The 57,304-nt window shown below is 72.5% G+C and carries 54 protein-coding genes (2 of these 54 cut by a window edge); 22 read left to right on the forward strand and 32 right to left on the reverse strand.

The window, feature by feature from the left end; translation table 11 throughout:
• The 3 genes in view from V1634_RS24440 to crtI are tightly spaced (each overlapping or abutting the next) and all read right to left on the reverse strand, a layout consistent with a single transcriptional unit that may run on beyond the window.
• Positions 1–912, reverse strand: the 5' portion of a protein-coding gene (locus V1634_RS24440) for a MerR family transcriptional regulator (RefSeq protein ID WP_331210212.1). The gene continues 12 nt to the left of window position 1, outside the view; 912 of the gene's 924 nt are visible here — the first part of the coding sequence; the start codon lies at positions 910–912; its stop codon lies beyond the left edge, outside the window.
• Complete coding sequence (gene idi / locus V1634_RS24445) at positions 902–1,636, reverse strand: isopentenyl-diphosphate Delta-isomerase (RefSeq protein ID WP_331210213.1); 735 nt, start codon at positions 1,634–1,636, stop codon at positions 902–904. The genes V1634_RS24440 and idi overlap by 11 nt, the downstream gene beginning before the upstream one ends.
• Complete coding sequence (gene crtI, locus V1634_RS24450) at positions 1,633–3,120, reverse strand: phytoene desaturase family protein (RefSeq protein ID WP_331210214.1); 1,488 nt, start codon at positions 3,118–3,120, stop codon at positions 1,633–1,635. The genes idi and crtI overlap by 4 nt, the downstream gene beginning before the upstream one ends.
• Positions 3,121–3,311: 191 nt before the next feature.
• Here crtI and V1634_RS24455 point away from each other — a divergent pair, with 191 nt between their 5' ends.
• On the forward strand, positions 3,312–4,259 hold the full coding sequence (locus V1634_RS24455; protein WP_331210215.1) for a phytoene/squalene synthase family protein: 948 nt from the start codon (positions 3,312–3,314) through the stop codon (positions 4,257–4,259).
• A 12-nt stretch (positions 4,260–4,271) separates the two neighbouring features.
• Here the strand turns inward: V1634_RS24455 and V1634_RS24460 are convergent, their stop codons facing one another.
• From V1634_RS24460 to V1634_RS24475, 4 genes are all read right to left on the reverse strand, one after another.
• The gene (locus V1634_RS24460; protein ID WP_331210216.1) at positions 4,272–5,159 is read right to left on the reverse strand and encodes a carbohydrate ABC transporter permease; all 888 of its coding nucleotides are present in this window, start codon (positions 5,157–5,159) and stop codon (positions 4,272–4,274) included.
• Positions 5,160–5,171: 12 nt separating this feature from the next.
• Positions 5,172–6,128, reverse strand: a complete 957-nt coding sequence (locus V1634_RS24465) for a carbohydrate ABC transporter permease (protein ID WP_331210217.1) — start codon at positions 6,126–6,128, stop codon at positions 5,172–5,174.
• 77 nt (positions 6,129–6,205) lie between these two features.
• Complete coding sequence (locus V1634_RS24470) at positions 6,206–7,585, reverse strand: ABC transporter substrate-binding protein (RefSeq protein ID WP_331210218.1); 1,380 nt, start codon at positions 7,583–7,585, stop codon at positions 6,206–6,208.
• A gap of 293 nt (positions 7,586–7,878) precedes the next feature.
• Positions 7,879–9,402 (reverse strand): FAD-dependent monooxygenase, encoded by a 1,524-nt coding sequence (locus V1634_RS24475; RefSeq protein ID WP_331210219.1) that lies wholly within the window; start codon positions 9,400–9,402, stop codon positions 7,879–7,881.
• A 143-nt stretch (positions 9,403–9,545) separates the two neighbouring features.
• Here V1634_RS24475 and V1634_RS24480 point away from each other — a divergent pair, with 143 nt between their 5' ends.
• The 4 genes from V1634_RS24480 to V1634_RS24495 all read left to right on the forward strand — a co-directional run bounded on the left by V1634_RS24480 (position 9,546) and on the right by V1634_RS24495 (position 14,848).
• Entirely contained in the window at positions 9,546–10,988 is a 1,443-nt protein-coding gene (locus tag V1634_RS24480; protein ID WP_331210220.1) for a dihydrolipoyl dehydrogenase family protein, read from the forward strand.
• A 52-nt stretch (positions 10,989–11,040) separates the two neighbouring features.
• Positions 11,041–12,042, forward strand: coding sequence for a LacI family DNA-binding transcriptional regulator (locus V1634_RS24485; protein ID WP_107262679.1), 1,002 nt, complete (start codon positions 11,041–11,043; stop codon positions 12,040–12,042).
• Positions 12,043–12,384: 342 nt separating this feature from the next.
• Positions 12,385–14,022, forward strand: coding sequence for a glycoside hydrolase family 13 protein (locus tag V1634_RS24490; RefSeq protein WP_331210221.1), 1,638 nt, complete (start codon positions 12,385–12,387; stop codon positions 14,020–14,022).
• 241 nt (positions 14,023–14,263) lie between these two features.
• Entirely contained in the window at positions 14,264–14,848 is a 585-nt protein-coding gene (locus V1634_RS24495; protein ID WP_331210222.1) for a pyridoxamine 5'-phosphate oxidase family protein, read from the forward strand.
• A 45-nt stretch (positions 14,849–14,893) separates the two neighbouring features.
• Here V1634_RS24495 and V1634_RS24500 read toward each other — a convergent pair whose 3' ends face one another.
• Genes V1634_RS24500 through V1634_RS24510 form a run of 3 tightly spaced genes read right to left on the reverse strand, consistent with a single transcriptional unit; the run spans position 14,894 to position 17,269 of the window.
• Complete coding sequence (locus V1634_RS24500; RefSeq protein WP_331210223.1) at positions 14,894–15,661, reverse strand: crotonase/enoyl-CoA hydratase family protein; 768 nt, start codon at positions 15,659–15,661, stop codon at positions 14,894–14,896.
• Between the two features lie 57 nt (positions 15,662–15,718).
• Positions 15,719–16,699, reverse strand: coding sequence for an EamA family transporter (locus V1634_RS24505; RefSeq protein ID WP_331210224.1), 981 nt, complete (start codon positions 16,697–16,699; stop codon positions 15,719–15,721).
• Positions 16,700–16,741: 42 nt separating this feature from the next.
• Positions 16,742–17,269 (reverse strand): DUF402 domain-containing protein, encoded by a 528-nt coding sequence (locus tag V1634_RS24510; RefSeq protein WP_331210225.1) that lies wholly within the window; start codon positions 17,267–17,269, stop codon positions 16,742–16,744.
• Between the two features lie 125 nt (positions 17,270–17,394).
• On the opposite strand from V1634_RS24510, the gene V1634_RS24515 reads away from it, so the two are divergent.
• Positions 17,395–18,585 carry a serine hydrolase domain-containing protein gene (locus V1634_RS24515; protein ID WP_331210226.1) on the forward strand — a complete coding sequence of 397 codons (1,191 nt, stop codon included), beginning with the start codon at positions 17,395–17,397 and terminating at the stop codon, positions 18,583–18,585.
• Positions 18,586–18,632: 47 nt separating this feature from the next.
• Here V1634_RS24515 and V1634_RS24520 read toward each other — a convergent pair whose 3' ends face one another.
• A complete protein-coding gene (locus V1634_RS24520) occupies positions 18,633–18,992 on the reverse strand; it encodes a nuclear transport factor 2 family protein (protein WP_331210227.1) in 360 nt (119 codons plus the stop codon).
• Positions 18,993–19,023: 31 nt separating this feature from the next.
• Complete coding sequence (locus V1634_RS24525) at positions 19,024–20,067, reverse strand: NAD-dependent epimerase/dehydratase family protein (RefSeq protein WP_331210228.1); 1,044 nt, start codon at positions 20,065–20,067, stop codon at positions 19,024–19,026.
• Positions 20,068–20,174: 107 nt separating this feature from the next.
• Here V1634_RS24525 and V1634_RS24530 point away from each other — a divergent pair, with 107 nt between their 5' ends.
• From V1634_RS24530 to V1634_RS24540, 3 genes are all read left to right on the forward strand, one after another.
• Positions 20,175–21,023: a Rieske 2Fe-2S domain-containing protein gene (locus V1634_RS24530; protein ID WP_331210229.1), complete on the forward strand. Its 849-nt coding sequence runs from the start codon at positions 20,175–20,177 to the stop codon at positions 21,021–21,023.
• 178 nt (positions 21,024–21,201) lie between these two features.
• A complete protein-coding gene (locus V1634_RS24535; RefSeq protein WP_107264428.1) occupies positions 21,202–22,005 on the forward strand; it encodes a helix-turn-helix domain-containing protein in 804 nt (267 codons plus the stop codon).
• Positions 21,996–22,202 carry a DUF397 domain-containing protein gene (locus tag V1634_RS24540; protein WP_331210230.1) on the forward strand — a complete coding sequence of 69 codons (207 nt, stop codon included), beginning with the start codon at positions 21,996–21,998 and terminating at the stop codon, positions 22,200–22,202. The genes V1634_RS24535 and V1634_RS24540 overlap by 10 nt, the downstream gene beginning before the upstream one ends.
• Before the next feature lie 49 nt (positions 22,203–22,251).
• Here V1634_RS24540 and V1634_RS24545 read toward each other — a convergent pair whose 3' ends face one another.
• From V1634_RS24545 to V1634_RS24600, 12 genes are all read right to left on the reverse strand, one after another.
• The gene (locus V1634_RS24545; RefSeq protein WP_331210231.1) at positions 22,252–23,418 is read right to left on the reverse strand and encodes a LysM peptidoglycan-binding domain-containing protein; all 1,167 of its coding nucleotides are present in this window, start codon (positions 23,416–23,418) and stop codon (positions 22,252–22,254) included.
• A 15-nt stretch (positions 23,419–23,433) separates the two neighbouring features.
• Positions 23,434–23,907, reverse strand: coding sequence for a pilus assembly protein TadG-related protein (locus V1634_RS24550; protein WP_331210232.1), 474 nt, complete (start codon positions 23,905–23,907; stop codon positions 23,434–23,436).
• Entirely contained in the window at positions 23,904–24,401 is a 498-nt protein-coding gene (locus V1634_RS24555) for a TadE/TadG family type IV pilus assembly protein (protein WP_407951845.1), read from the reverse strand. The genes V1634_RS24550 and V1634_RS24555 overlap by 4 nt, the downstream gene beginning before the upstream one ends.
• Before the next feature lie 2 nt (positions 24,402–24,403).
• Complete coding sequence (locus V1634_RS24560; RefSeq protein ID WP_331210281.1) at positions 24,404–24,817, reverse strand: TadE/TadG family type IV pilus assembly protein; 414 nt, start codon at positions 24,815–24,817, stop codon at positions 24,404–24,406.
• A gap of 72 nt (positions 24,818–24,889) precedes the next feature.
• Positions 24,890–25,132, reverse strand: a complete 243-nt coding sequence (locus tag V1634_RS24565; protein ID WP_331210234.1) for a hypothetical protein — start codon at positions 25,130–25,132, stop codon at positions 24,890–24,892.
• A 34-nt stretch (positions 25,133–25,166) separates the two neighbouring features.
• The gene (locus V1634_RS24570; protein ID WP_331210282.1) at positions 25,167–26,036 is read right to left on the reverse strand and encodes a type II secretion system F family protein; all 870 of its coding nucleotides are present in this window, start codon (positions 26,034–26,036) and stop codon (positions 25,167–25,169) included.
• On the reverse strand, positions 26,036–26,932 hold the full coding sequence (locus V1634_RS24575) for a type II secretion system F family protein (protein WP_331210283.1): 897 nt from the start codon (positions 26,930–26,932) through the stop codon (positions 26,036–26,038). Before V1634_RS24575 ends, V1634_RS24570 begins: the two co-directional genes overlap by 1 nt.
• 55 nt (positions 26,933–26,987) lie before the next feature.
• Positions 26,988–28,553, reverse strand: coding sequence for a CpaF family protein (locus tag V1634_RS24580; protein WP_331210235.1), 1,566 nt, complete (start codon positions 28,551–28,553; stop codon positions 26,988–26,990).
• Positions 28,543–29,346: a ParA family protein gene (locus tag V1634_RS24585; RefSeq protein ID WP_331210236.1), complete on the reverse strand. Its 804-nt coding sequence runs from the start codon at positions 29,344–29,346 to the stop codon at positions 28,543–28,545. The genes V1634_RS24580 and V1634_RS24585 overlap by 11 nt, the downstream gene beginning before the upstream one ends.
• Positions 29,347–29,348: 2 nt before the next feature.
• On the reverse strand, positions 29,349–30,008 hold the full coding sequence (locus V1634_RS24590; protein ID WP_331210237.1) for an SAF domain-containing protein: 660 nt from the start codon (positions 30,006–30,008) through the stop codon (positions 29,349–29,351).
• Entirely contained in the window at positions 30,005–30,961 is a 957-nt protein-coding gene (locus V1634_RS24595) for a hypothetical protein (RefSeq protein WP_331210238.1), read from the reverse strand. Before V1634_RS24595 ends, V1634_RS24590 begins: the two co-directional genes overlap by 4 nt.
• Entirely contained in the window at positions 30,955–31,515 is a 561-nt protein-coding gene (locus V1634_RS24600; RefSeq protein ID WP_331210239.1) for a hypothetical protein, read from the reverse strand. Before V1634_RS24600 ends, V1634_RS24595 begins: the two co-directional genes overlap by 7 nt.
• Positions 31,516–32,162: 647 nt before the next feature.
• Between V1634_RS24600 and V1634_RS24605 the strand changes: the two genes are divergently transcribed.
• Complete coding sequence (locus tag V1634_RS24605) at positions 32,163–32,939, forward strand: prepilin peptidase (RefSeq protein ID WP_331210240.1); 777 nt, start codon at positions 32,163–32,165, stop codon at positions 32,937–32,939.
• Between the two features lie 277 nt (positions 32,940–33,216).
• The gene (locus V1634_RS24610; protein WP_331210241.1) at positions 33,217–34,422 is read left to right on the forward strand and encodes an LPXTG cell wall anchor domain-containing protein; all 1,206 of its coding nucleotides are present in this window, start codon (positions 33,217–33,219) and stop codon (positions 34,420–34,422) included.
• An 81-nt stretch (positions 34,423–34,503) separates the two neighbouring features.
• Here the strand turns inward: V1634_RS24610 and V1634_RS24615 are convergent, their stop codons facing one another.
• The 5 genes from V1634_RS24615 to recD2 form a co-directional block, all read right to left on the reverse strand.
• Positions 34,504–35,076 carry a CGNR zinc finger domain-containing protein gene (locus V1634_RS24615; protein ID WP_331210242.1) on the reverse strand — a complete coding sequence of 191 codons (573 nt, stop codon included), beginning with the start codon at positions 35,074–35,076 and terminating at the stop codon, positions 34,504–34,506.
• Positions 35,060–36,994 carry a sigma-70 family RNA polymerase sigma factor gene (locus V1634_RS24620; protein WP_331210243.1) on the reverse strand — a complete coding sequence of 645 codons (1,935 nt, stop codon included), beginning with the start codon at positions 36,992–36,994 and terminating at the stop codon, positions 35,060–35,062. Before V1634_RS24620 ends, V1634_RS24615 begins: the two co-directional genes overlap by 17 nt.
• Positions 36,975–37,829, reverse strand: a complete 855-nt coding sequence (locus tag V1634_RS24625) for a serine protease family protein (protein ID WP_331210244.1) — start codon at positions 37,827–37,829, stop codon at positions 36,975–36,977. Before V1634_RS24625 ends, V1634_RS24620 begins: the two co-directional genes overlap by 20 nt.
• Positions 37,830–37,835: 6 nt before the next feature.
• Entirely contained in the window at positions 37,836–38,141 is a 306-nt protein-coding gene (locus V1634_RS24630; protein WP_331210245.1) for a CU044_2847 family protein, read from the reverse strand.
• A gap of 117 nt (positions 38,142–38,258) precedes the next feature.
• On the reverse strand, positions 38,259–40,535 hold the full coding sequence (gene recD2, locus V1634_RS24635; RefSeq protein WP_407951841.1) for an SF1B family DNA helicase RecD2: 2,277 nt from the start codon (positions 40,533–40,535) through the stop codon (positions 38,259–38,261).
• 144 nt (positions 40,536–40,679) lie between these two features.
• Between recD2 and V1634_RS24640 the strand changes: the two genes are divergently transcribed.
• The 3 genes from V1634_RS24640 (at position 40,680) to V1634_RS24650 (ending at position 42,542) form a co-directional block, all read left to right on the forward strand.
• Complete coding sequence (locus tag V1634_RS24640; RefSeq protein WP_107262702.1) at positions 40,680–40,982, forward strand: hypothetical protein; 303 nt, start codon at positions 40,680–40,682, stop codon at positions 40,980–40,982.
• Between the two features lie 82 nt (positions 40,983–41,064).
• On the forward strand, positions 41,065–41,940 hold the full coding sequence (locus V1634_RS24645) for an ABC transporter ATP-binding protein (protein WP_331210246.1): 876 nt from the start codon (positions 41,065–41,067) through the stop codon (positions 41,938–41,940).
• On the forward strand, positions 41,940–42,542 hold the full coding sequence (locus V1634_RS24650) for a hypothetical protein (protein ID WP_331210247.1): 603 nt from the start codon (positions 41,940–41,942) through the stop codon (positions 42,540–42,542). The genes V1634_RS24645 and V1634_RS24650 overlap by 1 nt, the downstream gene beginning before the upstream one ends.
• A gap of 74 nt (positions 42,543–42,616) precedes the next feature.
• Here the strand turns inward: V1634_RS24650 and V1634_RS24655 are convergent, their stop codons facing one another.
• On the reverse strand, positions 42,617–43,471 hold the full coding sequence (locus V1634_RS24655; protein WP_331210248.1) for a hypothetical protein: 855 nt from the start codon (positions 43,469–43,471) through the stop codon (positions 42,617–42,619).
• Between the two features lie 627 nt (positions 43,472–44,098).
• On the opposite strand from V1634_RS24655, the gene V1634_RS24660 reads away from it, so the two are divergent.
• The 8 genes from V1634_RS24660 to lon all read left to right on the forward strand — a co-directional run bounded on the left by V1634_RS24660 (position 44,099) and on the right by lon (position 55,120).
• Positions 44,099–45,418, forward strand: a complete 1,320-nt coding sequence (locus V1634_RS24660; RefSeq protein WP_331210249.1) for a hypothetical protein — start codon at positions 44,099–44,101, stop codon at positions 45,416–45,418.
• A gap of 167 nt (positions 45,419–45,585) precedes the next feature.
• Positions 45,586–46,878, forward strand: a complete 1,293-nt coding sequence (locus V1634_RS24665) for a hypothetical protein (RefSeq protein WP_331210250.1) — start codon at positions 45,586–45,588, stop codon at positions 46,876–46,878.
• Positions 46,879–47,031: 153 nt separating this feature from the next.
• Positions 47,032–48,030 carry a fibronectin type III domain-containing protein gene (locus V1634_RS24670; protein WP_331210251.1) on the forward strand — a complete coding sequence of 333 codons (999 nt, stop codon included), beginning with the start codon at positions 47,032–47,034 and terminating at the stop codon, positions 48,028–48,030.
• 268 nt (positions 48,031–48,298) lie between these two features.
• Positions 48,299–49,330 (forward strand): LuxR C-terminal-related transcriptional regulator, encoded by a 1,032-nt coding sequence (locus V1634_RS24675; RefSeq protein WP_331210252.1) that lies wholly within the window; start codon positions 48,299–48,301, stop codon positions 49,328–49,330.
• Complete coding sequence (locus V1634_RS24680) at positions 49,327–50,391, forward strand: hypothetical protein (protein ID WP_331210253.1); 1,065 nt, start codon at positions 49,327–49,329, stop codon at positions 50,389–50,391. Before V1634_RS24675 ends, V1634_RS24680 begins: the two co-directional genes overlap by 4 nt.
• A gap of 150 nt (positions 50,392–50,541) precedes the next feature.
• Positions 50,542–51,573 (forward strand): LuxR C-terminal-related transcriptional regulator, encoded by a 1,032-nt coding sequence (locus tag V1634_RS24685; protein ID WP_331210254.1) that lies wholly within the window; start codon positions 50,542–50,544, stop codon positions 51,571–51,573.
• A 47-nt stretch (positions 51,574–51,620) separates the two neighbouring features.
• On the forward strand, positions 51,621–52,661 hold the full coding sequence (locus V1634_RS24690; RefSeq protein WP_331210255.1) for a LuxR C-terminal-related transcriptional regulator: 1,041 nt from the start codon (positions 51,621–51,623) through the stop codon (positions 52,659–52,661).
• A gap of 116 nt (positions 52,662–52,777) precedes the next feature.
• Positions 52,778–55,120, forward strand: a complete 2,343-nt coding sequence (gene lon, locus V1634_RS24695) for an endopeptidase La (RefSeq protein ID WP_331210256.1) — start codon at positions 52,778–52,780, stop codon at positions 55,118–55,120.
• Positions 55,121–55,203: 83 nt separating this feature from the next.
• On the opposite strand, the gene V1634_RS24700 is transcribed toward lon, so the two are convergent.
• Together V1634_RS24700 and V1634_RS24705 are read right to left on the reverse strand one after the other, a co-directional pair.
• The gene (locus V1634_RS24700) at positions 55,204–56,046 is read right to left on the reverse strand and encodes an MOSC domain-containing protein (protein ID WP_331210257.1); all 843 of its coding nucleotides are present in this window, start codon (positions 56,044–56,046) and stop codon (positions 55,204–55,206) included.
• A gap of 54 nt (positions 56,047–56,100) precedes the next feature.
• Positions 56,101–57,304, reverse strand: the 3' portion of a protein-coding gene (locus V1634_RS24705) for a hypothetical protein (protein WP_331210258.1). It continues 317 nt past the right edge of the window; the window shows 1,204 of its 1,521 coding nt (coding positions 318–1,521); the start codon falls outside the window, past its right edge — the gene reads right to left on this strand; its stop codon occupies positions 56,101–56,103.

Consider the following 57,304-nt stretch of genomic DNA (forward strand, 5'->3'; position numbering starts at 1 on the left):
AGATCCGGGTACGTCCCGTAGCATCGCCACCGCCTCGGCCAACGTCGCCGGCCTGCGTACCCCGGAAGGCAGCAGCTCGGACGGCCAGCCGGGCCCGGCCGCGGCCAGCAGCGGCGGCGGCCAGGCGCCGGCCCGCACCGCGTCGAGCTGGGCCGGGTCGCCGGTCGCCGGTCGCTGTGACCAGACCACCACGGCCTGCGGGGCGGTCCGGGCCACGGCCTCGACCAGGGCCGTCACCGGCACCCGCGCGCCGAGCAGCCGGCAGTGCACCCCCGCCTCGGCGAGCGCGGCGGCGAGCGCCTCCAGCGGCAGGCTGTGCTGCTCCTCGTCGGCGCAGGAGAGCAGGATCCGGGGTGGCGACGCGCCGGCCGGCGGTCGGGGCACCGCGGCCAGCGCCTCCGACACACAGCGGGAGAGCAGGTGCTCCACCTCGACGAACGCCGCGCTGGCGGCGTGCCGGTCACCGATGCCGGCCAGCACCGGCCGGAGTACCCGCTCCCAGGCGGCGACGACGCCGTCGGCCTCGATCGCCGAGCTGATGCCGGCACGCATCGCCAGCGGGTCGAGTCGCATCGCCGCCCGCGCCAGGCCCCGGGCCGCCGGCCCGGACCGGCCCACCGCGATCACCGTGCCGCCACCGGCCCGCGCCACCGGCACCGCCCGGTCCGGCTGCTTCCCGGGTACGGTGCCCCAGCGCGCCCAGTGCGCCGCCTCGGCCGGGGCGATCCCCTCGGCGGTCAGCCGGCGCATCACGTCCAGCCGGTCGAGGTCCTCGACGCTGTACCGCCGGTGCTGCCCCGGGACGTGCCGGCTCGGGCCCAGTCCGTATCGCCGGTGCCAGCTCCGCAGGGTGGTGACGGCGATGCCGAGCCGCCGCGCGACAGCACCGGCGCTCAGCGCGTCATCGGCCACCCGACCGCTCCGCCGGGTTCTCCTCCTGACCCGTGGGGGCAGGGACCTGCTCCCACCGGCCGCGGTTGCCCGACCGGCGCGGTGGCCCGGACGGTGCATCGGGGGGAGGCGACTGCGCCGGGCCGGTCAGCCGGCTGAGCACCCCAGCCAGCCACGGCGCGTACGCCTCCGGGTCGGCGTCGAGCCCGGCCCGCAGCTCGTCGGGGTGTACCCAGCGCAGGTCGGCCACCTCGTCCGGGTCGGGCAGCACCGCCCGGTCGGCGTCGAAGTCGCCCCGGAGCACGTGGTCGTACTCGTACTCGACCCGGCCGCTGCCGGGGTCCTCGGCCCGGTAGAGGTAGACCCCGATCTCGGTCAGCGGTACCGCCTCGATGCCGAGTTCCTCGCGCAGTCGCCGGCCGGCGGCGGTGCCGAGCGACTGGCCGGGCTCCGGGTGCCCGCAGCAGGTGTTGGCCCAGCGCAGCGGGAACCGGGTCTTGGCGGCGGCCCGCTGCTGGAGCAGGATCCGCCCGGCCCGGTCGACCAGCAGTACGGAGAAGGCCCGGTGGAGCTGGCCCGGCGACCGGTGCGCCTCGTCGACGGTACGGGCACCGAGCGGGGCGCCGGCCTCGTCGACCAGCTCCACCAGGTGCCGTTCCCGGTCGGTCGGGCGGTCCCGCTCCCCGCCGTACTCCGGCCGCTGCGCGCCCTCGCCCCGGCCCGACGTGTCGCGGTCGGCTGTCATTGGCCACCTCCAGTCACCCGGGCGGCGGCGAGCTTCCCGGAGATCATCACCATAGGCACGCCCACCCCGGGCTGTGTGCCGGAGCCCACGAACACCACGTTCGGCAGGTCGCGGTGCAGGTTGCCGGGGCGGAACGGGCCGGTCTGCCACAGGCTGTGCGCGGCCGCGAACGGCGTACCGGCGGCCATCCCCGCGTCGGCCCAGTCGGCCGGGGTGACGATCCGGAGCACCTCGACGCTCTCGGCCAGCCCGACGTAGCCCCGGCGTTCCAGGGTGACCAGCAGGTCGTCGGCGTACCGCTGCGGCAGGTCGCCCCGCCAGTCCAGCCCGGCGCCCCGGTCGAGGTTCGGCACCGGGGCGAGCACGTAGTAGCCGTGCCGGTCGGCCGGTGCCGTCGACGGGTCGGTCCGGCTCGGGTTGGTGACCAGCAGCGACGGGTCCGACATCAGCTCGCCGCGCCGGATCACCTCGTCGAAGGTGCGCCGCCAGGCCCGCCCGAAGTGGATGTTGTGGTGGGCGATGCCCCGGTAGCCCTGCCGGGCGCCGACGTGCAGCACGACGCAGGAGGGCGAGTAGCGCAGCCGGCGCGGTGCCGCCCCGTCGGGCAGCAGGTCACGGTATGCCACCGGCAGGTCCGGGTTGAGTACCACCACGTCGGCGGGGACGAACGAGCCGTCGGCGGTGTGTACCCCGGTGGCCCGGCCGGCCGAGGTCTCCACCCGGTCGACCGTGCTGCCGTAGCGGATCTGCACGCCGTGCTTTTCGGCGGCGCCGGCCAGGGCCCGGGAGACGGCGTGGATGCCGCCGCGCGGGAAGTACACCCCGGCGACCGAGTCGAGGTAGGAGATCACCGTGTAGATGGCGAGCGCGTCGTGTGGGGCGAGGCCGGCGTACATGGCCTGGAAGGAGAAGATCCGCCGGGTACGCGGGTCGGCGAAGAACTGGTCGATCTTGGTTTGCAGTCGCCGGAACGCACCGGCGGCGACCAGCCGGACCAGGTTGGCGGTGAGCAGGTCGGTCGGGCGGTCCAGGTTGCGGTCGATGAAGTCCGCGCGTTCGAGCTGCCAGAGCCGGCGGGCATAGTCGACGAACCGCAGGTAGCCGTCGGCCTCCCGGGGGCCGCAGACCCGGGCGATCTCCCCGGCCATCCGTGCGGTGTCGGTGAGGACGTCCAGGGTGGACCCGTCCGGATAGTGCGCCCGGTACGCCGGGTCGAGCGGGACGAGGTCGAGCCAGTCGTGCAGCTCCTCGCCGACCGCGCCGAGCGCCTCGGCGATCAGGTCGGGCATGGTCAGCACGGTCGGCCCGGTGTCGAACTCGTATCCGTCGACAGTGAGCCGGCCGGCCCGTCCGCCCGGCACGGCCTCGCGCTCCAGCACGGTGACCTGGCGGCCGGCGCCGGCCAGGTGCAGGGCGCAGGCGAGGCCGCCGAGCCCGGCGCCGACCACCACCACCCGGTCGGTCCGTCCACTCACGGTTCGCACCCGATCACCTCCTGGATCGACCATCATCCTGCGCCTCAGGTCGCCGGAGGCATCCTTCTGCCGATTTTGTAGCTGAAAGATCCCTTGTTGGCGCCTGGCCGGGCCGCGATCCCGAGCAGCCGGAGTCGGTCGAGCGTACCCTGAGGCATACGAGTTGCGTCGATTGATGCGTCGATACTCCTGGAGGGTCGGTGGACACCAGTCTCGGCGGGTCCTATGAGCGCTGCCGTGAGCTGCACAAACGGCACGGCCGGACCTACTATCTCGCGACCAGGCTGCTGCCCGCCTGGAAACGGCGGCACGTGCACGCGCTCTACGGCTTCACCCGGTACGCCGACGAGATCGTGGACCGGACCGAGGAACTCCCGACCCCGGTCCGGAGCGCCCGGCTCGCCGACTGGTCGGACCGGTTCCTCGCCGGGCTGCGGGGCGAGCCGGTGACCGATCCGCTGCTGCCGGCCGTGCTGCACACCATCGCGGTCTTCGACCTCGACCGGGCGGACTTCGCGGCGTTCCTGCGCAGCATGGCGATGGACCTGACCGTGACCAGCTATCCCCGCTACGCCGACCTGCTCGAATACATGGCGGGTTCGGCGGCGGCGATCGGCACGATGATGCTGCCGATCCTGGGCAGCGCCGACCCGGCCGCCGCCCGGGAGCCGGCCCGGCAGCTCGGCTTCGCCTTCCAGCTCACCAACTTCATCCGCGACGTCGCCGAGGACCTGGAGCGGGGCCGGGTCTACCTGCCGGCCGAGGACCTGGCGAGGTTCGGGGTCACCCCGGCCGACCTGGTCGCGGCGGCGCGGCGGGGGCGGGCCACACCCCGGATCCGGCAACTGATCGAGTACGAGGTGAGCCGAGCCCGGCGGCATTACGTCGCCGCGGCGCCCGGGGTGACGCTGCTCGCCCCGGCCTCGCAGTCCTGCATCCGCACCGCCTACCTGCTCTACGGCGGAATCCTCGACGAGGTGGTCGCCGCCGGGTACGACGTCTTCGCCGGCCGGGCCGTGGTGCCGCGCCGACGCCGGGCGGCGGTCGCCGCCCGGGCCCTGGTGACCTCGACCGGCACTCCGGTGGTGGCACCCGGGGCGCCACCCCGGACCGGGCGCGGGGTGGCGGAGCGGCTGGCTGTCCCCTGATGCTGCCCCTGGTCAGCCTTTGATGCTGCCGGTGGTCAGGCCGGACATGATGTTGCGCTGGAAGATCAGGAAGATGACCACGGTCGGGATCGCCGCGATCACCGAGGCGGCGATCACGACGTTCATCGGGGTACCGCCGGAGAAGGCGTAGATGCCGACGCTGACCGTACGGGTCTCCGGCGACGGCATCACCAGCTTCGGCCAGAGGAAGTCCTTCCAGACCGCCGTCACGGCGAAGATGGAGACCACCCCGAGGATGGGGCGCGACATCGGCAGGATGATCGACCAGAGCGTCCGCAGCGGCGTCGCACCGTCCATCAGGGCCGCCGCCATCAGCTCCTCGGGGATCGAGTCGAAGAAGCGCTTCAGCAGGAAGATGTTGAAGGCGTTCGCGACCAGGGGCAGCCAGATCGCGAACGGCGAGTCGAGCAGGTTGATGTGCAGGATCGGCAGGTCGATCACGGTCACGTACTGCGGAACGATCAGGACCATCGCCGGGATCATCAGCGTCGCCAGCATCAGGCCGAGGATCGCGTTGCCGAAGACCGGCCGCAGCTTCGACAGCGAGTACGCCGCCGCGGTGTCCAGGACGAGCTGGAACAGCAGCGCCCCGGCCGCGTAGTAGAACGTGTTGAAGAGCAGCTTCGCCAGGTCCAGGTTGTTCCACGCGTCGACGTAGTTCTGCGGCTGCGGGTCGCGCGGGAAGAGTGTCGGCGGGGTCTGGGCGATCTCCTGGCCGGACTTTAGCGCTCCGGTGACCATCCAGTAGAGCGGACCGAGGAAGACCAGCGTGAACACCACCACCACGACGGTGAGCAGCGTCCAGTAGACGATCCTGCCGCGTCCCCGGCGGAGCTGGGCGGGGGAGATGAGGGTCCGGGTGCCGGAGTCCTGTGCCATGTCTCGCCTGTCCTAGTCCTGTTTCGCGGTCAGTCGGGCGTAGACGGCGGAGAAGCCGGCCAGTACCACGAGCATGATCACGCCGAGCGCCGCCGCGCCGTTGAGGTCGTTCTGGAAGAACCCGTGCTGGTAGATCAGGTACGCCACCGAGGTCGCCGAGTCCTCCGCGCCCGCCCCGTTGGCGAGGATCAGCGGCTCGATGAAGAGCTGCATGGTGGCGACGATCTGGAGCATCGCCAGCAGCAGGAGGATCAGCCGGGTCTGCGGGACGGTGACGTTGACGATCCGCCGCCAGATCCCGGCGCCGTCCAGCTCGGCGGCCTCGTAGAGTTCGCCGGGGATGTTCTGCAACGCCGCCAGATAGATCAGCACCGCGCTGCCCATGTTCATCCAGGTGGAGGCGATCACCATCGCCGGCATCGTCATCTCCGGCGACTGCATCCACTCCGAGGTCGGCAGGTGCAGCGCCCTGAGGACCGCGTTGAAGAGCCCGGCCTCGCTGGGGTCGTAGGCGTAGTACTTGAAGAGGAAGAGTGCCGAGGCCGGCGGCAGCATCACCGGCAGGTAGACCAGGATCCGCAGGTACCCCTTGGCGTGCCGGAACTCGTTGAGCAGGATCGCCACGAAGAACGGCACCGCGTAGCCGAGGACGAGCGCCAGCACCGTGAAGTAGATGGTGTTCTTCCAGGCGGGCCAGAAGCTCGGGTCGTCGAGGATCCGCAGGTAGTTGTCCCAGCCGACCCAGGTGGTCTCGCCCCGTCGGGTGCGCTGGAAGCTCATCACGACGCCGCGGATCATCGGGTACCAGGAGAAGACGGCGAAGCAGGCGACCGCGCCGATCAGGAACGCGTGCCCGGTGAGGTTGTCCCGGATCTTCCGGCCGAGGCCGCTGCTGGGCCGTGGCGGTGCCGGGTACGGCCGGGCGGGACGACCCGGTCTGGTGGTACCCGGGGCGGTGGTGATCGCCAAGGCAACTCCAAAGTCGGTGACCGTACGGTGCGGCGGCGGGATGGGGACCGGTGCCGTCGGCCCCCACCCCGTCGGGCTCAGCTCTCGGCGGCCAGCAGTTGGTTGACCTTCTCCTCGGCCGTCTTGAGCAGCGCGTCGACGTTCGCGTTCGGGTTCGTCAACACCCCGGACATCGCCGCGTCGAGCACCGCGTAGATCGCCTGCGCGTTGCGCGGCTCACCCTTGATCGGGACCGGGGTCGCCTCGAAGAGCGCGAAGTTCGCGGTGTCGAGGTTGGCGTTCGCCTTGCGCAGTTCGAGTTCCTGCTTCTGCGCCTCGCTGCCGTTCGCGAAGAGCAGCGGCTGCGGCAGCCCGACCGGGTAGTTCTGCGGCTTGGCGCGTACGTAGTCGAACTGGCCCTTGCCCGGGGTCAGCTTCTGGTACGCGATCCACTTCAGGCCGGCCTTGACCTGCTCCGGGGAGAGGCCCTTCTTGAAGAAGTAGCCCTCGCCGCCGCCGAGCGTCCCCTTCGCCGGGCCGTCCTGGCCGGGCATCGGCGCCATCGCCCAGTCCTGGAACTTGCCCTGGAACTGGCTGACGATCGCCTGGGTGGAGTCGGGCGCACCGATGAACATGCCGACCTTGCCGGCGGCGGCGTTGGTCAGCAGGTCGCCCCACTGGAGCAGTTGGCGGGCGCCCATGCTGTTGTCGCCGTACCGCATGTCCTTGAGGTTCTGCAGGACCTGCCGGCCCATCGGGTTGTTGAAGTCGGCCTTCTTGCCGTCCGGGGTCAGGACCTGGCCGCCCTGGGAGTAGAGCAGGGCGGTGAAGTGCCAGCCTCCGGTGTTGCCGGCGCTGTATTCCGAGTATCCGGCGACGCCGTTGCCGAGCGCGGAGATCTTCCTGGCGGCGGCCCGGACGTCGGCCCAGGTCTTGGGCGGGTTGTTCACGTCCAGCCCGGCCTGCTGGAAGAGCGCCTTGTTGTAGACCAGCCCCATCGAGTAGTTCTTCACCGGTACGGCGTAGAGCTTGCCGCCGTCGGTGAAGACCTCCTTGAGGGCCGGGTCGACGCTGTCCCAGGTCGGCACGTTCTCCTTGTTGGCGTACTCGGTGATGTCCATCGCCTGACCGGAGTCCAGCACCTGTTGCAGGTCGGTCATGTACCCGTAGAACACGTCGGTCACGGTGCCGCCGGCGAGCCGGGCGGTGAAGTCCGGCGGGTTGTTGCACTGCTCGCCGACGCTCACGCTCTTGATGACGATGTCGGGGTTCTGCCGCTGGAACTCGGCGACGTCGGCGTTCCAGTTCTGCAACAGCTCCTTCTGGGAGCCGACCGGCTGGCAGTCGACCGTGATGGTGACCTTGCCGCCGGCGTTCGAGTCGCCGTCGTCGCTCTTCGTGGAGCATGCCGTGAGGCTGAGTCCCAGGCCGGCCACGAGCGCCAGCGCCGCGGCCTTCCGGTACTGCGGTACGGACATCTGTCCATCCCTTCGGGAACGGGTGGCTCCATGACCTGTGCTGATCCGCGGGATCGTCACCGTGGCGGTGCCTTGGGCTGGTCCGCACCCGCCGTATGGCCGGGCCCTGGAGCTGTGTGGCGTCGTGTGTGAGTGCGGTCACTGTAACGAGACGAACTCATTCCAGCAAGATGTCGATCGTCTGCTGCAAAGACACGACTTGATTACGGCAGATGATGACAACGGATTGCCCTCGTACCCGAAATCAGGACAGACGAGACCCCGGTGGCCGACAGATCGGGGCGGAGCGGGAGCTAGCTTCCGCCGAGGCCGCGTATCGCCCGGTCGAGGTCCCGGCCGCGCAGCGGCGGCGGCACGGCGCCGAGCAGGAACCGGTCCGGGCGTACGACCAGCACGGTCGGCCCCCGGCCGAGCGCACCGGCGACGTCCCCGATCGACCGGCTGCCCGGCCGTCGCGGGTCCGCGGACCCGGTCGTCAGGGTCACCGCGTCCCGGGCGGCGATCCAGGCGAGCGCCTCGGCGTCGGCGACGGCGGCCGGATCACAGCCGACCCCGATCACCGCCCAGCCGCGGCCGAGCAGGTCGTCGAGCCGGCCGGGCCCGGCGACCGTCTCCACCAGCGGGTTCGGCAGCATCCGGCCCGCACCGCGCAGCTCGCCCGCGGCACCCCTCGGCAGCGCCGGTCGCGGCCGGCTCTGCCGAGCGGCCAGCGCCGGCAGCCCGGGGATCGCGGCCAGCGCCCGGATCAGCGACCGGAGTACCGCCGACCCGGTGCGGCTGCGGGTCTGCAACACCCGGCCGACCGCCAGGCTCACCCGGGTCATCTCCGCCACGTGCGGCCGGCGTTCCCGCTCGTACCCGTCGAGCAGCCCCTCGTCGGCGAGCCCCCGCAGCACCTCGGCGAGCCGCCAGCCGAGACTCTGCGCGTCCCGGACGCCGCTGGCCAGGCCCTGGGCGGCGAACGGCGGCATCAGGTGCGCCGCGTCCCCGGCGAGCAGGATCCGGTCGCGGCGCCACCGCGACGCCTGCCGGGCATGGAAGGTGAAGACCGCCACCCGCCGGATCCGGACCGTCTCCGGCGGTGTCCACCCGGCGACCAGCCTGCGGACCGAATCCACCTCGCTGACCTGGGTCGGATCCTCGTCCGGGTGCAGCATCCACTCCCAGCGGCGCCGGCCGGGGCTGGACATCGTCACCAGGGGCCGGCGCGGGTCGAGCACCATCGAGGTGGACGCTTCCCCGTCGGTCTCGTCGGTCTCGGCGTCCACGACCAGCCACGGCACGGCGTACGTCCGGCCCTGTAGGGGCAGCTCGGCGAGTCGGCGTACGGTGCTGGACGCGCCGTCGCAGCCAACCACCCAGCGGGCCCGTACGGTCGTACCGTCGTCCAGCCCGACCCGGACATGGTCGCCGGCCGGTTCGAGGGCGGCCACCGCACGGCCGAGCCGGACCGCCACCCCGGGCAGCCCGGCGACGCCGGCCCGCAGCGCCGCCTCCAGGGCCGGCTGGTCGATCAGCGCCGCCGCCGGCACCCCGAATCCGCTCTCCACCGGGGAGAGGCTGAGCAGCACCCTGTGGTCGGGGGCGAGGAATCGGGACCACCGGATACCGACCGCCCACCGGTCGAGGTCGGCGACCCCCGGAAGGCCGACCAGCACCCGCAGCGCCTCGGCGTCGAGCACGGCGGCCCGGGGCAGGGCGGCGGGCGCCTCCTCGGGATCGACGACCATCGTCGAGACGCCGTACCGGCCCAGCAGCGCGGCCAGTACCCCGCCGACCGGCCCGTACCCGGCGACCAGCACGTCGACGTCGATCATCGGGCTGCCCCCTCCCACGACCGCGCACCGGCCCGACCGTCCGCCGGACCGGGCCGGGCAGCCGCAGCGTACGCCCCGAGCCGGGTACGCCGGGTGATCCGATCCACCTGGCCGGCCGGGGGCGGATCGGGAAAGCTGGCGGTATGGCTGAACAGGAACGGACGCACGTGAAGACCGACGAGAGCGCGACCACGGACGTGACGGCGGAGGTCGACGTGGTGGTGGTCGGGCTGGGCGTGGGCGGTGAGGAGACGGCGAACCGGCTCGCCGCGGCGGGACTCTCGGTCGTCGGCATCGAGCGCGACCTCGTCGGCGGTGAGTGTCCGTACTGGGGGTGCGTGCCAAGCAAGATCATGATCCGGGCCGCGAACGCGCTGGCCGAGGCGCGCCGGGTCGACCACCTGGCCGGACAGGCCCGGGTCGAGCCGGACTTCAGCATCGTGGCCAAGCGGATCCGCGAGGAGGCCACCGCCGGCTGGACCGACGACGCCGGGGTCGAGCGGTTCACCTCCAAGGGCGGCCGGTTCGTCCGGGGCGCCGGCCGACTGGTCGGCCCCGGCCTGGTCCGGGTCGGCGACGAGACGTTCCAGGCCCGGGTCGGCGTCGTGCTGGGTACCGGCACCACCCCGGTGATCCCGCCGGTGCCCGGGCTCGCCGGCACGCCGTACTGGACCAACCGGGACGCGATGGAGCTGGCCGAGCTGCCCGATTCGGTGGTGATCCTCGGCGGTGGGGCGATCGGCGCGGAGGTGGCCCAGGTGCTGGCCCGGTTCGGTGTCCGGGTCGGCATGGTGGAGGCGGGCGAGCGGATCCTCGCCCAGGAGGAGCCGGAGTCGTCGGAGCGGGTCGCCGCGGCACTGCGCGCGGACGGCGTGACGGTGCACACCGGAGCCCGGGCCGAACGGGTGGCGCACGACGAGAGCGGCTTCACCGTGCACCTGGCCAACGGCGACCAGCTCCGGGCCGAACGGCTGCTGGTCGCCACCGGCCGGCGGGCCGTACTCGACACGCTCGGCCTGGAGACGGTCGGGCTGGATCCGACGGGACGGTTCGTGGCCACGGACGACCGGATGCGGGCCGGCGACGGGGTCTGGGCGGTCGGCGACCTGACCGGGCACGGCGCCTTCACCCACGTGGCGATGTACCAGGCCGGGATCGCGATCGACGACATCCTGCGCCGGGCCGGCGTACTCGACGACACGGCCGGCGACGGGCCGCGGGCGGACTACCGGGCACTGCCCCGGGTCACCTTCACCGATCCCGAGGTGGGTGCGGTCGGGCTGACCGAGCGGCAGGCGCGGGACCGGGGACTGAACGTCCGGACCGCCTTCACCCCGCTCTCCGAGTCCAGCCGGGGCTGGATCCACCAGGTGGGCGACGAGGGTTTCATCAAGCTGGTCGCCGACGCCGACCGGGGCGTACTGGTCGGCGCGACCTCGGCCGGACCGGTCGGTGGCGAGGTGCTCGGCGCGCTGGCGGTGGCGGTACACGCCGAGGTGCCGGTGAGGACGCTGGCCGGGATGATCTACGCCTATCCGACGTTCCACCGCGCGATCGAGACGGCGGTGCGCGGACTGTTGCAGTAGGCCGGCGAACTTTGGTTCGGTTTTTGCAAGTACCTGTCGTACTATCGCGGCCGTGACCAGAAGACTCACCGAGGTGGCCCGGAAGGCCGGGGTCAGCGAGGCCACGGTGAGCCGGGTGCTCAACGGCCGGGGCGGCGTCTCCGAGAGCACCCGGGTCGCCGTGCTCACCGCGCTGGACGTGCTCGGCTACGAGCGCCCCAGCAAGCTGCGCGGCGAGCGGGCCCGGTTGGTCGGGCTCGTCCTGCCGGAGTTGCAGAACCCGATCTTCCCGGCCCTGGCCGAGGTGGTCACCGGGTCGCTGGCCCAGCGCGGGCTCACCCCGGCGCTCTGCGCCCGGACCATCGGCGGAATCTCCGAGATGGACTACGTGGAGATGCTGCTGGACCACCAGGTCTCCGGAGTGATCTTCGCCGGTGGCTCGTACGCGCTGGCCGACGCGCCGCACGACCACTACCGGCGGCTCACCGACCGGGGCCTGCCGGTGGTACTGGTCAACGCTGGTGTCGACGAGTTGGGCTTCCCCTGCGTGTCGACCGACGACGCGGTGGCGGTCGAGCAGGCGTACGGGCACCTGCGCTCGCTCGGTCACGAGCGGATCGGCCTGGTGCTGGGCCCGGCCGACCACGTGCCGTCCCGCCGGAAACTGGCCGCGATGGCGAACGTCGCCGGTTGGGCCGACGACGAGGAGTGTGTCGAGCGGTCCAGCTTCTCCATGGAGGGCGCCCGGGTCGCGGCGAGCAAGCTGATCGAGCGCGGCGTCACCGGGATCATCTGCGCCAGCGACGTGATGGCGCTCGGCACCATCCGGGCGGCCCGCCGGCTGGGACGGTCGGTGCCGGCCGACATCTCGGTGGTCGGCTTCGACGACTCGGCGCTGATGACCTGCACCGACCCGCCGCTGACCACCGTGCGGCAGCCGATCGAGATGATGGGCCAGGCCGCGGTGGACCTGCTGGTGAACCAGATCGAGGGGGTCGGGGTGCTCACCGACGAGCTGCTCTTCGAACCCGAACTGGTGGTACGCGGATCGACCGCGCCGGCACCCGGGCACTGACCGCCGCCGGGAACCTTCACCACGTCGTACCGCGGCACGGTCGACCCGCCCGGGCCGACCGCCCGGGCTGACCGGGCACTTCCGGTTCCTGCCCACCGGCGGCGTGACAACCGGCGCCCCTGCTCGGCGCGGCTCTGCCACCCGGCTGCCTCCCGCCGAGGCCGGCGAACTCAAGTCGTCATCTTTCAGAGTTCTGTCGGATTATTGCGGTGCCGCAATCGAGTTTGTATCGTCATCGGCACGAAACGAGGCACATCAGAGGTCCCCGCACCCTCCGACCCCGGGCCCAGGGTGCAGGTGCCGGTGGAACGCTCGCCGGACCGATCCAGGAAGCAGGTACTCGTGTCCACATCAGAGCGCGACCGCCGGTGGTGGCGAGACGCGGTGATCTACCAGGTCTACCCGCGCAGCTTCGCCGACGACAACGGCGACGGCGTCGGCGACATCGCCGGGATCCGGAAGCGGCTGGGCTACCTGTCCGGGCTGGGCGTCGACGCCATCTGGTTCGGTCCGTGGTATCCGTCGCCGATGGCCGACGCCGGCTACGACGTCTCCGACTTCCGGGCCGTCGAGCCGGTCTTCGGCACGCTCGCCGAGGTCGAGGAGCTGATCGCCGAGGCGCACGGGCAGGGCCTGCGGATCATCGCCGACCTGGTGCCGAACCACTGCTCGGACCGGCATCCCTGGTTCCAGGCCGCGCTGGCCGGCGGTCCGGGCGCGCCGGAGCGGGAACTCTTCTGGTTCCGTCCCGGGCGCGGCCCGGACGGGGACCAGCCGCCGACCGACTGGATCGGCGAGTTCGGCGGCCAGACCTGGACCCGGACCACCAACCCGGACGGCACCCCCGGCGACTGGTACCTGCACCTCTTCGCCGCCGAGCAGCCCGACTTCAACTGGGACCACCCACGGGTACGCGCCGAGTTCGAGGAGATCCTCCGCTTCTGGTTCGACCGGGGTGTGGACGGCATCCGGATCGACTCGGCGGCACTGCTGCTCAAGGACGCCACCCTGCCCGAGGTGGTCGACGGCGCGCCGCACCCGTTCCACGACCTGGACGGGGTGCACGACATCTACCGGAGCTGGCGGCGGATCGCCGACAGCTATCCCGAGCCGCGCGCGCTGATCGGCGAGGTGTGGTTGCCGGACCGGCAGCGGTTCACCAACTACCTGCGCCCGGACGAGCTGCACACCGCCTTCAACTTCGACTTCCTCACCTGCGCCTGGGACGCGGCGAAGCTGCGGGAGAGCATCGACGGCACCCTCGCCGAGCACGCCCCGATCGGCGCCCCGGCCACCTGGGTGCTCTCCAACCACGACGTGACCCGGGTGGTCACCCGGTACGGCCGGGCCGACACCACGTTCAGCTTCGCCAGCAAGCGCGAGGGGACGTACACCGACCTGGAACTGGGTACGGTGCGGGCCCGGGCCGCCGCGCTGCTCTCGCTCTCCCTGCCCGGCGCCGCCTACGTCTACCAGGGCGAGGAACTGGGCCTCTGGGAGGTCGAGGACATCCCACCGGCGCTGCGGCAGGACCCGATGTATCCGCGCTCCGGATTCGTCGACCCCGGCCGGGACGGTTGCCGGGTGCCGCTGCCGTGGTCGGGTGACACCGCGCCGTTCGGGTTCAGCCCGGACGACGCCTCCACCCCGCCCTGGCTGCCGCAGCCGGCCGCCTGGAAGGACCAGACCGTGCAGGCGCAGACCGACGATCCGCACTCGATGCTGGAGCTGTACCGCGAGGCGATCCGGATCCGCCGTACCCTGCCCGCGCTCGGCGACGGCACGCTGCGCTGGCTGCCGGCGCCGGACGGCGTACTGGCCTTCGCCCGCGATCCCGGGTTCGCCTGCGTGGTGAACCTCTCCGATGCTCCCGTGGAGCTTCCGCCGCATCAGAGCCGCCTGCTGGCCAGCCGGCCGGTGGACGGTGACCTGTTGCCCCCCGACACCGCCGTCTGGCTGCGTACCGCCGAAGCGAGTTGACGGTGCGCGGGCCGGGCGTGGCGGCCACCGCCCCTGCGGTGCTGCCGGCTCCGGTGGGTACGCCGACCCCACCGGTGTCGCGGTGACGCACGCCGGCGGTGGGGACGCCGACCCCGCCGCCGGCGGGCTCACCGCCGAGGTGGTCCGCCGGCCCCCGAGGTGGTCCGCCGGCCCTCTCCCGACCGCTGGGGTTGTCCGGCGCGACTACGGTGGGCCGGGGCTCACCAGGGAGGTTGGCCAAATGGGAAAGACGTACGACCGGATCGACGGCAGGTTGCGCACCTTCATCGAACAGCAGAAGGTCTTCTTCGTGGCGACCGCGCCGCTCGCCGCCGACGGGCACGTCAACCTCTCGCCGAAGGGGCTCGCCGGGTCGCTCGCGGTGCTCGACGAGCGGACCGTGGCATACCTCGACTTCGGCGGCAGCGGGGCGGAGACCGTCGCGCACCTGCGGGAGAACGAGCGGATAACGCTGATGTGGTGCGCCTTCGACGGCCCGCCGAACATCGTCCGGGTGCACGGCCGGGGCGAGGCGGTGTTCCGGGACGACCCCCGGTGGGCGGAGCTGATCCGGCACTTCCCGGAGCAGGCCGGCTCGCCGGGACTGCGGGCGATCGTGCTGGTCGCCGCGCGGCGGATCAGTGACAGTTGCGGCTACTCCATCCCCTTCATGGACTACCGCGAGGAGCGGACGCTGCACGCCGACTACTTCGGCCGGAAGACCGACGAGGAGTTCGCCGCGTACTGCGAGCGCAAGGACCACGTCGGCAGCAGCATCGACGACCTGCCCGCGCTGCCCCTCCCGCTGCCGCCGCTGCCGGCCTGACCCCGGGGGCGCCCCGCCGGTCCGACCCGGCCCGCCCGCCGGGCCTCACGCCTGGGCGTACGACCCGTGCCGGCCCTCGCCGGAGGTGAACCGGGCCACCCCTTCGGTGGCGTCGGTGGCGAGCGAGTTCATCCCGTACGCCAACTCGGTGCGCATGGCCTCCTCCTCCGACCGGCCGGCGGCGGCCAGCATGGAGAGCCGGTCGTTGCGCAGGCAGGTCTGCGGGAAGCCGGCGATCTCGGCGGCCAGCGTCTCGGCGGCCGCCCGTGCCTCGCCCGGCTCGACGAGCCGGTTGACCAGCCCCATCTCGTACGCCTCCGGCGCCGGGACGGGCCGACCGGTCAGGATCAGGTCCATCGCCCGGCTCTGTCCGATCAGCCGGGCCAGCCGCACCGTCCCGCCGTCGATCAGCGGTACGCCCCAACGTCGGCTGAACACCCCGAACACGGCATCGGACTCGGCGACCCGCAGGTCGCACCAGAGCGCCAGCTCCAGACCGCCCGCGACGGCGTACCCGGAGACGGCGGCGATCACCGGCTTGCCGAGCCGCATCCGGGTCGGGCCCATCGGCCCGTCGCCCTCCGGCTCGACCCGGTTGCCGCTCGGCGTGGTGATCGCCTTCAGGTCGGCGCCGGAACAGAACGTCCCGCCCTCGCCCCAGAGCACCGCGGCCGACGCCTCCCGGTCGGCGTCGAAGCTCCGGAACGCGGCGGCCAGCTCCCGCGCGGTCGGGCCGTCCACCGCGTTCCTGGTCTCCGGCCGGGACAGGACGACCGTCCGCACCGGACCGTTCTGCTCAACTCGTACGCCCACCGAACAAGGATGCCGCCCCGGCCCCGGCTCCGCACCCCCCAATATCGCCGGTGGGTTTCAGCCTGTCCGGCCCGACCGGCCTCTGATCGCGCCCAGCGAGGCGGCGACGACACAGCCGATGCCGAGCAACTGTGGCCAGCCCAGCGTCTCGTGCAGCAGGGTGAGGCCGACCAGCGCCGCGATCGCCGGTTCCAGGCTGAGCAGCACCGCGAAGACCCGGGCCGGCATCCGGCGCAGTGCCGCCATCTCGGCCGAGTACGGCAGCACCGAGGAGAGCAGCGCGACGCCGAGCCCCAGCGCCATGGTCCACGGGTCGAACAGCGCCGATCCGCTGCCGGCGACCCCGAACGGCAGTACGCAGACCGCCCCGACCGCCATGCCGAGGGCGAGACCGCGGCTGCCGCCCAGCCGGGTGCTGACCGCCTTGCCGAGTACCACGTAACCGGCCCAGCCCAGCGCGACGAGCCCGCAGCAGAGCAGCGCCGTACCGTCGAGCCGGCCCGTGCCGTCCGGGGCGCCGCCAGAGCCGGCGCCGCCGCCGGTCAGGGTGCCGAGGTCGAGCAGGCCGGCGAGCAGCGCCACCCCCAGCCCGGCCAGCACGACCCAGCCGAGGTCCCGGGCCCGACGGCTGGTCGCGACCGAGACCAGCAGCGGGCCGGTGAACGCGATGGTGACCGCGATGCCGAGCGGCACCCGTTGCAGAGCGGTGTAGAAGGCGAGGTTCATCCCGGCCATCGCCACCCCGAAGGCCGCGACCAGCCCGGCGGTGCGCCAGCCGAGCCGCAGCGCCGGCCGGGCCACCGCGAGCAGCACCAGGGCGCCGAAACCGAGCCGCAGTGTGGTCGTGCCGCCGGGGCTGGTGGTGCGGAACAGTTGGGTGGCGATCGCCGCACCGACCTGGGTGGAGACCATGCCGAGCAGCATCAGCAGCGGTGGCGGCACCGCGTCCGGCCCGGCCAGGGCGGCGAACCGGCCCGCGCCGGCCCGCGCCGGCTCCGCCCCCGGCGGGCCCACGGTGCAGGTGTACGTCCCGGACATGCCGATCATCCTCCGGCCCGGTGCGCCCCGAAGGCGAGCGGGTTACCGGCTGGTGATCGTGTCGAAGCCGCTGACGGCCAGTTCGGCCAGCTCGTCGAGGGCCTGCCGGGCCCGGGCAGCCGTCTGCGGCTCCCGCTCGGGCAGGCCGCTGGCGACGAACTCGTCCTCGTCGAGCCGGAGCAGTTGGCTCAGGTCGGCGGAGACCCACAGGTCGAGGTCCAGGTCCGGCACCACGACGACACCGTCCCGTACGGTCGCCGGCCGGGACACGTCGCAGTACCAGCCCTTGAGCGTGCCGGCGGCGTCGTACACCTCCTTGACCGAGTACCACCGGTCCCGCCAGTAGTGCTCGGTCCAGACGTCACCCGGCACGAACTGGACGAAGCCCATGTCCCGGACGACGTCCTTGCCCCACGGAGCCCGGACCACCAGGTGGATGCCGTCGTCGGAGAGCACCGACGCGGGATAGCACAGGTCCGGCCGGGGAGCCTTGACGAGGCGGACGGTCACCGGCTGGCCGACCGCGAGAACCTCACCACCACCACCGTTGCCGTTGTCCCGGACCGTCATGCCGTCCCCCCCGCGTCGCCGTCTCGTCGTGGCCGACGGTACCGGACCCCTAGGTGGTGGCTTCGGGGTCCGGCCAGGGAAGCGACCCGGATGTCCGGGGCGCGGTACGGCAACAGACTCGGACAATGAAGATCAGCAAGGGTCGTACCCGCGCCATCGCCCTGGTGGCCGCCACCGCACTCGGCGCCGCCCCACTCGCCTCGCCCGCGACCGCCGCCGCCTCGGCGGCCTCGACCCGGCACAGGCCCGCGGCCTGCCCGGCCGGCCAGTTGGAGACGGCCGCCCTGGAACGGGCGATGGCCGGCCTTCCCGACGAGGCGGTGGCGACCAGCGCGCAGGTCCGGGTGACCACTCCCGCCGGCTGCTGGACCGGCGCCACCGGCGTGGCGAAGCTAGGCAGCCAGGCACCGGTGCCGCGCAACGCCCGGTTCCGGGTCGGCAGCGTGACCAAGGTGTTCACCGCCACGGTGCTGCTCAAGCTCGCCGCCGAGGGCCGGATCGACCTGGGCGCCCCGGTCCAGCGGTACCTGCCGGGCCTGCTGCCCGCCGACTATCCGACGGTGACCGTACGCCAACTGCTCGACCACACCAGCGGACTGCCCAGCCCGACCCTTCCGGACGACATCGAGTGGGCGCTCGCGCACCGCTACGACCGGTGGACACCGGAGCAACTCGTCCGGCTCGGGCTGCGCAACGAGCGCGCGTTCGACCCCGGGAAGAAGCAGCAGTACACCAACATGGGTTACATCGTCGCCGGCATGCTGATCGAGAAGGTGACCGGCCACTCGTACGCCCGGGAGATGCGGAAGCAGATCTTCCAGCCGCTCGGCCTGCACGACACGTACGTCCCCGGCGACGACCCGACGATCCGGGGCCCGCACGCGCACGGCTACCAGAGCGTGTCCCGGAACGGGACCAGCACGCTGGTCGACGTGACCAACTGGAACCAGAGCATCACCCCGGCCGCCGGTGACCTGATCTCGACCCTGGCCGACCTGGACACCTTCGCCGAAGCGTTGTTCGGCGGCCGGCTGCTCCCGGCCGCCCAGCTCGCCGAGATGTTCACCCTGCCGGCGGTCGACGACGTCGACGGCGGACCCGCGCTCTACAGCGTCGGGCTGACCGCCTTCCGGCTGCCGACCGGGGAAACCCTCTGGGTCAAGTCCGGCTCCCGGTACGGCTACTCCGCCGCGCTCGCCGGCACCCGGGACGGGGCGTTCCGGGTCGCCTACTCGGTGACCTCGACCGACGCCAAGGGCGACGGCCAGAACCGGGTCACCGGGGCCATCGTCGAAGCGGTGCTGGGCATGCGCTGACGAACAACGTCCCCGGGTGACGTGCCGGGGCGGCCGGTGCCGGCTGGTCAGGAGGGCGGCGAGAAGGGCCACTCCTCGAACGCCGCACACCGGCCGTCCCCGGCGAAGGTCATGATCCAGAGGTCCCGGAACTCCTCGCCGTTGCCGTACCGGACCTGGATCCGGGCCACCCCGACGTCGCCGTCCACCGCGACGATCTCGCTGGTCATCTCGAACTCCTCGTCCGGACCCTCCCGCTCGGCCTCCCACATCTCGCCGATGTCGCGCAGGCCGACCACCGGCCGCTGGTACGGCCCCGGTGAGTAGCTCGCGTCGGGGGTGAAGAGCGCGGAGAGTGGTTCGGTGCCCGGGGCACGCCAGGCCCGCTCGTAGCCGACGATCCAGTCCTGCACCCGATTCCGGTCCATGAGGCCCTCCATGAGGCTCGACCCTGCCACGTCAGGCCGCCTGGCGGCCGGCGAACCGTTCCGTCGGCCGCAGCGGCGGGCTGGTCGTCCCCGAGCCGGCGGCGATCCCGGCGAGCAGGTCCCGCAGCGCGTCCCGGGCGTCCCGCCGGGGTCGCCAACCCCACTCCCGCTCGGCCCGCGAGCAGTCCAGCAGCGGTACCGCCGCACCCATCTCCAGCCAGCCCTCGTCCACCGGCACCAGCCGGGTCCACCAGGCGGCCCGGGCCAGCAGCCGGAGCAGAGCCAGCGGCAGCGGCACCGCCCAGCCGCCAAGCTCCGCCGCGACCAGCGGCCCGTCGACCACCGGCTCGGCGGCGATGTTGAACGCGCCGGTCCGGTCACTGCGCAACGCCCGCAGGTACGCCTCGGCGGCGTCGTCCGCGTGCACCACCTGGACCCGGAGCCGCCGGTGTCTCGGCACCACCGGCAGCCGCCCCGAGCGGAGCAGCGAGACCGGGGCGAACCGGCCGAGGAAGTACCGGGTGACCTCGGCGCCCGCGTCGTGCTGAAGCACCAGCGCGGTGCGTAACCGGGTGACCCGGAGTATCGGATAGTCCCGCTCGGCGTCGGCGAGCATCGCCTCCACGGCCGCCTTGTCGACGCTGTAACCGGAGCGTCCGACGCCGGTGACCGGCCAGGTCTCGTCGACCCGCCGGTCCTTCGGCCCGGGGGCGTACGTGCCGACCGACGAGGCGTACACCAGCTTCGGCACCCCGGCCGCCAGCATCGCGTTGACGACGTGCCGGCTGCCGTTGATGTTGGTCTGGCGCAGCCGCGCCCGGTGATGACCGGGCTGGACCTGCCAGGCCAGGTGCACCACCGCGTCCACCCCGGCGAGCCGTTCGGCGAGCGAGTGCAGGCAGCCGGGGTCACCCAGGTCGGCGGAGTGCCACCGTACCCGGTCGTACGGCGGGCCGGCGTCCGGCGGCGGGCAGCGCCGGGCGATGCCGATCACCTCGATGTCCGACTCGCGGGCCAGCCGGCGCAGCAACGCCGTACCGACGTTGCCGGTGGCTCCGGTGATCGCGATCCGCATGTCGGCCGGTCTACCCGGAGGACGCCCGGGTAACCCGGCCGGGTGATAACGGCCCGCACCGTCGGGCCGCGAGGTTTGTCCGGCCTCGCGCCGGGTAGTCCGGGTCGGTGCGAGCGATCCTGAAACTAGAGCAGGCGACCGGCCTGGACCAGACGGCGGAACGCATGCAGCGGATCGTCGCTGCGGCGATCCGGCCGCAGTGGCTGCGCGACCTCCTGCACGGGGTGCCGATCGGGCATCCGCTGCACCCGGCGCTGGTGCAGGTGCCGCTCGGTGCCTGGATAAGTACGGCGGTCCTGGACCTGATGCCGAACCAGCGGCGGGCCGCCACCACCCTGGTGGCGGTCGGCACGGCCGTCGCGGTGCCGACCGCGATCTCCGGCTGGAACGACTGGGGTGCGCTCTCCCGGGAGCAGCAGCGGGTGGGCCTGGTGCACGCGCTCGCCAACGGCGTCGCCATCGCGATGTACGCCGGCTCGCTGGCCGCCCGACTCTCCGGCCGGCCCGGCCTCGGCCGTACCCTCGGCTACCTGGGCCTGGCCGCAGCCGGCAGCGGCGGGTTCATCGGCGGACACCTCGCCTACAAGCAGGCGGCCAACGTCAACCAGGGGGTGCCGGACCTGCGCCGGATCGAGGACGGCTGGCACGCGTTGGCCGACATGTCCGCGCTGCCGGAGAAGGAGCTGCTGACCCGCCGGATCGACGACATCGCGGTCATCGTCTACCGGGACGGCGACGACGTCACGGTGATGCTGGAACGCTGCGCCCACCAGAGCGGCCCGCTCGGTGCCGGCGAGGTCGTCCAGGAGAACGGGCGGACCTGCGTGAAGTGCCCCTGGCACGGCAGCATGTTCGAACTCGACGGCGGCGAGGTGGTGCACGGCCCGGCCAGCACCGACCAGCAGATCCTGCCCACCCGGGTGGTCGGCGGCGTACTACAGACCCGCCTGCCCTGAGGACAGTCCACACTTGATCCTTACGTTCCGCAATCGAGGCGTTTCTTTCCGGAGTTCGTGGCGCTAGCCTGTGCAGGGTTTGCATCCGTCTGAATCAGCGGATATGTGCGCTCCACTCCCGGTACGGCGTTCTGCATCGGCGTGGGCCGCATGTCACCCGTATCGCTCGGAGGACTCCATGGAGCGCTCGCCCATGCTCGAACACTTCGCTGAGGAACTGCGGCTCGCCAGGTCGGCGGCAGGTATGTCGCAGGAAGCGCTGGCCGAGGCGATCAACTATTCCCAGGCGATGGTGGCCAAGGTGGAGAACTGCGGGCGGCGTCCGAGCCTGGACTTCGCCCGCCGATGCGACAGGCTGTTCGACACAGACGGGCGGTTCGAACGGATCCAGAAGCGGATCAGCCGAGAGATCATCGTGCAGTATTTCCGCGAGTGGGCGGGAGTCGAGCAGGAGGCCAAAGCGCTGCGCTGGTTCGAACCGGCGTACGTGCCGGGCCTTCTCCAGACCGAGGCGTACGCCCGGACAGTGCTGTCCAGCACCGGCCTGCTCACCACCGAGGAGGTCGAGCAGCAGGTGACCGCCCGGCTGGACCGACAGGAGATCCTGACCCGGGACAAGCCCCCACTGTTCACGGTCGTTCTTGACGAGTCCGCGCTGCGCCGGCCGATCGGCGGCCCTGCGGTGATGCGTGAACAGCTCCTGCACCTGGTCAAGGTCGGTACCAGCCTGCCTCAGGTGCGGATCCACGTCGTACCGTCCAGAGTCGGCGCGTACGCCGGGCTCGACGGGCCGTTCATCATCGCCACCCCGCCCGTCGGCGAGCCGGTCGCGTACTTCGAAGGCCACTTCCACGGGCAGATGGTCGACCGTGCGGACTACGTGAACCATATGCTCGATGTCTGGGACTCGATTCGGGGCGAGGCGCTCCCTCACCAGCAGTCGATCGAGTTGATAGCGGAGGTGGCGGAGACGTGGACCTGACCAACGCGGAATGGCGGAAGAGCAGCCGGAGCAACAGCAGCGGTGGTGCCTGCGTAGAGGTCGCGGCCAACCTCCCCAACGTCGTGGCGGTCCGGGACAGCAAGGATCCTGCCGGGCCGGCGCTGACCTTCGGCCCTGAACCGTGGCTAGCCTTCGTCGCCCACGTCGGAGTCCTGGCCGACCGGCACACCGCATAGGGCCTGTCCGTCGCCTGATGGCTGTCACGGGCCGGCCGTCCCTGCCCGTTCAGTCGGGTTGCCGGTGTCGACCGTTGCCGAAGGACGGCCGGCGACCCGAGCGGGTGCGCAGTCCGAAGACCGCACCGACCTGTGCGCCGACGATGCTGGCCACGGCGATCACCGCGGAGACCGCGAGCGGGCGGTTGAGTTCCTCCGCCGCACCGGCCCGGGAGGCGGTGACCGTGTACCTGGTGCCGTCGTCGTCACCACCGGAGGGCTGCGCGGGCGGCGGCTCGGCCGGCGGCCGCGTACCGGGCGGTGGCTGGGGTGTCTCCGGCTGTCCAGCCTCCGGTTGCCCGGCCTTCGGCGCCGGGTCGGCGGGTACGGTCTGCGGCCAGCCGCCGGGCGGTGGCGGGGTCGCGACCAGCCCGGTGGCGTGCTGGCGGGCACCCCGGTCCTCGGCGGCCGGCGGCAGGTTCAGTAGCTGACCCGGCCGGATCCGGTCCGGGTCGCGGATCTCGTTGAGCCGGGCCAGTTCCGGATAGCGGTCGAAGTCGCCGAGGTAGCGGCCGGCGATGTGGCCCAGGTAGTCGCCCTTCTCCACCCGGTAGACCGGCTCCGGCTGCTCCTCCGGCTTCCCGGCCAGCCACTGCGGTGCGGGCCCGGAGGCCGGTTCCGCCGCCAGCCAGTGCGGCGCCGGCCCCGACGCCGGCCCGTCCCCGCTGATTGGCTGCACCCCGGGCGCCGCCTGCCCGACGCCGACCGGCTGCCCGGCCGTCTCCGGTGGCCCTGCCAGGCCCGGTCGGGCGGCTGCTGTCGCCGACGTCGGTCCGAGGACCGTGCTGGCGGCGGTGGCGGCCGGGCTGACCGCCAGGACCAGCGCGACCGAGCCGACCAGGGTCGCGGCCCAGCGTTGCTGACGGCCGAGTCCGGGCAGCCGGATCGCCGGGCGGCGCAGGATCCGGGCCGGGATCTCGACGACTACCGAGAGCGCGAAGGTGGCCCAGCCGGCCCAGCCGACGACCGCCAGTGCCCGGAGGAAGAGCTGCCCGTCGTCCCGGCTGGTCAGCGCGGTGCCGATCTCGTCGAGCCCCGGCACGTGGTCCGGCAGCGGATTGCCGGCCAGGGCGAGCAGCGCGAGGGGCGCGCCGACCAGCAGTCCGATCAGGACGATCAACGCCCCGAGCCCGGTGCAGAACTGGCCGGCCCGGCGGGCCGCCCGGGATGCAGGCATGGCTATGCCCCCTATTCAGCGGTTCGTCGTGGTGAGGAGTGTCGCGGTGGCCGTACCGGGCACCGTGATGTTGTCGGCGAAACCGAACAGGTCGAGGAAGACCGTGTCGTAGTCGAGTTCGAGGTTGACCGTCAGCGTGGAGTTGTCCCCGGCGACCGCGAAGTCGACGTCCCAACGCTGGACGCCGTCCACGCTCGCGAGGTAGTTGCCGACCGCCGTCCGGGCGGCGGGCTGGTCCAACAGGGTGGTGCCGTCGAGGAGCAACTGCCCGAGGTCGATCGCCTGGCCGCCGGCTCGGGCCGCCTCGGCCGCCAGGTTGTCGGCCCGCTGCATCGTGCGGAGCTGGCCGGCCCCGTCGTACGCCAGCCCGATGATCGCGAGTACGCCGATCAGCGCGACCGCGAGGAAGAGGCTGACCCGCCCCGAGTCCGGCCCGAACTGGTGATCCGACCCGACCGGGTCACCGGAGGCGGGGCGTCGGGCGCTCACCGGGCGCTCCGGCCACGGTAGCGGTCCAGCGGGGAGGCGAACGTCGCCTCGACGGTGCTGTACCTCCGGACACCGGGCAGCAGCGGCATCCGCAGGTCCTGGACGGAGACGTCACAGGTGACCGTGACGACGACCGAGGCGTCGGTGCCGAGGCCGGTCACGTACACCTCGTCGAAGCCGGCCCGCCGGCCGTCGACCGTACCGGCGAAGTCCAACTCCGGCTCGTCCGAACAGGAGAGTCTTTCCGCGTCGAGCCGGCTCCGTACCGCCGCCCGTGCCGCGTCCCGCCCGTCACCCGCCGTACGCGAGATCGAGGCGGCCCGGGCGGCGTCGTGCGCGGCGGCCTCGATCGCCTCGTGCGCGACGGCGGTCCGGCCGGCTACCCCGGCCAGCGCGACCAGGGCGAGGAAGGCCGGGGTGAGGATCGCGGTCTCCACCGAGACCGACCCCCGGTCCCGGGCGCGCCCCCGCGGCCGCCGCGCGCCGCCCCGCACGGTCACGGCGCCTCCTCGTCGGTGAACCGCTCCACGGTGCCGAAGGCCGTCTCGCTGATCGGCGGCAGTGAGATCAGCGGCACCACCCGGAGCGGTTCCCCGGTGACGGTGGCGCTGACCTGCGTGTCGTCCGGCTCCACGGCGGTGACCGTGACCTCCCAGCCGACCAGCCAGTCGCCGGCCCGTTCCAGGAAGTCCTCGGCGCGCTGCTGCCCCACTCCCGGCTCGGCCTGGTAGGCGCGCTGCGCGCTCACCGCCGACTGGGCGGCGTTCAGCGCGGTGGCCCGGGCGATGAACCAGGCGGCGGCCTGGATCGAGGCGAGCAGCAGGATCAGGATGGCCGGCATCAGTACGGCCAGCTCGACGGGGTTGGCACCCCGGTCCCGCTGTACGCCGGCCAGCCGCCCGCCGACGATCCGGCGCCACCGGCCCCCGGCGGTCGTCGCCGGAGGCCGGTGCCGGATGCGGTCGCGCGGTCCTGGCACGGATCAGTCCTGCGGCAGTCCGGGGTCGCCACCGGTGTCGGCGCCACCGCCCGGCTCCGGAATGGCGTCCATCCAGTCGGTGACGCTGCGGGACACGGCGACGGTGACGGCCAGGGCCGCAGCCACCAGACCAAAGATGATCACTGCGGTCGGGACCGGGCTGTCACCGCGATCCGCCTCGCCGGTACGGCGCAGTTCGGCGATCCGCACGACGAACGCAATGTGCAGGTAGTTGATGATCGACATTGCGGTCTCCCTTCAGGGCAACGGTGGGTCGGGGTCAGATCCGGGCCACGAACGGATAGAGCACGAAGCCGACGAGTACGAAGACCAGCAGCGCGCCCGGCACGTCCAGCCGGCTGGTCACCGCCTCGGCCCGGGCCAGGTTGTCGGTCCGGATCTGGTCGCGCAGCGAGTCGGCCCGGCCCCGCAGCGAGTCGTGCACCTGTGCGCCCTCGGTGCCGGAGGACTGCATGATCGCCCCCACGTCGCCGAGTTCCGGGATGCCGATCTTCTCGGCCAGCTCGCGCAGCTCGTCCCAGGGCGAGTGCATCTGCAACTGGGCCAGCCGCAGCGCCTCCCGGATCCGCTCGAAGACCCAGCCGTCGCAGACCTCGGCCGCCCGCTCCAGCGCCTGTACCGGACCGTGCGCGGCCGACAGTTGCAGGGCGACCAGGTCCAGATAGGCGCAGACGGCCTGCCGGAACTCGCGCCGGGCCCGCTCCGCCTTGACGAGCACACTCCGGTGCGCCATCAGCACGCAGAGCAGCGCGAAGCCGAGCGCACCGACGGTCGGCACCACGAACGGCAGCCGGATCCCGGCCAGGAAGAGGATCGCTGTCGACACCGCGGGAGTGGCCAGCCCGATCAACCCGGAGAGCAGCAGCGACAGCGTGTACTGCTCCGGCGACTGCCCGATCAGCGCGAGCTGCCGGTGCGGTGGACGCAGCCAGCGGGCCGCACCGGCGAGCCAGTCGAGGTCGCGGCGGGACGCCCGGGCCGGCCGGCTCAGCCCGGCCGGCTGGTGCAGCCGGCGCAGCGCCGGACCGAGCGCCGGAGTCGCCGGCAACGCCTCCCGGACCAGCAGGAACAGTCCCAGCCCGACGGCGGCGCCGCCGAGTACCCCGAAGGTCAGGTGCCAGTTCAGAATCATTTCAGCGCCGCCTCGCGGTCCGGCGGGGCGAGGAACCGGGCCGGCCGGGGCGGCAGGCTCATCGCCCGTACCCAGGCCAGCAGGGCGACGAAGGCGGCACCGAGCAGCACCATCACCAACTGCCCGTCCGGGGTGCCGTACGGCTCCATGTAGTCCGGGTTCACCAGCCCGTACGCCAGGACCAGCAGGGTCATCCCGGTCAGGAAGCGCACCGCGAACCGGGGTTGCGCCCGCTTCGCCTCCACCTCACGCCGGGTCACCACCTCGGCCGCCGCCGCCGAGGCGATCGCCCCGAGCACGTCACCCAACCGCTCGCCCCGGTCGGTCAGGTGCAGGATCAGCGCGGCGACCACCTGGTCGCAGACCGGGTCACCGATCTCCTCGGCGAAGGCCAGCAGCGCGGCCCGCCCCTGCCAGCCGGCCGCCAGCCTGGCGGCGAGCAGCCGTACCTCCTCGTCGACCTGGTCCGGTGCGGTCGCGACCGTACCGATGATCGCCTGCTGGAGGCCCTGGCCGGTGCCGGAGACGTCCTTCAGCCGGCGGGTCCACTCGCCGATCGCCTCGATCCGGTTGATCGCCCGCCGTTCGGCCCGACCGGTGCCGAGCAGCCACGGCACGCCCGGCACCGCGGCGGCGACCAGCAGGCCGACCACCGGCAACCCGGTGAGCAGGAACGCCACCGCCCCGGCCACGATCGCCCCGACCAGCAGCGTCTGGTGCGCCCGCCGCTCCCGGGCACTCGTGCCGGGACCGAGCCAGAGTCGACGCAGCATCGAGTCGCGGCGTGGCGTCGCCGGCCGCTTCGTCCCGACCAGCGCGGCCACCACCAGCACCAGCCCGGTCGCGCAGGCGATTCCGGAGAGTACGGCGATCAGCTCGATGTTCGACGGCAGCGTCACGATGCCACCCCCGAGCCCCGGGCACACACACCGGGGCAGACCAGGAGTCTCATGCCGGCCGCCCGAGTCGACTGTGCCGGGGGCGCCGCCACGCACCCGTACCCGCCTCGATGTAGCGGGTCAGCAGCCGCGCGTCGTAGCCGACCCGGAGCAACTGGTCGCGGACCCGCTCCGGCAGGTGCCGGGGGACCGCCCGGCCGTCCGGCCCCGGCCCGAAGACGGTGGTCGTGGTGATCCGGTTGCCCTCGCCGACCCCGACCACCTCCTCGACGTGCGAGACGAAGCGGTGCTTTCGACCACCGATCGCGGTCTCGTCCTCGATGGTCACGTAGACGATCAGGTCGAGCGCGTTGCCGGCCATCCGCCGGGCCTGCTCGACGGTCATCTCCCGGCCGTGCGACAGCGCCAGCTCGATGATCCGCTCGCTGACCCCGGCCGGGGTACGGGCGTGGATGGTGCACATCGAACCCCGGCTGGTGGTCATCGCCTGGAGCATCGGCACGATCTCCCGGGACCGGACCTCGCCGACGATGATCCGGAGTACGCCCATCCGCAGCGCCACCGGGATCAGGTCGGCGATGGTCACCTCACCCGCCGGCCGGCCGTCCGGCCCCCGGTCGCCGTGCCCCTCCCGGGACTCGAAGCTCATCACCGCCCGGTGCTTGCGACCCCGCCGGGCGGGCAGCAGCTCCCGGCTCTCCTCCAGCAGCACGTACGGCTCGTCGGCCGGGATCTCGTCCATCATGGCCCGGATCACGGTGGTCTTGCCCGCCCCGGCCAGCCCGGCGACCATGATGTTCAGCCCGGCCCGCATCGCCGCCCGGAGGAAGTCCCGGACCAGCACGTCGAGCATCTCGTCCAGGTCGGCCCGGCCGCCGGAGATGTCGTCGAGGGTCACCTCGATGGTGTTGTGCTTGCGGATCACCGCGTACGGGCGGTGGCTGACCAGGAAGACCGCCGCCAGCCGGCTGCCGTCCGGCAGTTGCAGGTCCAGGGTCGGCTTGGAGGTGGAGAGCGACCGCTCGGTGGCGCCGGCCCGCCGCGCCGCCGCCTGGAGGATCTCCACCATCTCCTCGTCGCTGTCGGCGATCGGCTCGGCCCAGTCGACACCGCCGCCGCGCCGGGTGATCCGCACCGAGTCGCAGCCGAGGATGTGCACCTCCTCGATCGAGTTGTCGACCAGCAGGGTCTGCAACCGCCCCAGCCCGACCAGTTCCGCGTTGACCTGGTCGAGCAGCATCCGCTCCTCGGCCGCCGACATCGGGGTACCGGCCCGGCGGGTCGAGTCGGCGTACTCGGCGACCACCGCCACGGCGAGCCGGGCCCGCTCGACGTCCTCCTCCGCGGTGCTGAACTCCCGGCCGCGCTGCCACAGGGTCAGCCGTTCGCTCAACTCGCGCCGGAGTTCCCGGACCACCGCGAAGTCGACCCGGGGCCGGGGCGGGTCGGGCGGCGTCACCGGCTGCGGCACCGCCGCGTACGGCGGCGTCGGGCCACCGCTCGGCAGCGGTACCGGCCGGTGCCCGTTGTGCGGGACGACCTGCCAGACCGGGGCGGTCGCGGCGGCGTCCGGGTCCCGGGGACGCGGGTCGGAGTAGACCGGCTCAAATCGCACCGGACACCCCCTCGATCGCGGCCGGCCAGCCGAGCCGGGCCCGGCGCCGGTCGAGTACCGCCCGGACCGGCACCTCCAGGGCGCTGGCCGCGCGCATCAGCGGCCGGTTGGCGCGTACCGTCCCGCCGTAGCTGAGCACCTCGGCGGTACGCGGGTCGTCCGGCAACTGCGCGATGACCGGGAGCCGGAGCGCCTTGCCCACCTCGCCGCGGCCGTGCTCCCCACCGACCAGCAGCAGGCGCAGCGTGTCGGCGGGTACCCGGTGTTCGGCGAAGTCCCGCTCGATGGTCCGGATCGTCGCCTGGGTGCTGGACAGGTGCGGCAGCCGGGCGGCGGTGACGACCAGCACCAGGTCGGCGGCCCGGAGCAGCGGCCACGGCGGCCCGACCACCTGGAGCCGGCCGCAGTCGACCAGCACGTCGTACGCCGGGCGGCCCTGGGCCAGCCCGGTGAAGAAGTCGGCGAACCGCTGCCAGAGCGGTACGACGCTGCCGGCCTGGGCCGGGTCGACCACCCCGGGCAGCAGCAGCCGTTCCCGCCGGGGCGCGTCGAGGTCGACGAGCTGCGACCAGAACGCCTCTTCGAGGTTGCCGTCCCGCAGTTCGCCGACGGCCAGTTCGCCGATGCCCCGGGGGCCGGGCAGCGCTCCGCCGAGATAGCCGGCCAGCACCGATCCGCCGGACGGGTCGCACTCGGCCAGCACCACCCGGTGGTGCCAGGTGAGCGTGCAGGCGAGGGCGGTCGTGGTGACCCCGGGAGATCCCTTGGCCGAGACGAGAGCGACGATGGCCACGGTCAGGCTGCCGCGTTCAGCACGACGGCGATCCGGTCGCTGGTGGCCAGGGCCACCACCGCCGGTACGTCCTTGGCCGCGAGCGCGAGGTAGAGCACCACCGAGTTGCTGGCCGGGGTGGCCATGTCGATGACGGTGGCCTGGAACCGGGTCGCCGGTGCGGCGGCGGCCCGCGCGTCGTCACCGGCGGTGCTGAACAGCAGCACCTTGTCGCCGGGGCGCAGCCGCTTCGCCGGTACCTCGCTGGGGCGCAGCCCGACCGAGATCTGCTGCTGGCCGGGGCCGAGCAGCGGCTTGTCGGTGAGCTGCGCCATGGTCAGCAGGGTGCCCGGGGTCAGCGTCACGGTGGCCCGTTTGCCGAGCACCTCGGCGATCCGGTCGGCGGCCACCGGTTCGAGGCCCTGACCGCCGGCCACCTGGACCGCCACCAGGTCGTCGGCGCTGAGCGCGGTGCCGACGGGTACGGCCCGGGCGACCGCGAGGTAGCTGCCGGTGGCCCGTACGGAGGTGATCGCGAATGCGGAGCCGAGCCCGCCGAGCGCGATCAGCAACACGGCGAGGCCGAGCAGCCCGGGTCGCATCCGGCGCTGCCGGACGATCCGGGGCGGGGTGATCGGCGCGTCGATCGGGGCCCCTGTGGTCGGACTGGTCGCCACGGTCACCTCGTCACCACCTGGAGTTCGTCGATGCGGATCGAGGTCGTGTCGGAGCGTTCGGCGGTGAGTGCGTCCTGGTCGCCCTCACCGGTGCTGCTGCCCCACGGCACTCGCCAGTGCTTGACGGCGGTGATCTCGTACCGCCCACCCGGCTCGGTGCCGCTCGCCCGCGGATAGCCGGCGTACGCGCAGGCCGCCCGGGGTGGCTGGCGCGGGTCGTGGGTGCCGGCCTTGAACGGGATGCCGGCCGAGTCGCACTCCACCGTCTCGCCGTTGCCCATCCGCCAGACGATCTTCGTCGGGATCGCCTCGATCCAGACCGTCACCTCGCCCTCGGTCGCGGTCGCCTCCTCGCCCTCCCAACTCGACGCGTCGTGCAGCCAGACCGGTACGCCGACCAGGCCGGGGGCGTCGCTCGGCGCGGTCCGGATCTCCGGCGGGTCCAGCGTCAGGCTGGCGAAGAGGTCCAGGGCCATCTGCTCGGGGTCCGGCGGCGCGAACCCGGTCGGCGGGTCGGTCAGCTCCACCACTTGGGAACTCCCCGCCGCGCTGCACGTTCGCAGGTAGGCCGTCTTTCCTGCCTCGATGTTCGGCGGCTGCGGCTCGGCCCGCTTGTAGTAGCAGTCGTCGACGCTGTTGAACCAGCCGAGCACGTCGTCGTAGCAGGGCACCTCGGTGCCGTCGTCCTTCTCGCAGACCCGGTCGCCGCCGCCGGAGCCGCCGCCGTCACCGGAGCCCGAACCGCCGCCGTCGTCGTCGCCCGGGTCGCCCGGCAGGTTCTGCCAGACGTCGCAGTTGTCCTGCCCGGGCGGGCACTCCGCGACCGGGTCGGCCCCGGCAGGACCGGCGGGCAGCACCAGCGCGGCGGCCAGGGCCAGCACGGCCACGGCACCGGTCGCCAGCGACCGCCGGGCCGACACCCCGACCGCACCCCTCGGCAGCCCTCGCCGGGTCAGCACGGCTGGTCCTGGTGCGCCGCGCCGACGTTGATCAGCCAGCGGCCGTCGGGATAGCGGGTGGCGGTCGCGGTCGCGAGGTGCCGGCCGCTGGTCGAGCCCGGGACCACCTTCTTGTCCTTCTTGTAGACCAGCCGGTAGCCGGTGGCGTCGATGCAGTCCTGGATCGAGACGGTGGCCGGGTCGGAGTCGAGGTCGACCGCGGTGACCGACGGATTGGAGACGAGCTTTCCGGTGCGCATCGCGCCGTGCTCCTTCGCGTCGCGAATGGTGAGCCTGACCCGGGTCAGTAGTGGATCGGCGAGATATTTCCGCAGTTGCGGATCGAGTGGGTCGCCGGACTGCTCCGCTTTTCGGACGGCGGCCAGATAACCTGCATAGGCGGCGAGGGCGGATTTCTCCGCCTCGGCGGCCCGGGGGTCGGCGCTGGCGGCCGGCTCGGCGTCGCCGCCGCGCGGGTCGGCGCTGCCCGGCCGGTTGCCGCAGCCTGCGCCGCCGACGAGCAGTGCCACCGCGAGCAGGGCGCTCCAGAGGTACGCCGGTTGCCGGGTTCGCAACGGTGCCTCCTCCTGCTCCGCCGCTGATCGCTCACCTGAGCAGGTTCGACCGGTCGCTCCCGCCGGTGGCTTCGGTCGGGACGTGGGCACGGCCGCTCCGCCCCGGAGACCCCTGACCGGGCCCGGCGCCGCTGCATCCACATTCGGGTGAGTCGATCTAGATTCTCGGTGTGGTATTGCCAGTCGATCTTTTTGTCGCCTGTTGGCCGGCGGTTGTGCGCCGTCCAGAGGGCGAGCATAGGCTGACCGCCGACGATACAACAGGGGCTATTTGAGAGAATACGTACGGTTACGATCTCTGTTGTCGATCGACATCGCGATCATATGATGTCGATCGATGGCAGTTATGTGATCAATAGCTGTTGGGCGGCGGAGATCTGCCGCCCCTTCCGCTCCGATTGTGCCGGCTTCGAGGAGCGAAATGCCATGGATGACGATGATCTGACAGCTTCCGTACCGGTGCTTCCCGCAGGGCGGGCCCGCGTTCAGGGGGCGTCGTCGCGGCGCCGCCCCGGCGCCGTACGGCGGGTGGGTGTGAAGTCGCCGGGGCAGGGGAGATCCGGAAATAGCGATCATGGAGTTACTCTGCGTGTTCTGGCGCGCCCCGGATCCGGGCGTACCGGGCCGCCGGCCAACGGGAGGTCGAGATGCGGGACACCGCGACACCGCGTACCCCGGTGAAGCCGGCCGGCGCGGCGGCGCACCGGCCGGTCCGATGGCTCGCGCTGCTGACCGTCGCCCCGGTACTGCGCTGGCTCGTCGCCGCCGAGTCGGTCCCGTACGGTCGGCCGCGCCGCTCCGGCTGTGACCACTGTGGTACCCCGATCGGCCCCGCCGGGTCACTGCGCGCGCTCGCCCCGTCGGCCCGTTGCCCGGGCTGCGGCGACCGGATCGGCGCCCCGCCGCTGGCGGTCGAGTTCGCCCTGCTCCTCGCGGTCGCGGCGGTGGTCGTGGCCGGACGGTCGCCGGTCGAGTCGATCGCGTTCGGCTGGTGGGCGGCGTGCGCGGTGCCGCTGCTCTTCGTCGACCTTGCCGTACACCGGCTGCCGGACCGGCTCAGCTATGCCGCCGCCGGCGGCACCCTGGCCCTGCTCGGCCTGGCCGCCCTGCTGGCCGGCGACCCCACGGCCTGGTGGCGGGCCGTACTGGCCGGGCTCGGCGCGGCCCTGTTCCTCGCCGGCACCACCCTGCTGCTCGGCCGCCGCGGCTTCGGGCTCGGCGACGCCAAGCTGGCGCTGAGCGCGGTCGCCGTACTCGGCTGGCTCGGCTGGCCGGCAGTGCTGCTCGGCACGCTGCTGACCTTCGGCACCTCGGCGCTGTGCGGGCTGGCCCTGCTGGCCACCCGCCGGATCGGCTGGGGCGGCCACCTGCCGTTCGGTCCGTTCCTCGTCCTGGGCACGCTCGGCACCCTGGCGCTGAGCTGACCCGCGCGCCCGGACAACACGGGACGGTCCCCGGCCGACGAGGCCGTCACCGGCCGAAGCGTCTCCTCCGGACGGTGGAGCGGTCGGCCCGCTGGCCGGTCGAGGTTTCTGGCCGATCACTCGACGGGCCGCCCCGCACACCGCCGCAAACGCGACGCAACCCGGCACTGCTCCGGATGCCTCGGGTGAGCAGAAGATCACCGGGACGGCCCGTCCCACCTGGTGACCGGTACCGTACGTCGGTCATCCGATCTTCGACTGTGCAATCGGGGGAACCATGAAGCTGCGTACCCGGCGCCTGCTGGCCCGGGCCGGCGCGGGCGGCCTGGCGTTGTTCACCAGCGGCGCGATGATCGCCATCGGCGGCGCCGCCCACGCGGACGCCGGTGCCGACCTGGAGCTGACCGTCTCGTCCGGCTCCGTCGCGGTCGGCGAACCGCTGGCCGCACACCGGGCGACGGCGTTGAACAAGGGCCCGGGCGACGCCGCGGGCTGGCAGTTCGAGTACGACCTCAGCGGCCTCGACGACAGTGTGGTGACGCTCGGCGACCGCCTGCACCTCGGCTGCGAGCTGACCGGCGAGAAGATCCGCTGCTCCACCATGGGCCTGGCCCCGGGGCACAGCCTCGCCCAGCCCACCCCGTTCACCCTGGCCCGGGTGCCCGGCAAGCACGGCAAGGCGGGCTCCTACACGGTCACCGCGGTCTCCGAGACCGACCCCGACCAGACGAACAACTCGGCGAAGGTCGAGGTCGAGGTCCCGGCGATCGGGGTCGACCTGGCGGTCTACGCCGATGACGTCCACCAGGTCACCGAGGAGGGCGAGTTCACCGACCGGCCCGTGCCGCCGGGTGGCCGTACCCTGACCTTCGGGGTGGTCGCCAACTTCGGTGACACCATCGCCAAGGGCGTCAGGGTGCGGGTCACCCTGCCGCAGTACCTGACCTTCGACGAGGTCGAGCCGGGCTGTGCGTACTCGGCCGGCAACCGGACGGTCACCTGCGACTACGACCAGATCACCCTGGTCCCCGCCGACCGGGACACCGACGACTCCGACGACGTCATCTCCGCCGTCGGCATCGTCTTCCCGGTGAAGGTCGCCGAGGACGCGCCCGGCCCGGTCGTCGCCCGGGGCGGCGAGATGTTCAGCAGCGCCCTCGCCGTCCAGGACGGGGTCGATTCGGCCTCGGTGGCCCGGAGCCGGAGCACCGGACTGCCCGAGGGGGCCAAGGGGATGTCGGCGAAGCAGCTCGACGACGCCGACCCGGCCGACAACACCGACACGTTCCGGGCGCACATCGGGGCACCCTCCGGCGACGGTACCGGCGGTGGCGGTGGCGGCCTCCCGGTGACCGGCGTCCAGGCCGGCCTGGTCGGCGGCGTCGGAGCCGGCGTCGTACTGCTCGGCGGGGCGCTGTTCCTGCTCGCCCGGCGCCGTCGGGTCGTACTGGTGAGCCCGGGCGACGAGAAGCCGGCTTCCTGACCGGTCGTGCATCTCCGGACGGGGCGGCGCGGCCGTCCCGTCCGGAATCCGGACCGGGTGCTGCGGGGCGGGCCCGCGCGGTCAGCCGGCCGACGGGCCCACCGAACGGCCGGCCCGGTAGACCCGCATCTTCGCCCGGCTGCCGCAGACGCTCATCGTGCACCACCGGCCGCGCCCGGCCGGGCTGTGGTCGTAGTAGACCCACTGGCACCGGTGTGCGGCACAGGACTTCAGCCGGGGCCAGGTGCCGGCGGTGGCGGCGTTCAGGATCGCCGCCGCCACCTCCGCGATCAACGCCGCCGACCCGTCGAGCCCGGCCGCCGGCACCGCCCGGGCCGCACCGGCCGCGTCGATGGTGAGCAGCAGCGGGGACGTGGCGAGGGTGTAGCGCAGCGCGGCGGCGGAGGCGCTCGGCACCTCGTTGCCGGTGTGCCCCCGGCAGGCGTCCCGTAACGCCTCCCGGAACCGTCGGGTCTCCGTCACGTCGGAATCGGTGAAGCTGAGTCCGGTCGTGCCGTGCGCGGCGGCGAAGGCGGTGAGTTCGGCGATCGTGCGCAGCCGGTCCCGGCCCGCCTCGATGTCGACGGTGTTCAACAGGTCCTGCACCAGCGCTAGCGGTCCGGGTGCGGGAGCACGGTCACCGGGCTGCCTCATGGCGCCACCGTACGCACCCGGCGCCAGATACGGAAACGTCTGTCGATGTCTTTCTCCGCCTTGGCCGGGGTCCGCCCTCCTCGGCGCCACGCCCGACCCCGACCCCGGCCCGCCCTGTCACGACGATCCGGGACCCGCTCCGGAGGGCACCGCCGGGCGTACCCGGTGCGGCGCCGGTGTCGTCGGTTCCGGCCGTCGTGACCGCCGCCTCGTCGACGATCGCCAGCAGCATGCTCCGGAGCCGGGCGTCGGCGTCCGACGACAGGAGTGCCGGTGGACAGCCGGTCGGGTGCTGCCGGCACGGTGGCGTGGCAGGGCAGGTGGCGGGCGAGGTCGGGATGGTCCGGAGCTGGAGCCCGAGCACGATCAGCCGGTCGGCACCGTGCAGGACGCCGGGGCCGGCGACGGACGCGCTGTCCTCCCCGTCGCCCCGGAAGAGGTCGGGCGGGCTGGGGCGGAGCAGCCTGCGCAGCAGGTACCGGCCCTGGCGCATCCGGCGCCGCGTCAGGTCCGACCAGGGCGGCGGCGGACCGGGCGGCATCAGCCGGGTCAGTGCCCGGACGGCCCGGTGCTGTACCACCCGGATCCGGCTCTCGGCCTGCCCCATCGCCCGGGCGGTCTCCGCCAGCGAGAACGCCTGGAGGAACCGGAGGACGAGGCAGTCCCGCTGTTCGGGGTCGAGTTGCCGGAGTGCGGCCAGCAGCGGGCCGTTCACCAGCTCGGCGGCGCCGTCCCGGGCCGGGTGGTCCGGGTCGTCGACCGGTGACGGTGGCCGGCCGCCCGGATGGTGGTCGGCGAGTACCTCCCGGGCGGTGCCGATCAGCCAGGCGCCCAGCTCACGGTCGGGACCGCTGAACGTGTCGATCCGGTGCAGCACCCGGCGTACGGCGGTCGAGGTCAGGTCGGCGGCGAGCCACCGGTCACCGACCCGGTAGTAGACGAACCGGAAGACGTTCTCCAGATAGCGCTCCACCACCCAGTGGTACGCCTCCGGCACGCCCAGCCTGACCCGGTCGGGCGGGGTGCGGGTTGGCGTGTCCGGGGCGAGCGCGTCCGGCGGGACGGCGACGGTCGGGTGGCCGGCGGCGGTCGGTGCCGTCACGGCGGCCGGGGTGGCCGGGCTCGCCGCGCGCAGGTCGGCGTACCGCTCCTCGGCGGTGGCGAGTTCCTCGCCCAGCCGTACGGCCTCCGGATGGCCGGCGGGCAGCCGGGCGGTCAGGTGCTGGCCGGCCAGCTCCATCACCTCGATCGCCGACTCGACGAGGTCGAGCCGTCGGCGCCGCATCGCCAGCGCGAGCTGGGTCTCGGCGAGGTCCCGCAGCTCCTGCGCGGTACCCGGCGGATCGGCGGCGGACCGTTCGATCGCCTGCATGGCGCTGGTTTCCGCGCTGGCCAGCAGGTCGGCCGGCCACTCCGCCGGGCGGTCGGCGCCGACGGCGGCGGTCAGCGCGGCGGTCGCGTGCCGGGCGGCCCGGCCGGACTCGCCGGTCTCCAGGCAGAGGACGGCCAGGTTGGCGTGGAGTTTCGCGCTGGTCACCGAGAGCCGGTCGGTGGTGCGCAGGGCCAGGTCGAGCAGGATCGCCGCCCGGTCCCGGTCGCCCCGGGCCGCCGCGAGGATCGCCCGGACGTTCTCGGTGGCCAGCCAGGCGTCGCTGCCCCGGGTGGTCCGCCAGGCCGCCCAGTCGAGCAGCCGTCCGGCCTCGGTGTGCAGGCCGAGCCGGGTGAGCAGCATCGCCAGCCGGTGGACGGCGCCCGGGTTCCGCTTCGTGTCGAAGGCGGCCAGCGAACTCAGCGCCGGCCGCAGCGGGTCGAACCCGGCCCGGGCCCGGTTCGGCCGCCGCAACGCCGCCTCCGCCTCGGCGATGGCCCGGGGCAGCAGTTCGTCGAGTACGAGGTCGTCAGGTGCGGATTCGGTCACGGCTGCTCCTGGCGATCCAGTACCGGAGGGTCCGGTCCAGGACCTTGTGCAGAAAACGGCGGGCCTTCCGACGCCCCAGCAGGCCCCGACTGATCATGCGGTCGAGCTGGTCACCCAGCACGTTGAGTTCCCGGAGTTCCTCGGTCAGCGCGGCCGGTTCGGCGTCGTACGCCCGTTGCAGTGCCCGGGTGTTCTCCTGGGCGATCCGGCGGGCGTCGGCGAGGACGTCGAGTTCGGCGAGGGCGTACTCGGCCTGCACCGCGATCAGTACGTTGGTGGCGTCGCCGGAACGGTTCCACTTCGGTGCCTGCTCGACGAGCATGCCGAGTACGGCCGGTGGGCCGGGCTCGTCGGAGGGGCGTCGCACCCGCTCGACCGGGCCGCCGCTGTAACCGTGGTAGTCGCCGAGTTCCTGCTCGACCTTGAGTTCGAGCGCGGCGATCTCACCGCCACCGGCGCAGCGGTGCCGCAGGTCGGCGTTGAGTACCGATCCCGTCAATCGGTGCGGGCTGGCCTCGGGCCGGGCCGGTGCCACCCAGCCGTCGTTGTCCGCCGCCCTGGCCAGGACCGGCCGGACGACGGCCCGGGGCAGCGTGCCGGTGACGCAGATCAGGCCGAGGTCGTCGCGTTGCGCGATCCGCACCACCCGACCGTCGACCGTCCCGTTGCCGGCCAGGGTCATCGTCACCGGCTCGTCCTGGGCGAGTCTTGCGAGGCAGTGCCCCGCGGTGATCACCCAGTGGCTGCTGACCAGGAACCCGACGGTGTACCCGGGTGGTGCGTCGGGCTTGTCGCGCGGACGGATCCTGACCAGATAGGAATTCCGGGACGGCACGACGGCTCAGGCGCGTTCGATGGTGAGGGTGACCTCGAACGAGACCTCGGCCGACGCCCGGGTGACGACGACGCCGCCGCTGGTGGCGAGGCTCAGCCCGAAGGTCGAGGTCACGGTCGAGACCCGGAATCCGCTCTCCTCGGGTTCGGACTCCACCGACTCGCGCAGCATCCGGGAGATGTCCCGGACGGCGGTGCCGATGTCGTCGGCGCGCTCCTGTAGCAGGGTGGTGAGCCGCCGATTCGGGCCGATCTGGCGGGGATCGGTGCCGTCGGTCGGGAAGACCTCGACTCTGACCGGTGTGTGCGACATTCGTTCCGTCCGGTGGCAGGGGGACACTCGGGCCGGCGCGGCGGGCGTGCGCCGGACGGCAAGAGTCCTAACGAGACATCGCCGCGTTATCGGTCGAGAACGGACGCGTGATTCACGTCACAACAGGCTCGCACCACTGAGCCGGTGGGTGAGCGCGGTGTGCCGGCGGCCGGTGCCGGCGGTGCGGACCGCGATCGCCAGCGCCTTGCGCGAACCGGCCAGTACCACCAGTTTCCGGGCCCGGGTCACCGCCGTGTAGAGCAGGTTCCGCTGCAACATCGTGTAGGAACTCATCGTCACCGGGATCACCACCGCCGGGTACTCGCTGCCCTGGGACCGGTGCACCGTGATGGCGTACGCGTGTTGCAGCTCGTCGAGTTCGTCGAAGTCGTACCCGATCTCCTCGGCCTCGTCGGTGCGGACGGTGAGTCTCCGGTCCTCCACCGACAGTCCGGTGACCACGCCGACGGTGCCGTTGAAGACCCCGGCGGCACCCTTGTCGTAGTTGTTCCTGATCTGGATGACCTTGTCGCCGACCCGGAATACCCGGGCGCCGTGCCGGCGCTCCGGCTGCCCCTCCCGGTAGGGCGAGATCGCCTGTTGCAGTGCGGTGTTCAGGCTGCCGGCGCCGGCCGGGCCCCGGTGCATCGGGGTGAGCACCTGGATGTCCCGGGGTTTCAGGCCGAACTTGCGCGGCACCCGGCGGGCGACGATGTCCACCACCAGTTCGGCGGTGGCCTCCGGCTCGTCCACCGGGAAGAGGAAGAAGTCGGGGTACCCGCCGAGCAGCGGCGGCTGGCCGGCGTTGATCCGGTGCGCGTTCACCACCACCCCGGACTTCTGCGCCTGCCGGAAGATCTTCGTCAACCGGACCCGGGGGATCGACCCGGCGCCGAGCACGTCCCGGAGCACCTCGCCGGCCCCGACCGAGGGCAGTTGGTCGACGTCGCCGACCAGCAGCAGGTGCGCGCCGGGCGCGACCGCCCTGACCAGCTTGTTCGCCAGGATCAGGTCGAGCATCGATGCCTCGTCCACCACCACCAGGTCGGCGTCGATCGGGTTGTCCCGGTCGTGCGTCGGGTCGCCGCCGGGCCGCAGTTGCAGCAGCCGGTGCACGGTCGCGGCCGGATGCCCGGTCAGTTCCGTCATCCGCTTCGCGGCCCGGCCGGTCGGCGCGGCCAGCACGATCTTCGCGCCCTTGGCGGCGGCGAGTGTGATCACCGAGGAGACGGTGAAACTCTTGCCGCAGCCGGGTCCGCCGGTCAGCACCGCGACCTTCGCAGTCAGCGCGAGCCGGACCGCCGCCTCCTGTTCGGGGGCCAGGTCGGCACCGGTCCGGGTACGCAGCCAGGCCAGCGCCTTCGCCCAGTCCACGGTTGCGAACGCCGGCATCCGGTCGTCGCGGTGGTGCAGCAGCCGGAGCAGGCTCGCCGCGAGGGCCGACTCGGCCCGGTGGAACGGCACCAGGTAGACCGCCGGAATGGTGGCGCCCCCGGCGCTCGGGTTCGGCACCGCCTCCCGGACCACGCCCTCGTCGGCGGCGAGGCCGGCCAGGCAGTCCCGGACCAGCTCGGCGGGAACCCCGAGGATCTCGGCGGCGTCCGCCACCAGGTTTGGTTCGGGCAGGTAGCAGTGCCCGGCGTCGGCGGCCTCGGAGAGGGTGTACTGGATGCCGGCCCGGACCCGCTGCGGGCTGTCGTGCGGGATGCCGACGGCCTGGGCGATGGTGTCGGCGGTCTTGAACCCGATCCCCCAGACGTCGGCCGCCAACCGGTACGGCTCGTTGCGGACCACCGAGATGGACCCGTCGCCGTACTTCTTGTAGATGCGTACGGCCAGCGAGGTGGAGACGCCGACGCCCTGGAGGAAGACCATCACCTCCTTGATGGACTGCTGCTCGACCCAGGCGGCGGCGATGAGCTTCGTCCGCTTCGGACCGAGTCCGGGGACCTCGACCAGCCGCCCGACCTCCTCCTCGATCACCCGCAGGGTGTCGACGCCGAAGTGCGCGACGATCCGTTCGGCCATCTTCGGGCCGATCCCCTTGATCAGCCCCGAGCCGAGGTACCGCTCGATGCCCTGCACCGTCGCCGGCAGCACCGTCGTGTACGACTGCACCTCGAACTGCCGCCCGTACTTCGGGTGCGTGCCCCAGCGCCCGACCAGCCGTACGCTCTCGCCGGGCTGCACGCCGAGCAGCGAGCCGACCACGGTCAGCAGGTCGGGGCCGCTGCGCTCGGTGGCGAACCGGGCGATGGTGTAGCCGGTCTCCTCGTTGGCGTAGGTGATCCGTTCCAGTACCGCCTCCAGCACCACCCCGGCCGGCCGGTCGGCGGGGCCGCGCCCGGCCGCCGACGCCGGCCGTACGGCGGTCGGGGACTGCTGTCCGGTCACCGGAGCATCATGGCGCACCCCTGCGTCACCCGGTGCCCGGCAGTCACGCTGGGCCCGTTGGGCCCGTCCGGCTCGCTGGCCCCGCCGGTCGCCACTCCGGTCGATCCGGGCCCCGGCCGGGGTGAGCGGGCTTAGCGTGAGGCCATGGACGACGGGGAGCGGGCGCTGGTGATCGACGGCGAACTGCACGACCTGCTGGTCATGCTCGCCAACAGCCGCAACGAGACGGTCGGCGAAACGGCCACCCGGCTGATCGAGGCGGAGTTCGACCGGATCAACCCGGGGATGCTGGACGACATCCGCCGCCCCGGAGCGGCGATCAAGCGGCTCTACGCGGCGACCGGCCGGCCGGTCCCGCCGGCCTTCCAGCAGATGGTCGAGCGCGAGTTCGGTGGTGCCGCCGGGGTGCGCGAACTCGACGACACCGGGGAACTGCAGCGGATGTAGCGACCGCCGGGGGTCGCGGGCGCGGGGAGGCGGGGCCCCGGTTGCTCCCGCAGCGGTACCGGGTCGGGTAAGAATGGCCGCGATGATCGAGGCCATCGCACTGACGAAGCAGTACCGGCGGGTCCGGGCCGTGGACGGGGTGACGTTCTCCGCCGTGCCGGGCCGGGTGACCGGATTCCTCGGGCTGAACGGCTCGGGCAAGACCACGACGCTGCGGATGCTGCTCGGGCTGAGCCGGCCGACCTCCGGCCGGGCGCTGATCAACAGGCGGCGGTTCCGGGATCTGGCGCAGCCGCTGCGGCAGGTCGGTGCGGTGCTCGAACAGGGCATCAGCCACCCCGGCCAGACCGGCCGGGCGCACCTGGCGGCCCAGGCGATCCTGGCCGGCGCCGGCCGGTCCCGGGTCGACCACCTGGTCGAGTACGTCGGCCTGGCGCACGCCGCCGACCAGCGCACCGGCGACTACTCGCTGGGCATGCGGCAGCGGCTCGCGGTGGCGACCGCGCTGCTCGGCGACCCGCCGGTGCTGATCCTGGACGAGCCGGCGAACGGTCTCGACCCGGAGGGGATCGCCTGGCTGCGCGAGCTGCTGCGCGAGCGCGCCCGGGCCGGCGGCACGGTCCTGATCTCCAGCCACCTGCTGGCCGAGCTGGCCCAGCTCATCGACGACGTGGTGATCATCGCCAAGGGTCGGGTCAGGTGTGCGGCGCCGCTCGCCGAGCTGTACGGCGGTACCACCCGTCGGCTGCGGATCCGGGGCCGTGATCCGCGTCGGCTCTGGCAGGCGTTCGAGCGGGCCGGCGGCCGGGTCAGCTCGGACGGGTACGCGCTGGAGGTGCTGGGCCTCTCGCCGGAGGAGGCGGGCGAGATCGCCTTCCAGGCGCGGGTACCGCTCTACGAACTGACCAGCGACGCCCCGAACCTCGAACAGATCTTCCTCAACCTGGCGGCCGCCTGATGATCGCACTGGTCCGCAGCGAGCTGTACCGGGTGGCCACGATCCGGTCGAGCTGGATCTCGATCGCCGTGTTCAGCGTGTTGGGTGCGCTCTTCGGGGCGGTGAACGTCGACGCCTGGGCGCTGCTGGCCGGGATGGGCGCGTTCGGTCTCGCCGTGCTGGGCGTGACTGCGCACTACCAGCACCGTACGGCGGTGCTGCTGCATCTGGCCCGACCGGGTCGGCTGCTGACCCTGCTGGGGCAGATCGTGGCGGGCGTGGTCGTGGCGGTCGGGTTCGCCGCCGTCAGCGGGGTGACCGTGTTGGCCAAGGGCGACCTGACGCAGTACCGGAACACTCTCGTGCTGGTGCCGGTGATGGCGGTCTTCGGCGCCGCCAACGCGGCGGTGGTACGCCGTCCCACCTGGCTGTTCCTCGGGTACGCCGGCTGGTTCGTCTTCGTCGAGGGCCTGCTCGGCCGGCTCTCGGCGCCGCTGCCGTTCTCGGCCTTCCTGGGCGCCGGCGGCGGTGACCGGACGAGCCTGCTGATCGCCGTCGGCTGGGCGGTGCTGGCCCTGCTCGGCGCGGCAGCCGCCGTCCGCCGGGACCTCACCGCCGACTGACCCCCGCCGCTGCCGCTACGCACCCCGTGATCACGTAGCGTCCGGCCTGCTCTAGCAGGCCAGACACTACGTGATCACGTGAGAGCGTCGTCGTCATCGTGGTCCGGCGGCAGCAGGAACGGCGGTACTTTGAGGTGCTGGGAGGCGACCGTCAGACCCTGCTGCATTGCAGCTGCCTTGGTCATCCGGTGCATCGCGTAGGCCCAGCCAACCTTTGACAACTCGTTGGCGCCGCGAGCGTATGTGGATTCGATGTAATCCTCGACAAGACGCACCCGGATCAGGTGAGGGTACCGGGCGACGTACCGCGCGATCAACGCGAGTTTGCCCTCCCGTCCGCTGTCGGGATGGTGGGTCTGATAGTCCGGTGGCATTTCTTCGGTACGACCTGCTCGCCAAGCCTCGATCAATTCGGCGATTTCGGGGTAGTCGGTGACGACGATGACGGGATTGCGTTCGCGCGGAAAGAGGACGCGGAGCCCCCAGAAGAGGGCGCGACCCTCCGCACCTACGACCTCGTCACCTCCGATGCGACGAGGAACGATGTTGGCGCCAAGTCCCCAGTGGCCGCTACCGGCCAGATAGCCCCAGGCGAGAGGTGGTGTCTTCGGCCCCTCTTCCACATAGCCGACTATCGCGAGTTCGATCTCCTGCCCGGGCGGAACGGCAAGCCCGGCCAACCTGCCCCGCACCCGATATCGATCCTTCTTGGTGGCGATGCCACGCATTTTCTTGACCTCCTGCGGCTTCGCCCTCCGCAGCGCGACGGGCGCGTTGCAGGTTGCCCGAGGCCAACGCTCCCTGGCCTCAGTCGGATGCTCACATTGGTCAGGTTGGCCGATGAGTGTCAGGTCCGCCGACGCCGACTGACGTGGTACGCAGATCACCAGGCACTCCTTGCAAACGTAAAACGCATTGTTCTCTGCCACGTTGTCTCCCGTTCCATGAAATGAGCAACCTGGGCAGCGTCCAGTCGGCCATCGGATGACGCAGTCAGAAAGTCGTCACTCGAAGGGACTGTTGCCGTTGCTGCTGGCGGTCTCGGGCCGGATCGTCGGTCGCCGGTGTCCGATCAGTGGTTCGTACTGTCGGGGCAGGTGGTCGGGGTGACGAGAAGGATGCCGTGCCAGAGGTCGAAAATGTCGGCGCCCGGCACGGGCAGACGTACGCCGCAGGCTTCGAGCAGGGCACGTAGGGTGGCCTGCCGGATGCGCGGATCGATACGCGGTCTATCGCCGATCTATCGAGTCCACCCGCAGAATCAGGGGCTGTCTCGTCTAGTAGTGCGGGCAGAACGCGGGGGGAACTCAATGAACGACCACTGGCCGGTGCCTGGCGGGGGACACTCCAAGCCGGACGGGGCGCCCCCAGGACATCCGCCGCCAGCCGCCGGCTACCCGCCGCCAGCACCGGGGTATCCGCCGCCGGTAGCGGGCTATCCGTCGCCACCGCCTGGATATTTGGGTCAGGCGTCGGCATATCAATCGCCACCCGGGCAGATGCCACCGCCTGGGCACATGCTGCCCGGGTCGATGCCGCCGCCTGGGGCGGGGCAGGTGGGCGGAACATCGCCGCAGGGTGGCGGGCGGCGGTCGTACGGGCTCTGGCTGGCGGTGGGCGCGGCCGTCCTGGTCGTACTGCTGGTGGGTGCGGCGGCGGTGGTCGTCGGCGGGGGCGGCGACGATCCGGTGGTGGCGGACCAGCCGTCCGCTTCGGCGTCACCGGAGGCCTCGGTGCATCCGGCGCAGCGGCTGGAGCAGATGCTCCGGGCGCAGGGGGAGGCGCTGCTCCGGGGCGACGAGCAGGGCTGGCTTGCCCCGATCGACCCGGGCAACCGGAAGCTCTACGAGTACTACCGAGGGCAGTTCACGGTGCTGCGGGCGCTGAAGGTCTCGGCCTGGCAGGTCCGGATGGGCATCCCGCCGATCGTGGTACTCGGCAGGGAGACCGAGGCGAGGATGATGGTCGCCTATTGTTTCGGCACCCCGAAGTGCCCGGAGTTCAAGCAGTTGCACGGCGAGGCTGCGCAGTTCACCCAGGACCTGACGGTCCGGTGGGGCGAGGACGGCACGATCCTGGTCACCGGGTCGAAGGCGGCCGAGCGGGACCGGTTCGAGGCGCGCCCGCTGCCCTGGGAGAGCGAGCGGCTGACCGTACGGGAGGGGCGGCGGGTGATCGTGGCCGCCCCCGCCGGCCAGCTGAGCCGGCTCGGCGAGGTGGTCGCCGCCGCCGACCGGGCCGCCCCGGTCGTCGACCGCTACGCCAGGCTCGCCGGGCGTGAGCCGCCCACGCACTACATCGTCTTCACGGCCGGTGAAACGGAGTGGAACGCCTGGCGGGGCGGCAAGAAGGGCAAGTGGGTCAGTGGTTACGCCTATCGGGTGGGCCTGATGACCAGCAACGTGGTGATCCGGATGAGCCGGGTCGACCGGGACTACCTGGAGACGATCCTGCGACACGAGTTCGGGCACGTGGTCACGGCGACCGGCTCCGACCCGTACGGCACATCGGTGTTCGACAAGTGGCTGGTGGAGGGGATCGCGGAGTACATCGGTCGGTCCGGCGAGCCGGCGTCCCGTACGCCCCGGATGCACTCCATCCGAACGTACGTGCGGCAGAAGGGCTGGCCGCGGACGATCAAGTTGCCGTCACTGGACGTGGAGGCGGAGGGCGTCGAGGTGGACGCCTTCTACGGCCTGAACTATCTCACCATGAGCTGCCTGGCCAAGCGGCACGGAGAGCCAAAGCTGTTCCGCTGGTGGATCGACGTGGTCCACGGCGAGGTCGACGACGACCAGGCGACCCGCAAGCACTTCGGCGAGAGCTGGGCGGCGATGGAGCGCGCCTGCCTCTCCTACATCCGCAGCACCGTCTGAGGAACGGGGAGACCGTGCACGACCAGGACCGCCCACCGCCGCCGCAGTACCCGCCGCCCGGTCATCCGGCGCCCGGTCATCCGGCGCCCGGTCATCCGGCGACGCCCTGGTCGGGGTACCCGGGCCGGCCGCCCGCGCCCCGGCCCACCGGCCCGACCGGGTGGTCGGTGGGGCGCTGGCTGGCGGTCGGCTCGGGGGCGGGCGTACTGCTGCTGGTCGGGGTGGTCTCACTGGTGCGGTTGGTGGCCAACCAGGCGGTCCACCCGGGCACCGACGTCGTACTGCCGCCGACGTCGACGCAGAGCGCCTACGTGCGGCCGGGCGAGATACTGGAGCAACTGCTCAAGGCGCAGGGCGAGGCGCTGGTCCGAGGCGACGAGCAGGGCTGGCTGGCGCCGCTCGACCCGGACAACGCGCAGCTCCGGGAGGCGTACCGCAGCCAGTTCACGTCACTTCGGGCATTGCGGGTTTCCTCCTGGCAGGCGAAGCCGATGGTCCGGCCACTGCTGAAGCTGGGTGAGGAGAGGGACACCGAGGTCATCGTCTCGTACTGCCTCGCCGTACCGAAGTGCCCGCCGGCCAGGGTCGTCGATCCAGAAGCTCCGCGACTGATCCAGGTGATGACCGTCCGTTGGGGGCCTGACGAACAGACCGTCACCATCACCGGATCCCGGGCCCCCGACCGGGATCGTTACAGTTCCCGTCCGCTGCCCTGGGAGGCCGGCGGGCTGACCTTCCGGGAGGGGCGGCGGGTGATCGTGGCCGCCCCGCCGGGCGAGACGAAGCGGCTCGCCGAGGCGGTGGCGGCAGGTGACCAGGCCGCGTCGGTCGTCGACCGGTACAGCCGGCTCGCCGGACGGGAGACGCCCGAGCGCTACATCGTCTTCCTCGCCGGTACGAAGGAGTGGCGTACCTGGTTGGGCGGCGACTCTCCGCAGTGGTCGGCGGGTTACGCGTACAACAACAACAAGATGCCCAGCAACGTGGTGCTGCGGATGGACACGATGGACGACCGGGCCGAGGTGCTGGAGACGCTGCGCCACGAGTTCGGGCACGTGATCACCGCGCCCGCGAGGGACGCCATCTTCGGCGGCAGTCACCAGTGGCTCGTGGAGGGCATCGCCGAGTACATCCAGTCGGGCGGCAAGCTGCCGCGTCGAGCCGAGTTGTCCGAGGCCCGGGCGCACCTGCGCGGTGGCGAGTGGCGGGGCAGTGTGCGACTTCCCTCGCTCGGCTTCACCTCGGCGGAGAGCGAGGTACATGCCTTCTACCAGATAAACCACGTCACCATGACGTGCGTGGCTTCCCGGCACGGCGAGGCCAAGTTGTTCCGGTGGTGGTACGAGATGGTGGCCCGGGGTTCGGAAGACTACGACCAGGCGACGCGGAAGACCCTCGGGGAGAGCATGGAGGCGCTGGATCGGGCCTGTGTCTCCTACCTGCGCCGTGCTGTCGGCTGAGTCCCTGCCCCGTGCTGGTGGTCGAGTCGCGGTGTCGGAGCCGCCAGGGCGCCGGGGAAACACTGCCCGGGCGGGGGATCCTCGGCCGCAGTCCATCGTTCAAGATAAATATCCGGCGCCCGCCCGGCGTTGGTGACCGAGAGCGAGGATTCCGTGTGCAGTCGTCCGTCCCGCCCGGCACGTACCCTGATCCTGGCCGTCCTCGTCGCCGGCCTGACCGGCACCGCGGGCACCGCCGCGCACGCGGCGGCCGAGGACACCGAACCGCCGAGTACGCCCGGCCCGATCACGGTCGCCGCCGCCACCACCACCTCCGTGGAACTCACCTGGACACCTTCGAACGACAACGTGGGGGTGGTGGAATACCACGTATCACAGATCTTCACCGATATCGCGATGCTGCACCGCACCCCCACCAACAGCATCGTGCTCACCCGCATGCAGCCGTCCCGGACCTACACCTTCGGGGTCTGGGCGGTCGACGCCGCCGGCAACCGCTCGACGGCACCGCCGTCGCTGCGCTTCACCCTGCCGCCGGGCGACAGCCAGCCGCCGACCGCACCGACCTCATTGTCCGTGGGAGAGGTCGGGGAGAGCAGCGTCGGCCTCCGCTGGAACCCCTCCACCGACAACGTGCTGCTGGCTCGGTACGAGGTGCTGTCGATCGGACCGGCCGGTGAGGCCAGCGTGGTGGGACGGGTTCCCATGCTGCCGCCCGCCTATCCCAGTACCGCGCTGACGGTCTCCGGGCTGACGCCCGGCGCGGCGTACCGGTTCGCGGTGCGGGCGGTGGACGAGGCCGGTAACCACTCGGCGCTCTCCAACCAGGTCGCCGTAACCACCGGGTCGGTGCCGACCTGCACCGCCCGGGCCCAGCGCGGTGGCGCGGAGGTCTGGATCTCGGTCCGGAACGTCGCCGCCACCCCGGTCGACGGGTGGACGCTGACCTGGGCGTTGCCGGACTCGCAGCGGATCACCGCCATCTGGAACGCGGCGCTGGTCAGCCACGCCGGCGGGGTCGTCACCGCCCGGAATCTCGGCTGGAACCCGGTGATCGCCCCGGGCGCGGCGGTGACCGTCGGATACCTCGCCGCCGGGACCTTCCAGCCGGGCCGGATCGCCCTGAACGGCAAGCTCTGTCAAACCGGCTGACCGGCCCGTGGCCCCCGGCGACCCGGACGCCGGCCCGGTTCGGGTGGAGGGCGCACCGGAGCGTGCGCGCCCTCCACGACCATCGCGCCGGCTGGCTTCCGTCCGTCGTCGGACCGGTTCGTCCCCCGGGCCGGCGGCCGCGTGTCCTGCGGTGCCGACCGGCGTTTACCTAGGTAACCGCACCTGTGCCGGTGCTGTCGATTGACAGGACTGCCGATATGAGAGGGAGTCGTCGATCCAGATGCGCCGACGGTCCGGACACTGACCGGTGGGCGGACTTCCGCCGTACGCCGCCGAGGTCGCCGCCGAGGTCGAGCGGGTGGCATCCTCGGCGGCCGGTACCGGGGAACGGGTGGCGGAACTCCTCGGGGTACTGCGCCGGCTGGTCCCGTACGAGGCGGGTGTGCTCCAGGTGCTGGATCCAGAGCGCCGCCGGTTCGAGACGATCGGCGCCGTCGGCTACCAAGAGTCGATCATGGCGCATCTGCTCGGAGCCGCGCACTACCAGGAGGTCGAGCTGCTCGGGCTGGACCGGGACCGGGCCCCGGTCCGGGTCCGGGACGCGCCGATACCGGTGGCCGAGATCTGTTCCTGGGTCGAGCACTTCGCCCCGGCCGGCTTCCGGGAGGGCGTCGGGGTCCCGCTGTTCAGCCCGGACGGCCGGCAGATAGGGGTGCTGGCCCTGCACACCGAGACCGTCGAACACCCGACCGACGAGGCTCGGGACTTTCTCGGCCTGCTCGCCCCGGTGATCGCCGACGCGGTGGATCCGATGCGTTCCGTCGCCGCGCTGTCGACGGTCGTCACCGCAGCGGTCGCCGGGGCGGTACTCACCCGTGCCGGTGACGTGCTCGCGCTGCCCGGACTGCCGGAACACCCCCGGCTGCGGCCCGGCTCGGCGGTTTTCGTCGCCGCGGCCGAGAGCCTGGCCGAGGGGGAGCGGCACGCCGCGTTCCTCTGCCCCGGCGGGCCCGAACCGGGGGACCGGGGCTATGCCCGGGTCACCGTGCTGGCCTGCCCGGGGCACACACCGGGGTACCTGCGTGCCGTGGTGCTGCTCTCGGCACCCGGTGACCTGCACGGGCTGACCCCGCGAGAACTGGAGATCCTCGGGCTGCTCGTCGACGGCTGGCCCAACCAGCGGATCGCGAACACCCTGGTGGTCGCCCCGCGTACCGTCGCCGCGCACGTCGAGCACATCCTCGCCAAGCTGGCGGCCCCGTCCCGGACCCTGGCCGCCGTACGCGCGCTGCGGCTGGGCCTCTACGTACCGCGATCGTTGTCCCGGAGCGGAAGATGAGCCGTACCCCCGCCCTCCCCGAACTGTTCCAGGAGGCGGCGTCGATCGTCGCCAGCCCGGTCGGTGCCGACCGCCCGGCACAGTGGCTGTCGCTGCTGCGCCGGGTGGTCCCGTACGACGCGATCTGGCTGTCCCTCTTCGACGACCGGTCCCACCGGTTCGCCGAGGTGGCCGGCGCCGGATACGACGACCGGATCCGGAACTACTTCCGCACCCCGGAGACGACGCGCCAGGCCGAACAGGCGGGGCTGACCGAGTCCCCCGTGCCCTGTCGCGGTCGGGACCTGCCGGTTCCGGCCGCCGAATATCCGGTCTGGAGCGACTACTACCTGCCGGCCGGCTACCGGGAGGGCTTGGCGGCCGGCCTGTTCAGCCGGGACCGCCGCCATATCGGCATGCTCCTGCTCAGTACCGAGGACCCGGACCATCCCACCGACGCGGAGCGGGACGTGATCGGCCTGCTGGCGCCCCGGATCGCCGCCACCCTCGACCCGCTGCGGTCGCTGTCGACGCTGGCCAGGGTGGTGCACGACGCCGTCGCCGGGGTGGTGCTGACCCGGGTGGGCGATCCGCTGCCCCTCTGCGGCCTGCCCGACCATCCGCAGCTCGCGGCGGGTTCGACGCTGCTCGCCGCGATCGACGAGTACGCGCCCCGGGGCGAGGGGTCGGTCTCGTTCCTCTGGCCCGTCCGGCAGCGGCGGCAGCCGCCGTCCCGACCGGCGCGTGGCGGCTGGGAGGTGCGGGACGAACTGCTCCGGGTCGTGGTGCTGAGCTGCGCCGCCGCCTTGTCGCCGCTGGTCGGGGTGGCGATGCTAGCGCCGCTGCCGGCCGGCGGTTGCCCGCTGAACCGGCGCGAGCTGGTGGTGCTGGGTCTGCTCCTGGCGGGCTGGACGGAGGAGCGGGTCGCGGTCGGGCTCGACCTGCCGGGTACGGCGATCGCCGATACGGTGCAGCGCTGCGTCGCCGGTCTGGAGGCTCCGGACCGGCATGTCGCCCTGCTGCGGGCGGCCCGGCGGGGCTGGTTCATCCCACATCTGCCCGGGGCGGCGCCGCCGAACTGAGCGCCGTTCGGGTCCGTTGCCGTTTCCGGCGGCGCTCCCCGCCGTTCTCTTAGGTAACCGCACCAGTGCGGGTGGTCTAGTGGCGGCGCTGCGGAGACGGCGAGGAGTGGATCATTATGCGGGCGACGGCTCGGTGTACCGGTACGGGGGATGGTTGACCTGCCACCCGGTGCCGCCGGGATCGTGGCCGACATGGAGCGGATCGCGGCGCTGCCGGGAGATGTGCGGGACCGGGTGCCGGAACTGCTGAGGGTACTGCACCGGCTGATGCCGAGCGGCGGCTCGATGATGCACGTGCTCGACCCGGAGCGTCGGGAGTTCGAGGTGGTGGGCGAGTCCGGTTACACGGAGGCGACTATCGCCTACATGCGCAGCTCGGAGCATTACCGGGAGATGGAGTTGCTCGGCATGGATCGGGACCGTCCGCCGATGTGCGTACGCGACGCGCCGGTGCCGCCCGGTGAGTTGCAGTCCTGGGCGGAGCACCTGGAGCCGGCGGGTTTCCGGGAGGGGATCGGCCTCACCCTGTTCAGCCGGGACGGACGGCACCTCGGACTGATCACCCTGCACACCGACGACCCGGCACAACCGAGCGACGAGATCCGGGACTTTCTCGGGCTGCTCACCCCGACGTTGGCCGACGCCGTAGACCCGATGCGGTCGATCGTCACGCTGTCGAAGATCGTCGCCGACGCGCAGTGGGGCGTGGTGCTGACCCGGGCCGGCAACGTGCTGCCGCTGCCCGGGCTGCCGGGCCATCCGCTGCTCGATGCCGGGTCGGCGGTGTTGGAGGTGGCGGCGGCAGGGCTGCGCGAGGGGCACGTGCACAACTGGTTCCTCTGCCCGTACCCGTCGTCGGACGATCCCGGCCGCCACCTCCAGGTGACCGTCCTGGCCTGTCCGGCCTCGGCGCCGGCACACCTGCTCGCGGTGCTGCTGATCTCCGCCACGCGGGATCTGCGCGGCCTGACCAGGCGGGAGTTGGAGATCCTCGGACTGCTCGTCGACGGCTGGTCCAACCAGCGGATGGCGAACCAGTTGGTGATCACCCAACGCACGGTCGCCGCGCACATAGAACACATCCTGGACAAGATGGATGCCCCGACCCGTACCCTGGCCGCCGTCCGTGCACTGCGCCTGGGCCTCTATGTTCCCCAGCCCCTTGCCCGGCTCCGACGCTGACCGTCCCGCGTCGTCGTACCGGCCTGTCCGCCGACGAAGGTTCTGTGATGACCGCTCCTCCACCATCCTCTTCGAAGGCGATCCGCGGCCTGGCCGAGATCGCCGCGGCGGTGGCCCGCGCCGGTCAGCCGGACGAGTTGCTGGCCGGGCTCGGCGCGGTGATGCCGGTCCAGGCCGCCTGGCTCGCCCTGCTCGACGACCGGCACCGCCGGTACGCCGAAGTGGCCAGCTTCGGCTACGACACCCGGATCCGGAACTACTTCGGCACGGCGGCGCTGCTGGAGCAGGTCGAACTGGTCGGGCTGACCAGCTCACCCGTGCCGCAGCGGGCCCGTGACTCGCCGGTGCCGCTGGCCGAGCTGCCGGTCTGGGGGGACTACTACTTTCCGGCCGGCTTCCGGGAGGGGATCGCGGTCGGCCTGTTCACACCGGACCGCCGGCACGTCGGGGTGCTGATCATGTGCACCGACGACCCCGGTCGGCCGACCGACGCCGAGCGGAACCTGGTCGGGGCGCTGGCTCCGCAGATCGCCGCCGCCATCGAGCAGGTACGGTCGCTGGCGGTGCTGGCCCAGGTCGTCCGGAACGCCCGGGCGGGGGCGGTGCTGACCCGTAGCGGTGCGGCACACCCGCTGCCCGGCCTGCCCGGACACCCGCTGCTGGCCCCGGATTCGGCGTTGCCGGGCGTGGCCCTGCACCAGGCCGTGCACTGCGGCGGCTCGGCCTCGTTCCTCTGGCCGGCCTGTCGGGGGCAGGAGCATGACGACCGGTCGGGGATGCTCCAGGTCGTCGTCCTGGGCTGTGCCACCGCGCCGCCGTCCGTGGTAGGGGTGCTGGTGCTGTCTCCGCTGCCGGGCGGCCGGTCGGTGCTGACCCGCCGCGAGTTGGTGGTGGTCGGCCTGCTGCTGGAGGGCTGGTCCGACCGGCGCATCGCAGTCGGCCTGGACCTGCCGGTCGGCACGGTCGCCGAGACCGTCGCGCGGATCGTGGTCAAGCTCGACGCCCCGAACCGGCATGCGGCGCTGCTCCGGACGGCGCGGCACGGCTGGTTCATCCCGCCCTGCACCGGCCGTCCCCCACTGGACTGACCGTCCGGTTCGGCCCGGACCCCGGCCCAGGTTAGTGCTCTGGATCACAAGCCGGAACATGGAGCACCGTTTGTTACTTGAGTCGTACAAGCTCAACTAACGATGGCAGGTGTGTGATGGCAACTCTTCCGGTTCTTGCTCTGACCGACGCTGTCCTGCTGCCCGGCATGGTCATCCCGGTGACCCTGGACGCGACCACCCAGGCAGCGGTGGACGCCGCCCGGGCCACGGGCGACAAGAAGCTTCTGGCCGTGCCCCGGGTCGACGGGGAGTACGGCTCCATCGGCGTCATCGCCACGATCGAGAAGGTCGGCCGGCTGCCCAGCGGCGAACCCGCCGCCGTGGTGCGCGGCGAGTCCCGGGCCCGGATCGGCTCCGGTGTGCCCGGCCCCGGTGCCGCCCTCTGGGTCGAGACCGTCCAGATCACCGAGCCGGCACCGGCCGGCCGGGCCAAGGAACTCGCCCGGGAGTACCGGGCACTGGTGACGTCACTGCTGCAACAGCGCGGCGCCTGGCAGGTCATCGACGCGGTCGAGCGGATGACCGACCTGGCCGAGCTGGCCGACTCGGCCGGCTACGCGCCGTGGCTCACCCTGGAGCAGAAGATCGAACTGCTCGCCGCGCCGGACGTGACCGCCCGGCTCGAACTGCTGGTCGGCTGGGTGAAGGCGTACCTGGCCGAGCAGGAGGTCACCGAGCAGATCAACTCCGACGTGCGGGAGGGACTGGAGAAGTCCCAGCGCGAGTTCCTGCTCCGCCAGCAGCTCGCCGCGATCCGCAAGGAGCTGGGCGAGGACGAGCCGGACGGCTCGGCCGACTACCGTTCCCGGGTCGAGTCCGCCGAACTGCCCGACAAGGTACGCGAGGCGGCACTGCGCGAGGTCGGCAAGCTGGAGCGGGCCAGCGACGCCTCCCCGGAGGCGGGCTGGATCCGTACCTGGCTGGACACGGTGCTGGAGATGCCGTGGTCCACGCGTACCGAGGACAACACCGACCTGGTCCAGGCCCGGCAGGTGCTCGACGCCGACCACGCCGGCCTGGCCGACGTGAAGGACCGGATCCTGGAGTACCTGGCGGTGCGCAACCGGCGCGCGGCCCGCAACCTCCAGGTCGTCGGCGGCCGTGGCTCGGGCGCGGTGCTCGCCCTCGGCGGCCCGCCCGGAGTCGGCAAGACCAGCCTCGGCGAGTCGGTCGCCCGGGCGCTGGGCCGGAAGTTCGTCCGGGTCTCCCTCGGCGGCATCCGGGACGAGGCCGAGATCCGTGGCCACCGCCGGACGTACGTCGGCGCGCTGCCCGGCCGGATCGTCCGGGCGCTGCGCGAGGCGGGCTCGATGAACCCGGTCGTGCTGCTCGACGAGGTCGACAAGATCTCGGCGGGGTACGCCGGTGACCCGGCCGCCGCCCTGCTGGAGGTGCTGGACCCGGCGCAGAACCACACCTTCCGGGACCACTACCTGGAGGTCGACCTCGACCTGTCCGACGTGCTCTTCCTGGCCACCGCCAACGTGGTGGAGGCGATCCCCGGCCCGCTGCTGGACCGGATGGAGCTGGTGACGCTGGACGGCTACACCGAGGAGGAGAAGGTCGCGATCGCCCGGGACCACCTGTTGCCCCGGCAGATCGAGCGGGCCGGACTGACCGCCGACGAGGTGAGCGTCTCCGACGCGGCACTGGGCCGGATCGCCGCCGAGCACACCCGCGAGGCGGGGGTACGCCAGCTCGAACGCGCGCTGGCGAAGATCCTCCGCAAGGTCGCGGTCGCGCTGGCCTCGACCGAGGGTCCGGTACGCGTCGACACCGACAACCTGGCCAGCTACCTGGGTCGGCCGAAGTTCACGCCGGAGTCGGCGGAGCGGACGGCGGTGCCCGGGGTGGCGACCGGGCTGGCGGTGACCGGTGCCGGCGGTGACGTGCTCTTCATCGAGGCGACCAGCATGGAGGGCGAGCCGGGGCTGACCCTGACCGGGCAGCTCGGCGACGTGATGAAGGAGTCGGCGCACATCGCGCTCTCCTACCTCCGGTCGAACGGCCGGGCGTTGGGGCTGGACCCGAACGCGCTGGCCGGGCGGCGGATCCACCTGCACGTGCCGGCGGGTGCGGTGCCGAAGGACGGTCCGAGCGCCGGCATCACCATGGTCACCGCGCTGGCCTCGCTGGCCAGCGGCCGGCCGGTACGCCCGGAGTTCGGCATGACCGGCGAGGTCACCCTCTCCGGCCGGGTCCTGCCGATCGGCGGGGTGAAGCAGAAGCTGCTCGCCGCGCACCGGGCGGGGCTGACCGAGGTGATCATCCCGGCCCGGAACGAGCCGGACCTGGACGACCTGCCCACCGAGGTGCGGGAGGCACTGACCGTGCACACCCTGACCGACGTGGCGGACGTACTGGCGCTGGCCCTGCGTCCGGCGGACGACCCGGGGCTGCTCGACACCGCCGACGGCCCGGCGCTGGCCGCCGCCTGAGCTGACCCGACAACGACCGACGGGCCGCCCGCGATGCGCGGGCGGCCCGTCGCCGTCTCTCTCGGGCTGCGGTGCGTTCCAGGTCAGTCCAGCACCTCCACGGGGTCACCGACGCTGACGGTACGACCCTCGGCAGGCCCGCCCGGTTCGGCCCGTACCGTCAGCTGGAGACCGAAGAGGAGCTTCCGGCCGATGTGCCGGCGTGCGGCGAGCATCCACAGCGGCTCCCGCCCCCGCTCCCCGGTCTCCTGGTCGATCGTCGCGATCAGACAGCGGCCGCACTCGTCGGCACCCTGGAACACCGCCCCGCCGATCCTGATCCGCCGGCCGACCCACTCGCCCTCGGCCCACGGCGCGGCACCGCTGATCACCACGTTCGGGCGGAACTGGATCATCGGCAGTGGCCCCTCGGCGCTGCCCGACTCCCGCAGCCAGTCGTTGAACTCGTCCAGCGACGCGGTGTTGGTCAGCAGCAGCGGGGTGCCGTCGGCGAAGCTCAGCTCGGCGCCGACCTCGGCCGGAACCGGCCAGGGAACGCGGTTGCCGGTGGGGTCGCCGAGCCAGACCAGCCGGGCGGTGCGCCCCAACAATCGGTTGAGCCAGTCGTCCGCCTCCGGGCCGGCGGCGCGGACCGGTGCGGGCGGCCGTCCCCGGTAGACCCGGACCTGGAGCGCTTCGCCGTCGGTCGGTTCGGCCAGGTCGAGCGGGGGCAGCCCCGGCGCGTCCAGGGTCAGCCCGCCGGGCCGGGACACCGCGCGCATCGTCACCAGTTCCCGGTGCTGGCGCTGGGTCAGCCCGAGCCCGTGTGCGTCAACGATGAGCCAGCGCCGGTCGCCGTCGAGACCCCACGGTTCGACCCGCGCCGTGTCGCGGTCCATCCGGCGGCACCCCTTCACCGGGTACGTGTACATGGAGGTGACTCGCATCCGGTCAGGATGACATGACGTGGTGTGACGGGGGTAACTCCGCTGCGGCAGATTTCAGCCGGCCGGCAGCGGCGGGTAGAGGTGGTAGCCGGCCACCCGCTCCGGGGTGCTGCCGGGCATCCGCCGGGCCAGTTCGGCGTCCAGCGGTGAGCCGATCGGAGTCAACACGGCCTGCGGCTGCGGGTGCCAGTAGCCGGGGTACCGGTTGAGTCCCCGGTCGAGCCGGTCGTCGACGACGCCGCAGGTGGTCCGCTCCGCACTCAGATATGTGATCCAGTTGCAGGTCCAGTACCCGCCGTGCACCTGGCTCAGCCCCCGCTCGCGCAGCACCGCCAGCACCTCCGACCGTTCCGCGCGTTCCGCCCGGTATTCGTCGACGGTGTCGACCAGGCTCACCGTGGCGGCCAGCATGGTGAGCGCGAGCGCGGCGATCGGCAGCGCCGCCGGTATCGCCGGCCGGCCGCCGGCCCGGACCAGCCGGTAGAGCGGCCAGAGCGCCACCGGCAGCGAGACCAGCAGCACCGACAGGTAGCGGGCGCTCTCCACCGGTGAGTCAGCGGCGGCCGGGCTGCGTACGTAGCTGAGCACGCTGAGCAGGCCGGCGGCGGCGAGTACCAGCCAGGTCACTGCCCGGGTGCGGTCGACGGGGTCCAGCGTTGCGGGGGTACGCAGCCGGCGTACCGCGAGCAGTAGGGCGGCGGTGAGCAGGAGCAGCACGACGGGCCCCCACCAGAGCGACCAGCCGGCGCAGTAACTCGGCTCGCACAGGCCCATCCCGAGCGGCAGGCCCAGCCAGGCACCGCCGACGATCCGGTCCCACAGGCCGGCGTCGGTGCCGGCCCCGTTGAGCCGGAGGAAGACCGCGAGCGAGTTGTCGGCCCAGCCGGCCTGCACGTTCCCGACGATCAGCGGCAGTACCCCGACCAGCAGCCCGGCCCCGACCAGCCCGGCGGTGCGCCGGGTCAGCACCCGGGCGGTGCCGAGCACCATCAGCGCACCGAGCAGGTACGGTGCCGGCAGCCAGTGGTTCCAGGCGACCAGCCCGAACAGGGCGCCCCAGCCGGCGAAGGCGTACCAGCGGGTCGTGGCCCGGGTGGCCAGCAGGTAGCCGAGCAGCAGCAGCCCGGCGACCATCGGGGCGGTTTCCGGATAGCCCCCACCGGCGATCAACTGGTTCTTCACGATCCGGTCGGAGCCCAGCGCCAGCAGCCCGACGGTCAGCACCGCCAGGCCGGCGGTGAAGACGCGGCGGACCAGC

The sequence above is a fragment of the Plantactinospora veratri genome, assembly GCF_036421995.1.
Lineage (GTDB): Bacteria > Actinomycetota > Actinomycetes > Mycobacteriales > Micromonosporaceae > Plantactinospora > Plantactinospora veratri.

Excerpts from the sequence above, each read along its gene's own strand:
- idi (WP_331210213.1), bottom strand. The coding sequence starts at position 1,636 with ATGACAGCCGACCGCGACACGTCGGGCCGGGGCGAGGGCGCGCAGCGG.
- V1634_RS24460 (WP_331210216.1), bottom strand. The coding sequence starts at position 5,159 with ATGGCACAGGACTCCGGCACCCGGACCCTCATCTCCCCCGCCCAGCTC.
- V1634_RS24470 (WP_331210218.1), bottom strand. The coding sequence starts at position 7,585 with ATGTCCGTACCGCAGTACCGGAAGGCCGCGGCGCTGGCGCTCGTGGCC.
- V1634_RS24475 (WP_331210219.1), bottom strand. The coding sequence starts at position 9,402 with ATGATCGACGTCGACGTGCTGGTCGCCGGGTACGGGCCGGTCGGCGGG.
- V1634_RS24480 (WP_331210220.1), top strand. The coding sequence starts at position 9,546 with ATGGCTGAACAGGAACGGACGCACGTGAAGACCGACGAGAGCGCGACC.
- V1634_RS24495 (WP_331210222.1), top strand. The coding sequence starts at position 14,264 with ATGGGAAAGACGTACGACCGGATCGACGGCAGGTTGCGCACCTTCATC.
- V1634_RS24505 (WP_331210224.1), bottom strand. The coding sequence starts at position 16,699 with ATGTCCGGGACGTACACCTGCACCGTGGGCCCGCCGGGGGCGGAGCCG.
- V1634_RS24510 (WP_331210225.1), bottom strand. The coding sequence starts at position 17,269 with ATGACGGTCCGGGACAACGGCAACGGTGGTGGTGGTGAGGTTCTCGCG.
- V1634_RS24515 (WP_331210226.1), top strand. The coding sequence starts at position 17,395 with ATGAAGATCAGCAAGGGTCGTACCCGCGCCATCGCCCTGGTGGCCGCC.
- V1634_RS24520 (WP_331210227.1), bottom strand. The coding sequence starts at position 18,992 with ATGGACCGGAATCGGGTGCAGGACTGGATCGTCGGCTACGAGCGGGCC.
- V1634_RS24525 (WP_331210228.1), bottom strand. The coding sequence starts at position 20,067 with ATGCGGATCGCGATCACCGGAGCCACCGGCAACGTCGGTACGGCGTTG.
- V1634_RS24535 (WP_107264428.1), top strand. The coding sequence starts at position 21,202 with ATGGAGCGCTCGCCCATGCTCGAACACTTCGCTGAGGAACTGCGGCTC.
- V1634_RS24545 (WP_331210231.1), bottom strand. The coding sequence starts at position 23,418 with ATGCCTGCATCCCGGGCGGCCCGCCGGGCCGGCCAGTTCTGCACCGGG.
- V1634_RS24565 (WP_331210234.1), bottom strand. The coding sequence starts at position 25,132 with ATGTCGATCATCAACTACCTGCACATTGCGTTCGTCGTGCGGATCGCC.
- V1634_RS24605 (WP_331210240.1), top strand. The coding sequence starts at position 32,163 with ATGCGGGACACCGCGACACCGCGTACCCCGGTGAAGCCGGCCGGCGCG.
- V1634_RS24610 (WP_331210241.1), top strand. The coding sequence starts at position 33,217 with ATGAAGCTGCGTACCCGGCGCCTGCTGGCCCGGGCCGGCGCGGGCGGC.
- V1634_RS24615 (WP_331210242.1), bottom strand. The coding sequence starts at position 35,076 with ATGAGGCAGCCCGGTGACCGTGCTCCCGCACCCGGACCGCTAGCGCTG.
- V1634_RS24630 (WP_331210245.1), bottom strand. The coding sequence starts at position 38,141 with ATGTCGCACACACCGGTCAGAGTCGAGGTCTTCCCGACCGACGGCACC.
- V1634_RS24640 (WP_107262702.1), top strand. The coding sequence starts at position 40,680 with ATGGACGACGGGGAGCGGGCGCTGGTGATCGACGGCGAACTGCACGAC.
- V1634_RS24645 (WP_331210246.1), top strand. The coding sequence starts at position 41,065 with ATGATCGAGGCCATCGCACTGACGAAGCAGTACCGGCGGGTCCGGGCC.
- V1634_RS24650 (WP_331210247.1), top strand. The coding sequence starts at position 41,940 with ATGATCGCACTGGTCCGCAGCGAGCTGTACCGGGTGGCCACGATCCGG.
- V1634_RS24680 (WP_331210253.1), top strand. The coding sequence starts at position 49,327 with ATGAGCCGTACCCCCGCCCTCCCCGAACTGTTCCAGGAGGCGGCGTCG.
- V1634_RS24685 (WP_331210254.1), top strand. The coding sequence starts at position 50,542 with ATGGTTGACCTGCCACCCGGTGCCGCCGGGATCGTGGCCGACATGGAG.
- V1634_RS24690 (WP_331210255.1), top strand. The coding sequence starts at position 51,621 with ATGACCGCTCCTCCACCATCCTCTTCGAAGGCGATCCGCGGCCTGGCC.
- lon (WP_331210256.1), top strand. The coding sequence starts at position 52,778 with ATGGCAACTCTTCCGGTTCTTGCTCTGACCGACGCTGTCCTGCTGCCC.
- V1634_RS24700 (WP_331210257.1), bottom strand. The coding sequence starts at position 56,046 with ATGCGAGTCACCTCCATGTACACGTACCCGGTGAAGGGGTGCCGCCGG.